At 42.3% G+C, this 57,671-nt stretch carries 53 protein-coding genes; 31 read left to right on the plus strand and 22 right to left on the minus strand.

Going from position 1 to position 57,671, the window contains the following annotated elements; all coding sequences use genetic code 11:
- Nucleotide 1: 1 nt before the first annotated feature.
- Nucleotides 2-826 carry a prolipoprotein diacylglyceryl transferase gene (gene lgt, locus ACFSR5_RS00740; protein ID WP_380899682.1) on the minus strand — a complete coding sequence of 275 codons (825 nt, stop codon included), beginning with the start codon at nucleotides 824-826 and terminating at the stop codon, nucleotides 2-4.
- Nucleotides 827-1,055: 229 nt separating this feature from the next.
- Between lgt and ACFSR5_RS00745 the strand changes: the two genes are divergently transcribed.
- The 3 genes from ACFSR5_RS00745 (at nucleotide 1,056) to ACFSR5_RS00755 (ending at nucleotide 4,224) form a co-directional block, all read left to right on the plus strand.
- Entirely contained in the window at nucleotides 1,056-2,174 is a 1,119-nt protein-coding gene (locus ACFSR5_RS00745; protein WP_380899684.1) for a M42 family metallopeptidase, read from the plus strand.
- Between the two features lie 64 nt (nucleotides 2,175-2,238).
- The gene (locus ACFSR5_RS00750; RefSeq protein WP_380899688.1) at nucleotides 2,239-2,580 is read left to right on the plus strand and encodes a DUF3467 domain-containing protein; all 342 of its coding nucleotides are present in this window, start codon (nucleotides 2,239-2,241) and stop codon (nucleotides 2,578-2,580) included.
- 132 nt (nucleotides 2,581-2,712) lie between these two features.
- Nucleotides 2,713-4,224, plus strand: coding sequence for a GNAT family N-acetyltransferase (locus ACFSR5_RS00755; RefSeq protein WP_380899690.1), 1,512 nt, complete (start codon nucleotides 2,713-2,715; stop codon nucleotides 4,222-4,224).
- A 151-nt stretch (nucleotides 4,225-4,375) separates the two neighbouring features.
- On the opposite strand, the gene ACFSR5_RS00760 is transcribed toward ACFSR5_RS00755, so the two are convergent.
- Together ACFSR5_RS00760 and ACFSR5_RS00765 are read right to left on the minus strand one after the other, a co-directional pair.
- Nucleotides 4,376-4,822, minus strand: a complete 447-nt coding sequence (locus ACFSR5_RS00760; RefSeq protein ID WP_380899692.1) for an acyl-CoA thioesterase — start codon at nucleotides 4,820-4,822, stop codon at nucleotides 4,376-4,378.
- Nucleotides 4,823-4,870: 48 nt separating this feature from the next.
- On the minus strand, nucleotides 4,871-6,136 hold the full coding sequence (locus ACFSR5_RS00765) for a DUF819 family protein (protein ID WP_380899694.1): 1,266 nt from the start codon (nucleotides 6,134-6,136) through the stop codon (nucleotides 4,871-4,873).
- 120 nt (nucleotides 6,137-6,256) lie between these two features.
- Between ACFSR5_RS00765 and ACFSR5_RS00770 the strand changes: the two genes are divergently transcribed.
- Nucleotides 6,257-7,537, plus strand: coding sequence for a Gfo/Idh/MocA family protein (locus ACFSR5_RS00770; protein WP_380899696.1), 1,281 nt, complete (start codon nucleotides 6,257-6,259; stop codon nucleotides 7,535-7,537).
- A gap of 2 nt (nucleotides 7,538-7,539) precedes the next feature.
- Nucleotides 7,540-8,616 carry a Gfo/Idh/MocA family oxidoreductase gene (locus ACFSR5_RS00775; RefSeq protein WP_380899698.1) on the plus strand — a complete coding sequence of 359 codons (1,077 nt, stop codon included), beginning with the start codon at nucleotides 7,540-7,542 and terminating at the stop codon, nucleotides 8,614-8,616.
- Between the two features lie 716 nt (nucleotides 8,617-9,332).
- Here ACFSR5_RS00775 and ACFSR5_RS00780 read toward each other — a convergent pair.
- Nucleotides 9,333-9,956 carry a 7-carboxy-7-deazaguanine synthase QueE gene (locus tag ACFSR5_RS00780; RefSeq protein WP_380899700.1) on the minus strand — a complete coding sequence of 208 codons (624 nt, stop codon included), beginning with the start codon at nucleotides 9,954-9,956 and terminating at the stop codon, nucleotides 9,333-9,335.
- A 269-nt stretch (nucleotides 9,957-10,225) separates the two neighbouring features.
- On the opposite strand from ACFSR5_RS00780, the gene thrS reads away from it, so the two are divergent.
- The 6 genes from thrS to ACFSR5_RS00810 all read left to right on the plus strand — a co-directional run bounded on the left by thrS (nucleotide 10,226) and on the right by ACFSR5_RS00810 (nucleotide 14,649).
- Entirely contained in the window at nucleotides 10,226-12,151 is a 1,926-nt protein-coding gene (thrS, locus tag ACFSR5_RS00785; protein ID WP_380899702.1) for a threonine--tRNA ligase, read from the plus strand.
- Nucleotides 12,152-12,198: 47 nt separating this feature from the next.
- Entirely contained in the window at nucleotides 12,199-12,723 is a 525-nt protein-coding gene (gene infC, locus ACFSR5_RS00790) for a translation initiation factor IF-3 (protein WP_380899704.1), read from the plus strand.
- Nucleotides 12,724-12,758: 35 nt separating this feature from the next.
- Nucleotides 12,759-12,959, plus strand: coding sequence for a 50S ribosomal protein L35 (gene rpmI, locus ACFSR5_RS00795; RefSeq protein WP_380899706.1), 201 nt, complete (start codon nucleotides 12,759-12,761; stop codon nucleotides 12,957-12,959).
- Nucleotides 12,960-13,057: 98 nt separating this feature from the next.
- Entirely contained in the window at nucleotides 13,058-13,402 is a 345-nt protein-coding gene (gene rplT / locus ACFSR5_RS00800; protein ID WP_380899708.1) for a 50S ribosomal protein L20, read from the plus strand.
- 164 nt (nucleotides 13,403-13,566) lie between these two features.
- Nucleotides 13,567-13,992: a DUF3060 domain-containing protein gene (locus tag ACFSR5_RS00805; RefSeq protein WP_380899710.1), complete on the plus strand. Its 426-nt coding sequence runs from the start codon at nucleotides 13,567-13,569 to the stop codon at nucleotides 13,990-13,992.
- Between the two features lie 81 nt (nucleotides 13,993-14,073).
- Nucleotides 14,074-14,649 carry a 2'-5' RNA ligase family protein gene (locus ACFSR5_RS00810; RefSeq protein ID WP_380899712.1) on the plus strand — a complete coding sequence of 192 codons (576 nt, stop codon included), beginning with the start codon at nucleotides 14,074-14,076 and terminating at the stop codon, nucleotides 14,647-14,649.
- Here the strand turns inward: ACFSR5_RS00810 and pdxR are convergent.
- Nucleotides 14,646-16,118, minus strand: coding sequence for a MocR-like pyridoxine biosynthesis transcription factor PdxR (gene pdxR, locus ACFSR5_RS00815; RefSeq protein WP_380899713.1), 1,473 nt, complete (start codon nucleotides 16,116-16,118; stop codon nucleotides 14,646-14,648). The two genes, ACFSR5_RS00810 and pdxR, sit on opposite strands and share 4 nt — an antisense overlap.
- Before the next feature lie 63 nt (nucleotides 16,119-16,181).
- Between pdxR and ACFSR5_RS00820 the strand changes: the two genes are divergently transcribed.
- The 6 genes from ACFSR5_RS00820 to ACFSR5_RS00845 all read left to right on the plus strand — a co-directional run bounded on the left by ACFSR5_RS00820 (nucleotide 16,182) and on the right by ACFSR5_RS00845 (nucleotide 21,129).
- Complete coding sequence (locus ACFSR5_RS00820) at nucleotides 16,182-16,829, plus strand: hypothetical protein (RefSeq protein WP_380899715.1); 648 nt, start codon at nucleotides 16,182-16,184, stop codon at nucleotides 16,827-16,829.
- Nucleotides 16,786-17,895 (plus strand): aminotransferase class I/II-fold pyridoxal phosphate-dependent enzyme, encoded by a 1,110-nt coding sequence (locus ACFSR5_RS00825; protein ID WP_380899717.1) that lies wholly within the window; start codon nucleotides 16,786-16,788, stop codon nucleotides 17,893-17,895. The genes ACFSR5_RS00820 and ACFSR5_RS00825 overlap by 44 nt, the downstream gene beginning before the upstream one ends.
- On the plus strand, nucleotides 17,892-18,509 hold the full coding sequence (bioD, locus tag ACFSR5_RS00830; protein ID WP_380899719.1) for a dethiobiotin synthase: 618 nt from the start codon (nucleotides 17,892-17,894) through the stop codon (nucleotides 18,507-18,509). The genes ACFSR5_RS00825 and bioD overlap by 4 nt, the downstream gene beginning before the upstream one ends.
- A 20-nt stretch (nucleotides 18,510-18,529) precedes the next feature.
- Entirely contained in the window at nucleotides 18,530-19,498 is a 969-nt protein-coding gene (bioB, locus tag ACFSR5_RS00835) for a biotin synthase BioB (protein WP_380899721.1), read from the plus strand.
- Nucleotides 19,495-20,775, plus strand: a complete 1,281-nt coding sequence (bioA, locus tag ACFSR5_RS00840) for an adenosylmethionine--8-amino-7-oxononanoate transaminase (protein ID WP_380899723.1) — start codon at nucleotides 19,495-19,497, stop codon at nucleotides 20,773-20,775. Before bioB ends, bioA begins: the two co-directional genes overlap by 4 nt.
- A gap of 129 nt (nucleotides 20,776-20,904) precedes the next feature.
- A complete protein-coding gene (locus tag ACFSR5_RS00845) occupies nucleotides 20,905-21,129 on the plus strand; it encodes a hypothetical protein (protein ID WP_380899725.1) in 225 nt (74 codons plus the stop codon).
- A gap of 326 nt (nucleotides 21,130-21,455) precedes the next feature.
- On the opposite strand, the gene ACFSR5_RS00850 is transcribed toward ACFSR5_RS00845, so the two are convergent.
- Both ACFSR5_RS00850 and tyrS read right to left on the minus strand, forming a co-directional pair.
- Nucleotides 21,456-23,702: a tetratricopeptide repeat-containing sensor histidine kinase gene (locus tag ACFSR5_RS00850; protein WP_380899727.1), complete on the minus strand. Its 2,247-nt coding sequence runs from the start codon at nucleotides 23,700-23,702 to the stop codon at nucleotides 21,456-21,458.
- A gap of 140 nt (nucleotides 23,703-23,842) precedes the next feature.
- Nucleotides 23,843-25,072 carry a tyrosine--tRNA ligase gene (tyrS, locus tag ACFSR5_RS00855; protein WP_380899729.1) on the minus strand — a complete coding sequence of 410 codons (1,230 nt, stop codon included), beginning with the start codon at nucleotides 25,070-25,072 and terminating at the stop codon, nucleotides 23,843-23,845.
- A 378-nt stretch (nucleotides 25,073-25,450) separates the two neighbouring features.
- Here tyrS and ACFSR5_RS00860 point away from each other — a divergent pair, with 378 nt between their 5' ends.
- The 4 genes from ACFSR5_RS00860 (at nucleotide 25,451) to ACFSR5_RS00875 (ending at nucleotide 30,139) form a co-directional block, all read left to right on the plus strand.
- On the plus strand, nucleotides 25,451-25,828 hold the full coding sequence (locus tag ACFSR5_RS00860) for a response regulator transcription factor (protein ID WP_380899731.1): 378 nt from the start codon (nucleotides 25,451-25,453) through the stop codon (nucleotides 25,826-25,828).
- 167 nt (nucleotides 25,829-25,995) lie between these two features.
- Nucleotides 25,996-26,784: a DUF3050 domain-containing protein gene (locus ACFSR5_RS00865; RefSeq protein WP_380899733.1), complete on the plus strand. Its 789-nt coding sequence runs from the start codon at nucleotides 25,996-25,998 to the stop codon at nucleotides 26,782-26,784.
- Nucleotides 26,785-26,855: 71 nt separating this feature from the next.
- Nucleotides 26,856-27,155 carry a GNAT family N-acetyltransferase gene (locus tag ACFSR5_RS00870; protein WP_380899735.1) on the plus strand — a complete coding sequence of 100 codons (300 nt, stop codon included), beginning with the start codon at nucleotides 26,856-26,858 and terminating at the stop codon, nucleotides 27,153-27,155.
- Between the two features lie 386 nt (nucleotides 27,156-27,541).
- Nucleotides 27,542-30,139, plus strand: a complete 2,598-nt coding sequence (locus ACFSR5_RS00875; protein WP_380899737.1) for a TonB-dependent receptor — start codon at nucleotides 27,542-27,544, stop codon at nucleotides 30,137-30,139.
- Between the two features lie 425 nt (nucleotides 30,140-30,564).
- Here the strand turns inward: ACFSR5_RS00875 and ACFSR5_RS00880 are convergent, their stop codons facing one another.
- From ACFSR5_RS00880 to ACFSR5_RS00910, 7 genes are all read right to left on the minus strand, one after another.
- Nucleotides 30,565-31,137: an OmpH family outer membrane protein gene (locus ACFSR5_RS00880; RefSeq protein WP_380899739.1), complete on the minus strand. Its 573-nt coding sequence runs from the start codon at nucleotides 31,135-31,137 to the stop codon at nucleotides 30,565-30,567.
- Between the two features lie 105 nt (nucleotides 31,138-31,242).
- Nucleotides 31,243-31,776: an OmpH family outer membrane protein gene (locus ACFSR5_RS00885; protein WP_380899741.1), complete on the minus strand. Its 534-nt coding sequence runs from the start codon at nucleotides 31,774-31,776 to the stop codon at nucleotides 31,243-31,245.
- 229 nt (nucleotides 31,777-32,005) lie between these two features.
- Nucleotides 32,006-34,582: an outer membrane protein assembly factor BamA gene (gene bamA / locus ACFSR5_RS00890; RefSeq protein WP_380899743.1), complete on the minus strand. Its 2,577-nt coding sequence runs from the start codon at nucleotides 34,580-34,582 to the stop codon at nucleotides 32,006-32,008.
- A gap of 120 nt (nucleotides 34,583-34,702) precedes the next feature.
- The gene (locus ACFSR5_RS00895; RefSeq protein ID WP_380899745.1) at nucleotides 34,703-35,440 is read right to left on the minus strand and encodes an isoprenyl transferase; all 738 of its coding nucleotides are present in this window, start codon (nucleotides 35,438-35,440) and stop codon (nucleotides 34,703-34,705) included.
- A 13-nt stretch (nucleotides 35,441-35,453) separates the two neighbouring features.
- Complete coding sequence (gene porG / locus ACFSR5_RS00900; protein WP_380899747.1) at nucleotides 35,454-36,284, minus strand: type IX secretion system protein PorG; 831 nt, start codon at nucleotides 36,282-36,284, stop codon at nucleotides 35,454-35,456.
- Nucleotides 36,285-36,357: 73 nt separating this feature from the next.
- On the minus strand, nucleotides 36,358-37,251 hold the full coding sequence (locus ACFSR5_RS00905; protein ID WP_380899749.1) for an NAD kinase: 894 nt from the start codon (nucleotides 37,249-37,251) through the stop codon (nucleotides 36,358-36,360).
- A 53-nt stretch (nucleotides 37,252-37,304) separates the two neighbouring features.
- Nucleotides 37,305-37,967, minus strand: coding sequence for a CBS domain-containing protein (locus tag ACFSR5_RS00910; protein WP_380899751.1), 663 nt, complete (start codon nucleotides 37,965-37,967; stop codon nucleotides 37,305-37,307).
- Nucleotides 37,968-38,164: 197 nt separating this feature from the next.
- Between ACFSR5_RS00910 and ACFSR5_RS00915 the strand changes: the two genes are divergently transcribed.
- Both ACFSR5_RS00915 and ACFSR5_RS00920 read left to right on the plus strand, forming a co-directional pair.
- Nucleotides 38,165-38,998, plus strand: a complete 834-nt coding sequence (locus ACFSR5_RS00915) for a 1-acyl-sn-glycerol-3-phosphate acyltransferase (protein WP_380899753.1) — start codon at nucleotides 38,165-38,167, stop codon at nucleotides 38,996-38,998.
- A 3-nt stretch (nucleotides 38,999-39,001) separates the two neighbouring features.
- The gene (locus ACFSR5_RS00920) at nucleotides 39,002-39,961 is read left to right on the plus strand and encodes a GNAT family N-acyltransferase (RefSeq protein ID WP_380899755.1); all 960 of its coding nucleotides are present in this window, start codon (nucleotides 39,002-39,004) and stop codon (nucleotides 39,959-39,961) included.
- A gap of 78 nt (nucleotides 39,962-40,039) precedes the next feature.
- On the opposite strand, the gene ACFSR5_RS00925 is transcribed toward ACFSR5_RS00920, so the two are convergent.
- Genes ACFSR5_RS00925 through ubiE form a run of 5 tightly spaced genes read right to left on the minus strand, consistent with a single transcriptional unit; the run spans nucleotide 40,040 to nucleotide 43,344 of the window.
- Nucleotides 40,040-40,492: a GNAT family N-acetyltransferase gene (locus ACFSR5_RS00925; RefSeq protein WP_380899757.1), complete on the minus strand. Its 453-nt coding sequence runs from the start codon at nucleotides 40,490-40,492 to the stop codon at nucleotides 40,040-40,042.
- A gap of 17 nt (nucleotides 40,493-40,509) precedes the next feature.
- Nucleotides 40,510-40,959, minus strand: coding sequence for a GatB/YqeY domain-containing protein (locus tag ACFSR5_RS00930; RefSeq protein ID WP_380899759.1), 450 nt, complete (start codon nucleotides 40,957-40,959; stop codon nucleotides 40,510-40,512).
- Between the two features lie 50 nt (nucleotides 40,960-41,009).
- On the minus strand, nucleotides 41,010-41,774 hold the full coding sequence (locus ACFSR5_RS00935) for an SDR family NAD(P)-dependent oxidoreductase (protein WP_380899761.1): 765 nt from the start codon (nucleotides 41,772-41,774) through the stop codon (nucleotides 41,010-41,012).
- Nucleotides 41,774-42,607, minus strand: coding sequence for a PorT (locus tag ACFSR5_RS00940; protein WP_380899763.1), 834 nt, complete (start codon nucleotides 42,605-42,607; stop codon nucleotides 41,774-41,776). Before ACFSR5_RS00940 ends, ACFSR5_RS00935 begins: the two co-directional genes overlap by 1 nt.
- Nucleotides 42,604-43,344 (minus strand): bifunctional demethylmenaquinone methyltransferase/2-methoxy-6-polyprenyl-1,4-benzoquinol methylase UbiE, encoded by a 741-nt coding sequence (gene ubiE, locus ACFSR5_RS00945; RefSeq protein WP_380899765.1) that lies wholly within the window; start codon nucleotides 43,342-43,344, stop codon nucleotides 42,604-42,606. The genes ACFSR5_RS00940 and ubiE overlap by 4 nt, the downstream gene beginning before the upstream one ends.
- 421 nt (nucleotides 43,345-43,765) lie before the next feature.
- Between ubiE and dnaB the strand changes: the two genes are divergently transcribed.
- Nucleotides 43,766-45,361: a replicative DNA helicase gene (dnaB, locus tag ACFSR5_RS00950; RefSeq protein WP_380899767.1), complete on the plus strand. Its 1,596-nt coding sequence runs from the start codon at nucleotides 43,766-43,768 to the stop codon at nucleotides 45,359-45,361.
- 62 nt (nucleotides 45,362-45,423) lie between these two features.
- Here the strand turns inward: dnaB and ACFSR5_RS00955 are convergent, their stop codons facing one another.
- Nucleotides 45,424-46,128: a M15 family metallopeptidase gene (locus ACFSR5_RS00955; RefSeq protein ID WP_380899769.1), complete on the minus strand. Its 705-nt coding sequence runs from the start codon at nucleotides 46,126-46,128 to the stop codon at nucleotides 45,424-45,426.
- A gap of 138 nt (nucleotides 46,129-46,266) precedes the next feature.
- On the opposite strand from ACFSR5_RS00955, the gene ACFSR5_RS00960 reads away from it, so the two are divergent.
- The 3 genes from ACFSR5_RS00960 to murA all read left to right on the plus strand — a co-directional run bounded on the left by ACFSR5_RS00960 (nucleotide 46,267) and on the right by murA (nucleotide 50,789).
- Nucleotides 46,267-48,543, plus strand: a complete 2,277-nt coding sequence (locus tag ACFSR5_RS00960) for an ATP-dependent helicase (RefSeq protein ID WP_380899771.1) — start codon at nucleotides 46,267-46,269, stop codon at nucleotides 48,541-48,543.
- A gap of 58 nt (nucleotides 48,544-48,601) precedes the next feature.
- Nucleotides 48,602-49,297, plus strand: a complete 696-nt coding sequence (locus tag ACFSR5_RS00965; protein WP_380899773.1) for a DUF4290 domain-containing protein — start codon at nucleotides 48,602-48,604, stop codon at nucleotides 49,295-49,297.
- A gap of 169 nt (nucleotides 49,298-49,466) precedes the next feature.
- Entirely contained in the window at nucleotides 49,467-50,789 is a 1,323-nt protein-coding gene (murA, locus tag ACFSR5_RS00970) for a UDP-N-acetylglucosamine 1-carboxyvinyltransferase (RefSeq protein WP_380899775.1), read from the plus strand.
- A gap of 158 nt (nucleotides 50,790-50,947) precedes the next feature.
- Here murA and ACFSR5_RS00975 read toward each other — a convergent pair whose 3' ends face one another.
- Nucleotides 50,948-51,175 (minus strand): NAD(P)-dependent oxidoreductase, encoded by a 228-nt coding sequence (locus tag ACFSR5_RS00975; RefSeq protein ID WP_380899777.1) that lies wholly within the window; start codon nucleotides 51,173-51,175, stop codon nucleotides 50,948-50,950.
- A 251-nt stretch (nucleotides 51,176-51,426) separates the two neighbouring features.
- Entirely contained in the window at nucleotides 51,427-51,651 is a 225-nt protein-coding gene (locus ACFSR5_RS00980) for a hypothetical protein (RefSeq protein ID WP_380899779.1), read from the minus strand.
- A 429-nt stretch (nucleotides 51,652-52,080) separates the two neighbouring features.
- On the opposite strand from ACFSR5_RS00980, the gene ACFSR5_RS00985 reads away from it, so the two are divergent.
- The 4 genes from ACFSR5_RS00985 (at nucleotide 52,081) to ACFSR5_RS01000 (ending at nucleotide 57,544) form a co-directional block, all read left to right on the plus strand.
- On the plus strand, nucleotides 52,081-53,400 hold the full coding sequence (locus tag ACFSR5_RS00985; RefSeq protein ID WP_380899781.1) for an ammonium transporter: 1,320 nt from the start codon (nucleotides 52,081-52,083) through the stop codon (nucleotides 53,398-53,400).
- A gap of 847 nt (nucleotides 53,401-54,247) precedes the next feature.
- Nucleotides 54,248-56,038, plus strand: coding sequence for a translation elongation factor 4 (lepA, locus tag ACFSR5_RS00990; protein ID WP_380899783.1), 1,791 nt, complete (start codon nucleotides 54,248-54,250; stop codon nucleotides 56,036-56,038).
- A gap of 39 nt (nucleotides 56,039-56,077) precedes the next feature.
- Nucleotides 56,078-56,962, plus strand: coding sequence for a bifunctional 5,10-methylenetetrahydrofolate dehydrogenase/5,10-methenyltetrahydrofolate cyclohydrolase (locus tag ACFSR5_RS00995; RefSeq protein ID WP_380899785.1), 885 nt, complete (start codon nucleotides 56,078-56,080; stop codon nucleotides 56,960-56,962).
- A gap of 75 nt (nucleotides 56,963-57,037) precedes the next feature.
- Nucleotides 57,038-57,544, plus strand: a complete 507-nt coding sequence (locus ACFSR5_RS01000) for a hypothetical protein (protein WP_380899787.1) — start codon at nucleotides 57,038-57,040, stop codon at nucleotides 57,542-57,544.
- Nucleotides 57,545-57,671: the final 127 nt, after the last annotated feature.

Genomic DNA, 57,671 nt, shown 5'->3' on the forward strand with positions numbered 1-57,671 from the left:
TTTATTTTTTTTGCTCCTTTTCCTTTCGAAAAATCAGGTAGAGACCAACGAGCATGAATGGAATACTGAGGAGCTGCCCCATATTGAATTTCATGCTTTCTTCAAAAGCTTCTTGATTTTCTTTAAAAAATTCTAAGACAAACCGAGCCCCAAATAGAAGAACTAAAAATATCCCAAATAAGTAGCCTGGTTTTGATTTGTTATTTTTTTGATACATCGACCACAATACAATGAAAAGGAGGATATATGCAATGGCTTCATACAGTTGAGCAGGGTGTCTCGGCGTCATATCTACTTTTTCAAATACGACCCCCCAAGGCATCTTGGTTTCTAAGCCTATAATTTCCGAATTGAAAAAATTACCCAGTCGAACAAACGCGCCCGCTAACGGGACCACGATAATGAGGCGATCCGTGATCCACATAAAGTCGGTTTTCGTTTTGCGGGAAAACAGCCATAATGCTATCAGAATACCGATTGCACCACCGTGGCTCGCGAGTCCCTGAAATCCAGTTAGCTCGAAACTCCCGTTTACCATTCGGAAAGGAAGGATCATTTCCAATGGGTGTTGGATGTAGTAATCAAATTCGTAAAACAGACAATGTCCTAAACGAGCCCCGATTAGTGTTCCTAAAAAAATATAGATACTTAGCTGATCGAGTAATTCTTGTGTTTTACCTTCCCGCTTGAAAATTTTGAGCATAAGAATATACGAGACGACGAACGCCGCTAAAAAACAAAGGGCATAATAACGTAACCCGAATGAACCTATCTCGAAAATAACAGGATCTATATTCCAGTGGATTATATTTAATATTGACATCATAGTCGTAAATTGTGGCGTAAACTTAGATAAATTTGCTTTTATATGCAATTATATTCCGTACAGAATGTCAGCGGACTAATGTAAGAAGGCTGGCAACTCACTCTACTGGGTATTTAAATAAAACTAAGAATTTTTACTACTTGAAAAGTCATTAAGTTTTTTACAAGTCTGGAAGGACAATTTGAAATTCTTTCAAATTTTTTTATTTTGTGTGGAATTTAATTTGGATATGGCGAGTAAAAAAGAAATCGAAGAGAAAAAGCATGTATCGGTGGTGACTGATAATTCATTGAAATTTTTTGAAAAATATATAAATAATCCGTCACCCACAGGTTTCGAGTGGGAAGGGCAGAAATTATGGCTGGATTATATAAAGACGTACGTAGATGAAACCTATATTGATAATTATGGAACAGCGATGGGCATAATTAATCCGGAGGCTTCTTATAAGGTGGTGATTGAAGCACATGCCGATGAGATTTCTTGGTTTGTAAACTACATTACAAAAGATGGATTGATTTATGTGATTCGAAATGGTGGATCGGACCATCAAATAGCACCCTCCAAGAGAGTTAACATTCATACCGACAGTGGATTTGTAAAAGCGGTCTTTGGATGGCCAGCAATACATACACGTGCAGGAGAAAAAGAAGAGGTGCCAACGCTGAAAAATATCTTTTTAGACTGTGGGGCAACATCCAAAGAGGAAGTGGAGGCCATGGGGATACATGTTGGATGTGTCGTGACTTATGAAGACGAGTTTATGGTATTGAACAATCGGTACTACGTGGGGCGCGCTTTGGACAACCGTGCTGGAGGGTTTATGATTGCTGAAGTGGCTCGCCTGCTGACAGAGAATAAAAAGAAGCTTCCTTTTGGATTGTATATCGTGAATTCTGTACAGGAAGAGATTGGATTACGAGGGGCAGAAATGATCGCGGAATATATCAAGCCGCAGGTGGCCATTGTAACCGATGTAACACATGATACTCAAACCCCGATGATTAGTAAAATAACGCAAGGTGATTTAGCCTGTGGACAGGGCCCCGTGCTGTCTTATGCTCCGGCAGTTCAAATCAATCTGAACAAATTATTGGTGGAAACGGCTCAAACAAATAACATACCGTTCCAACGACAAGCTTCTTCACGTTGGACGGGGACGGATACGGACGCATTTGCGTATTCTAACTGCGGAGTGCCCTCCGCTCTGATTTCGCTTCCCTTGCGTTACATGCACACTACGGTAGAAATGATTCATAAAGAGGATGTAGACAACGTGATTCGATTGATTTACGAGGTCATACTAAAGATCGAGAACGGGCAGGATTTTCGGACTTTTACACATTAATAACAAACTGCATTTAAAAAAGCGTTATATTTAAACGAAGAGATATTAAAAATACATTATCGAAATGGATGTTAATTTTATGGATTTGAAAAATAATAACAGTGAACCTGTAGAAAATAATGAGTTAAGCATAGAATTGAGTGAGGAAATCGCGGAGGGAATTTATAGTAATCTTGCGATCATTACACATTCAAATACAGAATTTGTGCTGGATTTTATCCGTATTATGCCGGGTATACCCAAGGCGAAGGTGAAATCTAGAATTGTCTTAACTCCTGAACATGCAAAAAGATTATTAGGGGCCTTACAAGATAATATCAACCGTTTTGAAGACGGGAACGGTCCAATTAAGACAAATGATCCGGCGTTGCCTATGAATTTTGGCGGTCCTGCTGGAGAAGCCTAGTACTAAGAAAGATATGAGAAAGAGGAGAACAGGCATCGTTCTCCTCTTTTTCTATATACCAGAATTGTTGTTTTGCAATAATATTGAAAACCCAATCGAACGATCTGTTGTTTTAGAGTTAAGGAGAATTTTATGGATATACAAGTACGGAACCTAAGCGCCGAAGATTATAAAGATTTAAAACGCTCGATGGAGCGAGCTTATGGAAATGATTCGGGAGAGGTGTGGACGCGGGAGAATATTGAAGATTTGATTCGATTGTTTCCAGAAGGGCAATTATGTGTAGAAGTGAACGGACGGGTGGTAGCTTGTGCGTTGTCGCTTATTATCGACTCTAAAAAAACGAATATCTATAAAAAATATTATGAGATTATAGATGATGGAAAATTTTCAACGCATGATTATGATGGAGACACATTGTACGGGATTGAGGTTTTTGTGCATCCGGATCATCGTTCTTTGCGATTAGGGCGTCGTCTCTATGATGCGCGGAAAGAACTATGCGAAGAAATGAATTTAAAAAGTATTGTGGCCGGCGGGAGAATACCGAATTATCATAACTACGCCGACAAGATGACACCACGAACGTATATCGAGAAAGTGAAGCGAAAAGAAATATATGATCCGACATTAACATTCCAATTGTCAAACGACTTTCATGTCAGCAAAATTTTAAAAAACTATCTTCCCGAAGACAGGGAATCGAATGAGTTCGCGACGTTATTGGTGTGGGATAATATCTATTACGAGCCGGATGCCAAGTCGAACTCAGCTACGCGACAAACTATCCGTTTGGGGCTGGTGCAGTGGCAGATGCGTCAATTTAAAGACATACAAGAATTTTATGATCAGGTCGAGTTTTTTGTCGATACCGTAAGTGACTACGGAACAGATTTTATTATGTTTCCGGAGTTTTTCAATACCCCTTTAATGAGTCCATACAATGATCTGCCTGAGCGCGCAGCAATGGAGAAATTAGCCGAGTTAACTGACGAAATCATTGATAAAATGCAGCAACTGGCCGTTTCTTATAATGTGAACATTATATCCGGATCGATGCCAATCGTAGAATATAAAAAGTTGTATAACGCGTCTTACTTATGTCATAGAAACGGTAAACTAGACGTGCACAAAAAAATTCATATCACACCAAATGAATTTAAATACTACGGCATGGTGGGAGGCAGCGAAATAAACGTATTTGATACCGATTGCGGAAAAGTAGGACTTTTAATTTGTTACGATGTCGAATTTCCTGAGGTAAGCCGGATTATGGCAGATCAGGGAATGCAGATGTTGTTTGTGCCATTTATGACAGATACACAAAATGGCTACATGCGCGTTCGCGCTTGCGCACAGGCACGGGCTATCGAAAACGAATGCTATGTGGCCATTGCCGGATGTGTGGGAAATTTGCCACGGGTCAATAATATGGATATACAATATTCGCAGTCTGCGGTATTTACTCCATCTGATTTTGCCTTTCCAAACAATGGAATCAAGGCGGAAGCCACGCCCAATACAGAAATGGTATTGATTGCTGATGTCGATTTATACGCGCTTCGTGACTTGCACGAATACGGAACAGTTAAAATATTAAAAGACAGGCGCAATGATCTTTACGCCGTTAATCTACTTAAATAACAAGTTACGCCCAAGCAACGTCGTGTAGAAATAGACCATTCTACCGCATAATCTATTTATGCTTACGGTCTTTCAGTAGTTGATGGTCGTGAATAGAACATGCATTGGTATTGTTAGTACACAGCGTGGATAAATTACATTTACATTGTGATTATTCAGAGGATTCATGATAATCATCCGCTTTTGGAATATGCGCAATGATGGGGATCCATTCCTCGGGAATGGTGGTTAATTTTCTGTTTATTAAATCCAGCCACGCGCCGTCAACGTTGACCGTGGCAGCTTTCACATTATTTTCCTTATATATTTCGTGGCGGAAAGAGAATCGAAAATTCTTGATGTTTAATTTCACGATTTCCACTTTTACACGGATGCGCTCGTCCAGCCCTATCTCACGATGGTAAATCAATTCCTCGCGGAAGAGGATCGGGCCGATATGTTTTTTTGCAAATTCGTCTAACGATAGTCCTGCTTTACTCAGCATGTTACTACGCGCTTGAGCGCAAAAATCAGCGTAAGCAGAGTGTCTCAAATGTCTGTTTGGGTCTAACTGGGACCAAAGAACCTGTCCTTCAAAAAAAAACGTAGCCTGTTCCATATCAAAAAACTTGTTAGGTAAAGATAATTATTTTATTCACCTTTACCTTTAGATTGCGGATACCATTTGCATAAGTATCGCTGTTAACCACCCAGCATAGGTGCCTATTGCGTATCCAAACACTGCTAAAATGACTCCAACCGAGATTAACGATGGGTGAAAGGCCGCTGCTGCAACGGTCGCGGAAGCCACGCCTCCGACATTCGCCATGCTACCAACAGCCAGGTAGAAAAATGGCGCTTTGATTAATTTCGCGACAAGGATTAACAGTAATGCATGGACGCTTATCCAAATAACTCCAACCACGAAAAGACCAGGATTATCTAATATGGCAGATATATCCATCTGCATTCCGATCGTCACGATCAGCATGTAAAGGAGCGTCGTCCCCATTTTGGATGCTCCGGCATTCTCAAGTTTACGAGCAGGAGTAAAAGAGAGTGCGATCCCAATTACAGTCGCAAATAACACCAACCAAAAAAAGCTGTTTGTCAACGAAAATTTTTCGAGTTGAGGGAAGTTTTCTGTCATGTAATTTGATAATGGGTTTGCGAGCAAGGAGGCCAACCCGGTCCCGCCTAATGCTAAGGAAACCATAAAAATAAGATCTTTCGTTTCAGGTATGCGACTGTTCGCTTTTGCTTGAGCATCCATACGTTCTGTTAGCATCTTTACATCAGTGTCGTCTGCTTTAAAAAAAGCATCGACTTTTTTTGATTTGGCCGCTCCATACAATAATAACGCCATCCAAATGTAGGCGACAAATACATCGACGGCAATTATCGACGAAAATAACTTGGGCGATGGTTGTAAAATTTCTTTCAAAGCTACTTGATTTGCACTGCCACCTATCCACGAACCAGCTAACGAGCCTAAGCCACGCCATACTGCGTCCGGTCCAGTACCACCGACAACGTCGGGAGCAATGAGCGCGGTGATCCATACAGCCAGCGGGCCGCCGATTACAATACCAACCGTTCCTGTTAGAAACATCAATCCTGCGCGTTTGCGCAAGTTCCACATTTCCCTGAGATCGAGATTGAGCGTAAATAAAATGAGGCAAGCGGGCAAAAAGTATCGGCTCCCTATCCCTGTAAGTGGCGAATTGGCACCATCTATAACATGAAAAGAATTAAGAAGTCCTGGGATAAAATAACAGAGCAGAAGTGGGGGGATAACAGCATAAAATCGTTGTAAAATCTTGTTTTTTAGACTTGAGGTATAGAAAACGATGCCGAGTACAACCATGAGCAAGCCAAAAACTCCTGCCTGATCCGTAATGAGCGGTGTAACTTCTCTGATAGCATTTTGCATAATCTTCAGGTTATTGTTAAATTGCTTGTGAAATTATATAATAATTTCGGATTGACAACTGTTTTTTTGTTATTCTTGCACTAAGTTGCATGATTTAACACTGAACCTTAAACTAAACGCATGACTAATCGTCGGGAATTTATAAAAAATAGCAGTTTGCTTATTGGCGCGTCTGCCTTGAATACAGGTCTAATGGCATCGGCAGACTTACCCAAAAATAAAACGATCAATGTTGGACTTATAGGTTGTGGTGGCCGTGGTACAGGCGCGGTTTTCCAAGCGCTTGATGCCGACCCTGATGTCCGGGTTACCGCGCTAGCTGATGTCTTTGACGACAATCTGAACAATACGCTGACTTCCTTGAAGGAAAAATATGGAGAAAGGATAGAAGTGACCGAGAAATCATCGTATGTAGGATTTGATGCCTATGAAAAGCTCATCACATCGAAGAAAGTAGATGTCGTCCTTTTGTGTACCCCGCCTAATTTCCGTCCAGCACATATAACGCTTGCCGTGCAGTATGGAAAGCATATTTTCTGCGAGAAACCAGTAGCCATCGATATCCCAGGGCTACATCAGGTTGAGGCTGCCGTGAAACTAGCCAAGGAGAAGAAACTATGTTTAGTTAGTGGGTTTTGCTTTCGCTATTCTTTTCCTAATCGAGAAGTTATATCACGTGTGTACAGTGGAGCTATCGGCGATATCAAATCTATATCTACCTTCAGACATGGCGGTGAATTAAGCTATAAAGAACGGCAACCTAATTGGAGCGATCTCGCTTACCAATTGCGAAATTGGTACTATTATCAACGCTATTCTGGAGATATGATCGTCGAACAGACCATTCACAGCATTGATTACATGTCGTGGATCTTGCAAAATGAACTTCCGACCAAAGTAACTGCCACAGGTGGGAGGCAAAGCCGACCTTGGAATAAATACGGTAACGTGTTTGATCATTTTACCGTGGAATATGAATATCACGACGGCTTTAGAGGATTTCATTTTGGACGTCAACAAAACGGGACTACGCCCCGCAATACAGTGGAAGTTATGGGGACAAAAGGTCACGTCAATATAGCACTAAATAGTAGTTACGAAATAATAGGAGAACAGCCTTGGAAAAATACCGAACGGCTAAATAATATGTACCAGACACAACACGATGAGCTTTTTCAAGCCATTCGCAACAAAGAAACAATTAATGATGGTGATTTTATGGTAACCTCTACGCTTTTGGCTATTTGGGGGAGATTATCGGCTTATTCTGGTAAATCGTTGACTTATGATGAAGTTATTCATTCCGTTGAGACCCTAGGCCCGCCGATAGACGATTATAACTGGGATATGAAAGTTGATCAATTGGCTATCGCACGTCCGGGAAGTTATAAATTTTCGTAAACATGAAAAACATTCGAGTATTGGTCGTAGGATGCGGTAATATGGGAGCTTCTCATGCGCAAGCGTATCATGATTTGGTTGGTTTCGATATTGTTGGTTTAGTTGCTCGCGGTGATAGCAAGCATCGATTGAACGTTCGTCTAGGAACAGATTATCCTACTTTTGGAAGCTATGAAGAAGCCTTACGTAAAACATCTCCAGATGCCGTTTGTATCTCGACCTATCCAGATACACACGAAACCTATGCTATCAAAGCCTTCGAAAGTGGGGCTCATGTATTTATTGAAAAACCTTTGGCGGATAGTGTTGCTGGAGCGGAGCGCGTCGTGGAAGCGGCAAAAAGAACTGGAAAAAAACTAGTTGTGGGTTACATTTTGCGTCATCACCCGTCCTGGATTAAATTTATCGAAATAGGTAGAACCCTCGGTACTCCCTTGGTTTTCCGTATGAACCTTAATCAACAGAGTCATGGATATATGTGGGACGTGCACCGAAATTTAATGAAAAGCTTAAGTCCAATTGTCGACTGTGGGGTTCACTATATTGATGTTATGTGCCAAATGACCGCCGCGAAGCCTGTTTTGGTCTCGGCCATCGGCGCCCGTTTGACGGAGGATATACCTATTGATAATTACAACTATGGACAGTTGCAGATACGGTTTGACGACGGCTCAGTCGGTTGGTACGAAGCGGGGTGGGGGCCTATGATAAGTCAGACTGCATTTTTTGTTAAGGATGTGATTGGTCCTCTAGGTTCGGTATCCATCATAGCTAATAAAGCTGAAAGTGAGGGGAATTCAGATACCGTTGCCGCGCATACGCAAACCGAATCAATACGCGTACATTACGCGAATATCAATCAGCAAAATGAATTCCTTCATCAGGATGACTGGATATATCTTCGCGATGAGCCGGATCATCAGGAGTTGTGCAACCGAGAACAGGTTTATTTTCAACAGGCTATAGAAGACGATATAGATCTTTCGAAATCTATGGAAGATGCGGTGAATAGCTTGCGCATTGCTTTCGCCTGTGATGAATCTGTCAAACGGGGCGTCATGGTACCTATTGGTAAGTAACTGACTTCCGTCTGCGGAGATGGCGGGCTGTGCTTTCCAACCCCGACTATTGATAGGTGGGCAAGATTGTGTGGTACAGATCATTGCTCTTTTTCTTTTTCCGATACATAAATGTTGCAGCTGCCGAATCCATCTGGGCGGTTACAACCTGTCGAAAAACAAATATTGTCCATCAGGTGATATGCAGTGTGCCCCTTCATTATAGCTGTCAGAGTTTATTTGCCCGGCCAATTTCTGAGCTTCGGTCCAGCCAGATTCCGATAATTCGCTTTCATAGAAATTCTCCTGATTATTGGTTTTCCGGGGGAACGGTAGCTTTCGCTTGTCTGCCGTCAGCTTTGGAAAATACTCATCATCCCTTGTGTTGATTCCTTTACTTAGCGATTGTCGCAAGCAAAAATTTGTCGGATAGGAATGTTGTAGGGCAAAATGATAATCCGATAGGTAGGTAAATGTCACCTAGCTGTCAACAGGCGCTCACAAACTCAGGGTCAAAAGAAATGGTGTCCCGTAGTTTATCTTCCGCAACTTCGTAATTGTTTGCTTGAAGAGCTTTGTTTGCATCCAGAAAAGCGCGTTGTGCTTGTTTGTTTGGAGATGGCTTTTGTGCGGAAATCTGATATGTGCAAAAGCACAAACACCCTAAAAAACACGGAAGCTCATGTAATCTTGTCTTGCTTATGGCAAAAATACAAAAGCCCTCAATTTTTATGTATCTATGGAATGTTTAGATATTTGTGTGTTTGTAACGAGATTTCCCATCTCGGATTTTCTTTAACATAATCAATAATGAGCGGTGTCATTTCTGCCGCCTTAGACCATTCAGGCTGGAGGTATAATTTGCAATTTTTTCCGACGAATTTAGCATGCTCTTCAGCCCATTGAAAGTCGCTTTTGTTAAAAACAATCACTTTTAGTTCTCCGGCTGCGTTGAGCACATCGGGGCGCGGGCCTTTGAATTTCTTAGGAGACAGGCATATCCAGTCCCAATATCCAGACAATGGGTAAGCACCAGATGTTTCGATAAACGTCTGAATCCCCTCTTCCTTCAGTCGTTTGGTCAGATAATCTAAATTGTAAATCAACGGCTCTCCCCCTGTTATAACCACCGTTTTAGCGGGGTGTTTTTTTGCGTTGTCAACAATGTCCTCTGCCGACGTAAGAGGGTGCAGGTTGGCATCCCAGCTTTCTTTAACATCACACCAATGGCAACCGACATCACATCCACCTAAGCGAATAAAGTATGCGGCTTTTCCTGTATGGTAGCCCTCGCCTTGTATCGTGTAAAATTCTTCCATGAGTGGAAGTAGCGTGCCGTCTTCTGGGACTTGATTTGACATGTCAAATTTTTTTGAGAGCACAAAGATATAAAAATAGACGGATATACGCATGCTAAGAACCGATTGAACGATGTTATGACTTAATTATGAATATGTGGGTGCCTATCGTTTTTCATGAACATTAGCAGGTATTCCGTTTCGGTTTCTTAAAGATATTGAATACCTTTGTGCTCGGTAAAAAATGAACCCTAGACAGGAATTCAGGGTAATTGTACACCTTGCATGTTTATGGTTCAGATCTTTTAATAAATTTTAAATCATATTCGTTGATGATTGCAATAACGTTACCTGACGGTTCTGTACGTCAGTATGAAAAAGGGACAACCGCGATGCAAGTTGCCCTGTCGATTTCGGAGGGTCTAGCGAGAAATGTACTAGCTGCCGAAGTGAATGGTGAAGTCTGGGATGCTTCCCGTGCCATACAAGAAGATGCCACGGTGAAGTTGCTTACATGGAATGACCAACAAGGAAAATCCACCTTTTGGCATTCGTCCGCCCATTTATTGGCAGAAGCTTTGGAAGCGCTTTATCCAGGGGTTAAATTTGGAATAGGGCCAGCTATCGAAACGGGCTTTTATTACGACGTAGACTTCGGCGATCGGGAATTCTCCTCGGAGGAGTTCAAGCTTATTGAAGAAAAAATGCTAGAACTCGCGAAACAAAAGGAAGTTTTTGAACGAAAATCTGTTTCTAAGGCAGACGCCTTGGCTTATTTCACAGAGAAAGGGGATGAATATAAGCTTGATTTGATTAAGGACTTGGAGGACGGCAAGATTACGTTTTATACACAAGGGCACTTTACCGACCTGTGTCGTGGACCACATATTCCTAATACAGGATTTATTAAGGCCATCAAACTTACAAATGTGGCAGGAGCATATTGGCGCGGTGACGAGAGTCGTAAGCAATTGACCCGTATTTACGGTGTCACGTTTCCAAAAGCATCCGAGTTAAGTGACTATTTGAAATTTATCGAAGAGGCCAAAAAACGGGATCACCGGAAGCTAGGCAAAGAACTTGAGTTGTTCGCCTTTTCTGAAAAAGTGGGAGCAGGTTTGCCGTTATGGTTGCCGAAAGGTGCAGCGTTACGGCAGAAGTTGCAGGATTTTTTGCAACGTGCTCAGATAAAGGCCGGATATGAGCCAGTCGTTACCCCGCATATTGGTCATAAACAACTGTATATTACTTCTGGACATTACGAAAAATACGGAGCTGATGCCTTTCAGCCCATTCATACGCCTGTAGAAGGAGAGGAGTTCTTTCTAAAACCGATGAACTGTCCGCATCACTGCGAAATTTACAAAACGAAACCACGATCATATAAAGATTTGCCGGTGCGTTTTGCAGAATTTGGTACCGTATATCGATATGAACAATCGGGAGAATTGCATGGATTGACACGGGTACGAGGTTTTACGCAAGACGATGCGCATTTATTCTGCCGTCCTGATCAAGTAAAGGATGAGTTTAAGAAGGTAATTGATTTGGTGTTGTATGTTTTTGGAGCCCTGGGCTTCAACGATTTTACGGCGCAGGTTTCCTTGCGTGATCCAGAGAATAGGACAAAATATATTGGATCAGATGATAATTGGGCACTTGCCGAGGCCGCGATTATTGAGGCTGCGGCGGAAAAAGAACTACCGACCGTAGTGGAATACGGAGAAGCAGCGTTTTACGGTCCAAAATTAGATTTCATGGTCAAAGATGCATTGGGTCGTAAATGGCAACTGGGCACCATACAAGTTGATTACAATTTGCCAGAGCGGTTTGAGTTGGAGTATACAGGAAGTGATAATCAAAAACATCGCCCTGTCATGATTCACCGCGCCCCATTTGGATCATTAGAGCGTTTCGTTGCGGTATTGATTGAACATTGTGCCGGACAGTTTCCGTTATGGCTTGCGCCAGAGCAGTTTATAGTCTTGCCTGTGTCAGAAAAATATGAAGATTCTGCAAAAAATCTTTTAGAATCCCTAAATAATTCCGATATTCGCGGACTGATTGACCTTCGTGACGAGAAGGTAGGTCGTAAGATTCGCGATGCGGAAGTGAAAAAAATTCCGTATATGTTGATTGTAGGGGAGAAAGAGACAGAAAGTGGCACAGTTTCTGTTCGTAAACACGGATCTGTCGATTTAGGATCTATGAGTCCACAGGCATTTAAGGAATTATTAATTAAAGAAATAACCGTTTAATTTTTAAATATTTGGCATTAAATAGAGGTGGTGGTCCTAGACCACCAATGAGAAAGAAAGAACCAGAACATCGCATTAACGAGTTTATCAGAGTACCTGAGGTGCGTCTGGTCGGCGATAATATAGAACAAGGAATTTATCCGACGCGTAAGGCCTTAGAATTGGCAGACGAGCTGGAACTTGATCTTGTGGAGATTTCGCCAAATGCAGTTCCTCCGGTTTGTCGGATTATTGATTACAGTAAATTCATTTACGAGCAGAAAAAGAAACAGAAGGAAATTAAGGCGAATGCAAAACAGACTGTTATTAAGGAGATTCGTTTTGGACCAAATACCAGCGACCATGACTTTGATTTCAAGTTAAAGCACGCCATGAAATTTCTTGAAAATGGTGAAAAAGTTCGTGCATATGTCCACTTTAAAGGTCGTGCAATCGTATTTAAAGAGCAAGGGGAGATCTTGTTGTTACGTTTTGCCCAAGCCTTAGAGGATTATGGTAAAGTTGAACTATTACCGAAACTTGAGGGCAAGCGGATGTTTTTGACATTGGCACCCAAGACCATTAAGAAATAGAATTCTAACAAGTTGATATAAAATTTAATTGAATTATGCCAAAAGTAAAGACCAATTCCAGCGCGAAAAAACGCTTTAAATTGACTGGAACAGGTAAAATCGCAAGAAAAAGTGCATACAAAAGCCACATCTTGACGAAAAAAACAACAAAACAAAAACGTAATTTGACACATACAAGTTATGTTGATGATGCTGATATGGGTAATGTTAAGCGCATGCTTGCTATCGGCAAATAAGTTGTATAGATCATTTAATAATATTTTTTAACCGGGTATTAGGGTTGTAAGCTTACTGAAAAACGTAACACCTTATACCAAACTAAATTTAATAACATATGCCACGTTCGGTTAACGCAGTAGCTTCGAGAAGAAGAAGAAAAAGAATCTTGAAATTAGCTAAAGGCTATTTCGGATCAAGAAGCAAAGTTTATACTATTGCTAAAAATACAGTAGAAAAAGGTTTACAGTACGCTTATCGCGACCGTAAGACCAAAAAACGCGAATTCAGAGCTTTATGGATTCAGCGTATCAACGCGGGTGCGCGTCAACACGGGATTTCTTATTCCCAGTTGATCGGAAAATTAAATGCAAAAAATATCGGTTTAAATCGTAAGGTATTAGCTGATTTAGCATTAAACCATCCAGAAGCTTTCAAAGCAGTAGTTGACGCAGTAAAATAAAGTTTTTTATCCGCTATCAATTTGTTAGATATTCTAAAAGGAGCCTAAGGCTCCTTTTTTTGTGTGATCATTTTGTGCGTTAAATAGTGTTAATTATAATCAAATCCCCATGTCTAGAAAATTGATTTTAGTAGTTTTGATAAAACTAATCATCAATTGTAAACATGAAGGCGCCTTGTATAAAACTGTTAAGTGTTTTCGTTGCTATTTGTGGATATTGCTGCATTGAGGACACATATGGAGCGGGAGGGAAGAGCAACAAAATAGACCCTCCTAAGAATGATCTGATTATAATTTATCAACACGGTAAAGTGGTTAAGGTCGAAGGCATGAATAATGAAAAAAAGTTAATTACCAATGGCGACGAAACCCTTCAGATAGCAGGGTCCCATAACGTTATTTATGCGATTGGCGGTCTTAAATCTATTTCAATAAGCGGTATTAACAATGAGATATATGTAGATCGTATTCATAATGTAAAGATCGAAGGGACGAACAATCTGGTGCACTATAAGCTCGCTAATGGTAAAGCTGGAAAACCTGTTATTAATCTTAAAGGGGAGCGAAATGACGTCATTAAAGTGCGGTAGAATGATCGTATAACTTTTCCGTTTGTCTTGCCAATTTCTTATATTGTGGAATAGGTTATAGGGGAGGTTTTTATGGAAAAAATGCATATTTCTATCGTTTTTCAACCCTGTGAAAAGGGAATTCGCTTCGTGGCTTCGTTGAAACAATTAGCAAAGCGGCTTTTGAACAAGTGGTATCCAAGCTGCCATTCCATCGCACATATCAGTATTTGTAAGATCGAGGTGTCTGAGCGAGACTTAGCCATCATTGTTCGTGATTTAACAGAGCGGTTACGATACGAACGTGGACAGTATGTATATTTCGATCGATTTTCTTCTTATCCATCTTCAGGGACTTTATACATCGATCCTACAGTTTATGCAAAAAAATTCCTCAGAGCAAAGATGCGTACAGTTGTAGAAGAGGTTCGAAGAGTCGTTCCGGCCAAACTCGTTGCTGAACCTCATGTGACAATAGGGCGACAATTAGAACCGGCTGACTTGGTAGATTTGAAAACTTCTGGCGCATTTGAGGCCGTCGATTTCGATTTCTTCTGCGGTGGCATCGTGCTTCGCAAATTCAATCATGAAACGAATCAATACGAAGCCTTTTTGGAAATACCATTTCGAGGAGAGGAGCCGTCCATGAAAAGCGGTCAACTAAGCTTGGGATTCTAACCAAGCTGTTTTATTGTTTCACAGAATAGACGTAAGCTTTGTTCCAATTCCTCTTCATTCATATGCCCAAACCCAATTCGCATAGCCGTTAACCCCTTCTGCTGATAAAGTATATTCCGAGGGATGAACAATTGATTTTCTGCTGAATGCTGAGCAAGTTTTGCTAGATTTATCGGAGAATGAAAGGTGGCCCATACGGCCAGCCCTCCCGACGGTTTTTCCGCAGATAACCAAGAGGAGCACTTACCATCTAACAGGTTGATTATTTTATTCCGACGTTCTTTATATATCTTCAACGATCGCTTTAGGTGTCGGTGAATTACACCTTCTTCGATCATTTCTCCCAATGCATGTTCCATCAGCACGTCTCCCTGTCTGTCAATGATTCCTAAGTGTTTACGCATTTCTTGCATGAGGTTGTCAGGAGCAACGATGAATCCGGTACGAAATCCTGGTGCGAGTGATTTGCCAAATGACCCAACGTAGACGACCATTCCCCCGGTGTCAGCGGTGGCTAAGGGCAATAGCGGTTGTTTGTCGTAGTGAAAATCGTAGTCATGGTCCTCTTCCACGATCGCAAAACCATAACGATCGGCGAGTTGCAAAAGAGCCATTCGACGCGGGGCGCTGAGACTGACAGTGGTTGGATAGTGATGTTGCGGCGTGATATAAACCATGCGGACTTTCTGCTTTTCGCATAAGCGTCGTAGCGCATCCGTGTCTATCCCTTCTTGATCGACCGGAATAACATATAATAGTGCGCGGTTTTTCTGAAAAATCATATTTGCCGAGAAATAACCTGGAGATCCGATTGCTACGATGTCGCCTGCACGCAGTAATATTTCTGAAATGATGAAAAGACTCATTTCAGAGCTTCTTGTAATTAGAAGATTTGAAGGAGTGATGTTCAATCCGCGCGATAAATGTATATAGTGCGCCAGCTGCTCCTTGAAGTACTCACTGCCTTCGTGGTTATAATATCCCATTTTCTTCCGGTTCATCTTCCGTTTCATGGCCGCGCTATACACCCGAGAAAGGTCGTTTATTTGCGTCAGACGGATATCCGGAGTTCCATCGTTAAATACGTATGTGTAATCGCCAAAGTCATACGGATTATCCAATAAGATCGATCGTTTAAATGAAAAACCAGTTTCTTTTGGATAATGAGACTGTGCGTGTACTTTAGCGCGAGAGGTCGGTATGCTTGAAATAACAAAGGCGCCTTGGTTTGGCCGGATAATAAGCCACCCTTGAGCTGCTAGCTCGTCATACGAAGAAACAACCGTATTGCGATGAACATTCAGAAGCTGGCTGAGTTGTCTAGTTCCTGGGAGCTTCGCATTGGGTGGAATCCTATTGTGTTGAATAGCTTTAATGAGCTGATTAACAATCTGTAGGAAAATTGGAGTCGCCGCGTTCCTATCGATGTCAATAAAACTTCGGAATGGTATATCAACCGGACTAGGCATAATCTAAAAACTGGCACATATCAACATGCCGGCAAGATACTATATTTGTTCGAAATTTAAAATATGGAGAAAATATTAACCAAAATTGTCTGTCACGATATGTTGCATGCTCGCTGGCTGAATACCTTATCTTTTATGGAAAATATGGGTGCGCGTAAAATATCCGCATGTGAAGACTCGACGCACGTAAGTATCGTTCAATTAAAGCATGCAGCGGAAGAACACCGGCATGCCTACTATTTAAAAAAACAAATAAAAAAAATTGCAGCAGACATTTGTCCATCGTATCAAATGGAAGAGTTGTTAGCCGCTGTAGAAACAAGACAATATCTGAAACGATTGGATAATCAGGTTAGCCGGTATATGAAAAAAACTTTTCATCTCAGTGGTGCCGAATTGAAGTACGCCGGTTATCTTTTTGTCACATATGTTATAGAAGTACGTGCAGATCTGTTGTATCCGGTCTATCAAGATGTTCTCACGCGTTCATGTTCTAAAGTGATGGTCAAGTCTATTATCCTTGAGGAAGAAGGACATCTCGAAGAGATGATAGCGCAGCTTTCCGAATTTGATGTCGATTGGCAAAGACATGCCGACCGCTTGTTGTCAATGGAACACCAATTGTTCCACCGTTGGGTTTTAGCATTAGAACAAGATATCCATCGTTATGAAGCCGCTGTTGGAACAGATACGAAGATTGTTAGAACATAGGCAACAGGCAGGCACGCTTCGTGATCTGCAACCGCCTTCAGGATATATCGATTTCTACTCCAACGATTATTTGGGGTTTTCGCGCGACACACAATTTCAAAAAAGATTAGTTTCCCTACTGTCTAATTATCCGCAGTGCCTAACAGGAGTATCGGGATCTCGTGTTATTGTTGGGGATAGTGTGCAGCATTTGGAAATCGAATCTTGGCTAGCACAGCAACATCGGGTAGAGGCTGCTTTATTGTTCGGATCTGGTTATTTGGCTAATCTTGCACTATTTTCCTGCATCGTTGGATGGCATGATACAATTATCGTTGACGAGTGTATACACCGATCAGTTCACGATGGTTGTGGATTGAGTCGTGCGAAAAAGTGGAAATTTCGACATAATGACTTAGATCATTTAGAATCTCTTCTGAAAAAAGCTAGCGGCAATATTATAGTAGCTGTCGAAAGCTTGTATTCCATGGAAGGGGATTTGGCACCTCTAATCGACCTTGTAACATTAACCGAACAATATGACGCTCATCTTATTGTGGATGAGGCGCACGCTGTCGGCGTTTTTGATTACGGTTTGGTCGCATACCATGGGTTGCAGTCTAAAGTGTTTGCGACGCTAGTGGCTTTCGGAAAAGCTATGGGTATACGAGGGGGGGCATTGTTGGGAAGTCGACTAATGAAATCCTACGTGGTTAATTATGCATCGACATTCGTTTACACCACAGGAATTCCGCTGTTTCAAGCATTGGAGATAAGAGAAGCGTACCGATATCTTAAAGAATGTCCTGAGCGGAGGACGGCACTACAAGAGGCTATTGCCCGATTTAGGATATATGGGCTCTCGTCCACATCAGCTAAATGTAGTCCAATTCAGATCGTGTCCATCACTGGAACGGAACACGTTCGTCGTGTGTCATCGATCGCACAGCAAAACGGATTGGCTGTATATCCAATCGTGGCTCCCACGGTAAGAGAAGGTTCAGAATGCTTACGTATCTGCCTTCACGCCTTTAACAAGGCCGAAGAGATCGACCTATTGGGTAATTTACTTAGACAAAACATATGAATAGATGGTTCGTAACCGGCATTGACACAGGGGTTGGAAAAACTGTGGTATCAACGATTTTAACCCATTATGCGAAAGCAGACTATTGGAAACCCGTTCAGGCAGGCGATTTAGACGCTTCAGACAGTGGCTTCGTCCGCGCCCATGGTTATTCGGGCGGACGGATCCACCCGGAACGATATGCTTTCGCGACAGCATCGTCACCACATCAGGCGGCTGCTTGTGATGGGAAATGTGTTGTTTTGGACGACTTTGAGCTTCCCGAGACGAATCAGTCTCTCGTCGTAGAGGGCGCCGGCGGACTACTGGTGCCAATCAATCAACAAGAATTTATGATTGATCTAGTTTTGAAATTGGATTTGCCCGTGGTACTGGTTATTCGTGACTATTTAGGCTGTATCAACCATACCCTCCTTTCCGTAGAAGTGTTGCGTCAGCGTAAAATCAAAATCGCATGTGCCGTCTTTAATGGCGACTTTAATCCGTGGACAGAATCTCTGCTCTCCGCTCGATTTGGCAATGAGGCACCGATTCTCAAGATCCCTTATCTAACCTCATTTTGCAGAGAAAATATACAGGAGATCGGAAGCACGTTGCAGACCGCTTTATTTTGAGTTAAATATATAAATAGAACATGAACAAACACATAGAACTGCGTCATGACTGGACGACAGAGGAATTATTCACGATTTATCACAAGCCGCTTATGGAGCTTGTTTTTGAGGCGGCAACTATACATCGCAAATGGCATAAAGCAGATGAGGTACAATTGTCCACCTTATTGTCTGTAAAAACCGGAGGCTGTCCAGAAGATTGTTCGTATTGTGGTCAGGCTGCTCGTTATCATACAGATATTCAAGTACAAGCACTCTTGCCGACACAGACAGTGTTAGCCCACGCAAAAAGAGCCAAGGAAGCGGGAGCTTCCCGTTTTTGTATGGCTGCAGCCTGGCGCGAAGTACGCGACAACCGCGACTTCGATCGTATCATTGATATGGTCAAAGGGGTGAACGATCTTGGTTTAGAAGTATGTTGCACACTCGGAATGTTGACCGAAGGACAAGCAAAACGTTTATACGAGGCAGGTCTCTATGCATATAACCATAATTTGGATACGTCGGAGGATTATTACGACGAGATTATTTCAACCCGCACGTTCGACAATCGTATCCAGACTATCGCGAATGTACGCAAAGCTGGGATTACCGTGTGCTCGGGAGGGATCATTGGGTTAGGCGAATCAAATAAAGACCGAATCAGCATGTTGCATACCCTAGCAACGATGGATACACATCCAGAGTCGGTACCGATTAATGCGTTGGCTCGTGTCAAAGGCACTCCTTTGGAAGACCATTCAAAAGTAGATATTTGGGAAATGGTTCGAATGATTGCAACGGCTCGCATCGCGATGCCAGCGTCGATGGTCCGTTTAAGTGCGGGCCGCATGGAAATGACAGAGTCGGAGCAAGCATGGTGTTTTTTGGCGGGTGCCAATTCCATTTTTACAGGTGAAGCTGAGACGCTTTTAGTCACGCCAAACCCAGCTATGTCCGATGATCTTGTCATGCTGGCACGATTGGGACTAAAACCGATGTCGAGATGATGAAAGGAAGTCAACAAAATTGGATAACACGTGATAAAGCAGTGAATTGGCATCCTTATACGCAAATGAAAACCGCCCATCCTATCCCGATTGTTCGGGGAGATGGGATCTATTTGTTCGATGCCGATGGACGTAGGTATCTGGATATGGTTTCGTCGTGGTGGGTCACTTTACACGGACATGCGCATCCTTACATCGCCGCAAAGGTTGCAGAACAGTTGACGACATTGGAACAGGTTATTTTTGCAGGTTTTACACATCCTGGAGCCGTGGAGCTAGCCGAACGCCTACTAGCCCTGTTGCCAGAAAATCAACATAAAGTGTTCTATTCCGACAACGGATCGACAGCCGTGGAGGTCGGCTTGAAAATGTGTGTGCAATATGCGCACAACACCGGTAAACGCAAAACGAAAATATTGGCGTTAGAGAATGGATATCACGGAGACACGTTTGGAGCAATGTCCGTCAGTGGACGGGGAAAATGGACAGCTCCTTTCTGCGATATGTTATTTGATGTTTTGTTTGTCGACGCACCGGCTTCGGAAAATATCGAGGCAACTAAATTACTGATTGAACGGCATAAAGAGGAGCTCGCCTGTTTTATCTACGAACCTTTGGTGCAGGGTGCAGGGGGAATGCTCATGCACGAAGCCAAATATTTGAAGGAATTGATGGAGTATTGCCGCGATCGGGGTGTGTTATTGATTCAAGATGAGGTGTTCGTCGGATTCGGTCGTACTGGTAGGTTGTTCGCTGCCGATCACATCGGTGCTACTCCAGATATCATGTGCTTTTCCAAAGGCCTTACTGGGGGCACGATGCCCTTGGGCATAACGACTTGCAGTGATTTCATCTATAATGCATTCTATAATGACGATAAGCAAAAAGCTCTTTTCCATGGACATTCCTTCACAGCAAGCCCATTAGCTTGTGCTGCTGCCTTGGCAAGCCTAGATTTATTGCTTTCTCCGTCCACGCAGCAAAATATTCAACAGATAGTCAACCAACACCACGCATTTGCGCGCTACGTAGACGGGCATCCTAAACTGCAGCAGGTACGACAATGCGGAACGATCTTGGTACTAGAGTGGAAAACAGGCCACGGGAGCTCCTATTTTAGCGAGATTAGTGAATTCTTATATCCCTTTTTTCTAGATAGAGGCATACTCGTACGACCACTGGGAAATGTATTATACTTAGTCCCCCCATTTTGTATTTCAGGTGAACAGCTGAATTACGTTTATGACCAGATCCTAGAAGCGTTAGACAATAGTTGATTTTAATGTTGCGAAAAAATAGTTTCACTGCTTTCAGGGATATGTAGAACGCCGCGTATGCGGTACTTTTGACAATGTACTTGGAAGAAAATTCTCACAAAGAGCATGTCAAATAGTAAAACGTAGATCGTGAAATACAGAAATTTAAAAGCAAGGAAATCTATGTTTTCCAAGACATTCATTTTTACGAAGATCGACGTATTATTGTCGCGCTTCAGGATCTGGGAAATGCAGAAAACGTGGGATGAGTACACATTTGATAATGGCGCTTACAGTACGCCCTTACCCATGCAATTGTCTGGAGGAGAGGCTACAAAAAGTAATGTTTTTCCGCTCAGTGCCATTCAAATTTGAGACGGTTGAATCGATCTACAACGAATTAGAAATGAAGGCAAAGAATATAGAGGGAGGGAAGATTGATGGGCATATTTATTCCGCATTGAACATAATGAACGGGGCAGGCAAATGGTTTGCAGTGTGCAACGCACATGCGGACAGTATTCGGGGTCTTTAGATGCGGACGGAAAATCTCAACGCGTTTAAGAAGAATTAACAGCATATCATAGTAGTTTGTGCCAATCCTTAGCCTCTCTTGAGGCTGGGGATTCTTTTTAATGGCAGTCCACCTCATACATGAGATATCGTACAACTAAAGATACCCGCTTGTGTTATGGAAATAGCTAGATCATCGGAATCTCGATTTCAACGGTAGTCCCCAATCCAGGAGACGATTGTAGATCCATGCGACCTTTAAGAAAGTTTACACGCGATTGGATGTTCAGTAGACCCGCTGATTTTTTCAATTTTGCTTGCTGCAAATCAAATCCTCGACCGTTGTCTTCGACAGTGACTAGCAGTTTCTTATCTTCTTGCCCAAGTTGTATCAGTATTTGGTTCGCATCAGCATGTTTTACAGCATTATTCACCAATTCTTGGATGACACGGTAAATGATCAATTGTTGTTCCTCACTCAATAGGTTCGTCATGTGTAGAAACTGAACACTAACATCAAGGTCTGGATTCGACATACGTAATGCGTAATCAGTTAATGTTTCCTCTAGACCATATCGTTTAAGGAGATCTGGCATTAAATTATGCGCGACGCGTCGAAGCTCCTGAACGGCTGTGTCAAGCTGATTCAATGTTTTTTGGACATCTCTTTTTATAGGAGTTTCGATACGTTCGATCGCTTGGGAAAGTTGGATTTTAGTGCCGGAAAGCAGACCTCCCAGACCATCGTGAAGGTCGCGCGCGAGCCGGCCCCGCTCTTGTTCCTGACCGTCCAGCATGGCAGTTAGGTTGGATATTTTGGAATTTTGACGTTCCTGTTCCAGTGTGAATTCATGAAGCTCTTCCTGCTGTCGCATGGCTTTGGAACGTTGCCTATAGGCATAGCCCAGTACTAAAATAAGCAGAAAAAGAGCCGCAGCTAGCAAGCCATAGTTTTTGGTTAGCTTTTCCTTATAACTGAGTTCGTTTTGGACATTTAGAATATCACGTGCACGCTGTTGCGATTCGAGACGGGACAATTTAAGTTCCTGCGCCTGTTTTTCCGTTTCTAGATTGACTAATTCCAATTGCTTACGTTGATTGTCTTCGCGTAAGCGCATGTTTTGCAACTCTTGTTTTTGCTGTACGGCAAGGGCATGCATGAGCGTGATTTGCTGTTCTTTCTTTTCCGTTTCCAATTGCATCCGTAGCATTTTTTGCTCTTGACGTTCGCGTTCAAATTGCGCTTCTAATCGACGGCCTTGCTCCATTTTTTCAGCATCATAAAGTGAAGTGAATAGGCGGATATATTCTTTGTAATGTCGGATGGCTTCTGCGAGATTCCCTTCATTTTCATTAATTTCAGAAAGATTCAGATGGATGTTCATGCGTATATTTTGATCGCCTATCGGATCTTTTGCAATTTCGGATAACGACATTAACAAATGTTCTTTAGCCTTATGTGGTGCGTTTTCTCGAAGTTCAATTTCTGCCATAATACCGTATGCGGAGGCTATTTGTGTATATTGTTCGGTCTGCTGTGCTTTGTCGATTGCCATACGAGCATATTGGAGTGCCTTTTCTTTGTAATCGTTTGGATAATAGCGCATATAAAGATTCGCGAGATTGATAGCGGCAAACGATAAATTTGATGCCACCGGAATTTTCGATTCATTGCTACGGTACGTATCTATGGCTTTTAGATAATGCTCTTCGGCGAGATTCCGCATATTTAGTCCAGCCCCTCCATTGATATAATGTTGCTCGTACATGTAACCCATCATCATGTAAGCGTCGAAAAGTGTCGACGGATTTTTTTGTTGTATAGCCAAATCTAATGCCTGTTTACTGTATTTTTCCTGCAAATCATATTCTTTCCAATTGGCATAAATGGAAGCTAACTCTGTCAGTACAGATGCCTTTCGATTTGCCAACGATTCAGATGCAGGCGCGCTTTCCAACCATTTTAATGCGTGGAGTAAGCTTTGTACAGCCTCCCGTTCTTGTCCATTTCGGATATGGAGCCATCCCTTGCAGTAGTCTACATAGCCTTTCATCTCTCTATCGGACGTCCGGTCGGCGAAGTTCTCTGCTTGAGTCATATAGTGCCGTGCTTCGTTCAACTGATCCATTATTCGGTAGTTCATCGCTAAGATAGCAGATAGATAGGCCGCATACTTTTGATCCTGAAACGTTATTGCAAACTTTAAATTCTCCTTGAGAATTTTGAAAGCATCATCTTGCTGTTGATTGAAAAACAGGGCTTGTGCATACTTTCCGGTATGGTTCAGTCGATCTATACTTCCTGGGCGAGTGGATTGATACTGCTTTTCAATTTCTAACAACGCTTTTTGACCAAATAGCATATAGGGAGGAATTAAAGCAAGCCCTACGAACAGAACGATCAACTGCATTTGACTGACAAATCGGAATTTCATGTATCTTTTTATAATAATACGGATTTAAAACCTTGCTAAGATACGTATTATCGGTCGTGAACAGAGAGCCGGTGTGCGCTAAACAAAATTGTTCATTACCATGGAAATCGCATGCACATCCCTCCAATAACCACACCTATTTATTGATTCTCCGGCACTTCTGCATCAGGTAATAATTCAAAATAGTCCTTTTTTCCGATTTTTATTTTTGTGAAAGGAGATAACCTAATTTGCTGATGTGGATCCGATACTTTTTCATTATTGATCGATACGGCACCTTGTTCGATAAGACGACGGATCATCGACGTCGACTGTGCTGGTTGTAGGCTCGTGCAAAGTTCAGCTAGGCTGATTGATTCTACGGCGCGGAATCGTTCAAGAGAAATAGGAATAAATATCTTATCGAAAAAATTTTTCCGTTGAAATTGTTGTTTAAAAAAATCCGAAGCCTGTTGAGCTATTAGGGATCCGTGATACTGTTTTACGATGTTTTTTGCGATCATTAGTTTGATATCCATTGGGTTAACACCTTCCTTGAGTCGGCGTAGTACTCCTATTTTTGCGTGCGGGTCTAAATCTGTAGCGAGCTGTACATATTCTGAAAGGAGATCATCTGGGATGGACATCGTTTTCCCAAACATCTCGTTCGGCGGATCGGTTAAGCCAATTGTGTTGTTCAGCGATTTGCTCATTTTTTCCTTGCCATCCGTACCGCGTAGAAGTGGCATACACATGACGACTTGACCGGGCATGCCGTAACTTTCTTGAAGTTGTCTGCCCATGATGCAATTAAAAAGCTGATCAGTTCCTCCCATTTCAATATCACACGCGATGTGTACAGAATCGTAACCTTGAAGGATAGGGTATAAAAGCTCATGTACCCCTATCGGTGTATTCTCTTGAAACCGCTTGTTAAAATCATGACGGTGCAGCAATTGAGCTACCGTTATATGCGACATAAGCTTTATGGCCGAAGCGAATGTCAACCCCTCTAGCCAATCTGCATTATATACGATTCGCGCTTTCGTAATATCAATAAGCATAGACAGCTGGTTGATATATGTCTCTGCATTTCTGTGAACTTCCTGCATTGTAAGTGGCGGTCGGCTTTTATTTTTGCCTGTTGGGTCACCAATGCGCGCGGTAAAACTTCCTACCAAGATGACGATCTCATGACCGAGATCTTGAAATTGTTTTAATTTTCGTAAGACGACCGCATGACCGAGATGGAGGTCTGGCGCGGTAGGATCGAATCCAAGTTTGATGGTTAGGGACTTTCCGTTTTCTTTTGAAAAGATAAGCTTTTCTTCTAATCCATTTTCTGGGAGCAGAATCTCCACGTTGTCGATAAGTGATTGTATAATATCCATAAAATTAAAAAATAAAAAAGCCCGAGCGGACAGCTCGGGCTTGTTATGTGCGATATGATGTTCTAATTACCTAGTGTGCGCAGCACAAACACATAACAGTTCCGAGCATATATCATGGGATAATATATACTGAAAAACGGAAGACGTAAGATGTGTTTCAAAAATTTCATTTCCCGACAAATGTAAGGATATAATCCGAAAGAAAAAATATGAAGCCAATTGTGTCGATGCTTTTATACTTGCATGAAACATCAATTTTACGAGCATCGTGTAAGTGATGTTTATTTATTGGAATATTTTTCTATTTTTTATTTAAAAAATAGAAACGAATTAATTAATTAAAATTATATTTGATAGGGATACCAATGTAAAACAGTTATGAAATTACAGAAAAGGGTTCGGGTCGTGTTTGCGGATGATTCTGATATTCATCATTTTTATCTCGGAAGTCTATTGCCGGCGTTCCATGGCATAGATTTGCTGTATGCCGCAAAAAACGGTCAGGAGCTTTTAACGTTTCTTGAAGATCAGGAGGGAAGACCTGACGTGGGGATAGTCGACTTACATATGCCGATACTGGATGGAATAATGACTGCTGAAAAATTAATGAAGCGGTATCCGGAAATCCGGATTTATGGATTCACTTCGTCAAGCGATAGCCGTGAAAAAGCAACCATGTTGGCTGCAGGGATATATAAAATCTATGCGAAAAATGAATTAAAGCAATTGCTAACAGAAATAAACCCTTCATTTTAGCCATAAAAAAAGGTTCTCAAACGGGGAGAATGAAAACCTTTAAATAACCAATTATAAACCTAAATTATGATGGCGCAAAAATAGGGTTAAATTCATCTGTTTCAAAATAATTTTTCTTTTTAAGGGCGGTACTCCTGGTAACATCGAGCATTTATTATTTTTGTGGCATGGATAAAATTCAGAAACTTACTGCGCATATAGCAAAAGAACGACAACACTTATTGGAGCACCATTTATACAAGAAAATAAGGCATATCGATGATTTGAGGAAATTTACAGAGAGACATGTTTATGCTGTTTGGGACTTCATGTCCCTTTTGAAGGCGCTGCAGATAAAATTGACCTGTGTAAGTGTACCTTGGTTTGCTAGCGCATTTCCAACCACACGCCATCTGATTAATGAAATCGTCTTGGCAGAAGAATCGGATCTTTATTTAGATGGTCGGAGATTGAGTCATTTTGAAATGTATCTGGATGCTATGCAGGATATGGGAGCTTCTACCACAGGAGTTACATCGTTTATCGCCGACCTCCAAATCACGGGTTCACTCGAGAACACATTGCATCATTCTCTTATTGATAAACAGATCCAGGAATTTCTGAAATTCACGTTCGAGACCATACAAACCGGAGAGCCCCATAAAATAGCAGCAGCCTTTACATTCGGTCGTGAAGATTTGATTCCGGATATGTTTATGTCGATTCTAGGCGAGATTCAGCAGAATTTTCCAGAAACGGATCTCCGCAAACTCCTGTATTATTTTAATAGACATATTGAATTGGACGGCAATGAACACGGCCCGTTGGCTTTGAAGATGGTGGCAGAGTTAGCCGGAAATGATCCAACAAAATGGCAAGAGATGGCTGATGTGGCGAAGGAAGCACTGCGTAAGCGAGTTATGTTGTGGGATGCCATCGCGTGTGGCATCGATAACGATCTCGATTTCTTACCATAAATCAATAAGCACACAAAATGCTATACCTAGATTTGGGTCAACGTTCGTAATCGTAGTCCAGTAAACATAAAATGATGGAAACATTTGTACTAGAAATAAATGAAAGAGGCAAGGGAGAGCTGGTTCTTCACGCCGACAATGAGCATGCCGGAAAAATGGACATTCTTGTCCGAAACGGGTTGTTAACCGTGTACCATACCGAGGTGGCAGAGAAATTTGCCGGCAGAGGTTACGCTAAGTTGCTGCTCGACGAACTCACCCGGATAGCTAGAAAACAAAACTTAATGATCAAACCATTATGCCCCTATGTACATGCTCAGTTTAAACGGCATCCTGAAATCTATAATGACCTTTGGTTTAAAGACAATTAAGGAGGGCCGGTTTTTTTACCGGTCTTTTTTTTGTCCTTACGTACCACGAGTAGATAATTTCTACATAAATAAAATCTACAAACTTAGTAGACTTTATTTAAACAATTTCTATATTTGTCGTATCATTGATTGCATGGCATTGGCAACAATGGGGAATAGTAGAATCATCATGAACAAAAATAGTATATATGAAACACAAATGACACACAGATTATCTTCGTGCTATATCTGACAACTTTCTGAGGATCGGTGTCTCGCCACTCCACATGCTAAGGCATCCATAGGCAAACAGAGATTCGCACGCATACTAAACTATAATTATTATCAGACACGAGCATCAATTGGCGTTGGCACTTGTCGATATTTTACTTTTAAACTTGTTAAATATGAAAAGAAACAGAGTACACTGGTATTCTACCCTTATTTTATGGTTTGCACTGAGCTATAAAGTTTTGCCGGTACAAGCACAAATAGAAACCAAACCTATTATTAATGCTTCCATAGTTGGTACGGTAGTCGATGCCGACACGAAAGAACCGCTTGTCGGGGTAACGGTACAGTTAGAGGCGGTCACTCATAGTGTCAAAACGGACATGGATGGGAAGTTTCAATTTATTACGGGACAGAAATTACCCGTCACCGTTGTCGTGACTTATATCGGCTATGAAAAGAAAACTGTGATTCTTTCCACGGGTTCTTCAACTATTGAATTGAATCCTGCCATGGAAAACCTGAACGAAGTTGTCGTGACATCTCGAAGGCGGCGCGAGCAGCTTCAAGATATTCCAATCCCTGTTTCGCTTATACGAGCAACGACAATAGAAGATGCTGGAGCGTTCAATGTCAACCGTATTAAGGAGGTCATACCGACTGTACAACTCTATTCTTCCAATCCGCGCAACACGACGTTAAATATTCGTGGGCTTGGATCGACATATGGACTGACCAATGATGGAATAGACCCCGGCGTGGGCTTTTATTTGGACGGTGTTTATATTGCCCGTCCCGCTGCCACAGCCTTGGATTTTATTGATATAGAGCAAATTGAGGTTTTGCGTGGTCCACAAGGGACGCTATTCGGCAAAAATACCACCGCTGGAGCTTTTAATATAATGTCTCGTCTGCCGAAGTTTAATCCCGAGGCGGACTTCGAATTGAGCTATGGTAATTATGGGTACATCCAAGGTAAGGCTTCGTTGACCGGGCCTTTGATCAACGATAAACTCGCTGCACGGGTTTCGTTCTCGGGAACACAGCGAGATGGAACACTTTATAATGTCGCTACCGATCGAAAAATCAATGATATAAACAACTTGGGGATACGGGCACAACTGTTGTTCAACCCACACGAAGATTTAAAGATATCCGTCGCGGGAGATATGACGAAGCAGCGCCCAGACGGATATGGCTGGGGCATCGCCGGCGTTGTTCGAAACCAGCGATCGGAATATAGACAGTTTAATAAGATCATCGAAGATCTAGGTTACGAAATTCCTTATAAAAGTGCATTCGAAAGAAAGGTCGACTTAGATACGCGTTCTCAAGGAGACAATGAGTTAGGAGGCGTATCCGTAAACGTCGATTATAAAATCGGCAACGGTACACTTACATCAACTTCGGCATGGCGTTACTGGAATTGGGTGCCGTTGAATGATCGAGATTACCTAGGTATACCTGTCTATACGATTTCTTCTGGAAATTCGGTGCATGATCAATGGTCTCAAGAATTCCGGTATGCGGGCCAACTGAGTGATAACGTGAGTGGCGTTATTGGGCTATTCGGGCTTTGGCAAGATCTCCGGACAGATCCTGTACATACCGAAGAGGCTGGCGATGCACTATGGCGTTTTCAACAAGCGAATCCGACACAATCCCAATGGGCTCCTGGTCTGATCGACCAAGTAGGTATCCGAACCAAGTACGGGATTAAAAGTGCCAGTCTAGCGGTTTTTTCACAACTAGATTGGGCGATTACTCCCCACTTGCACATATTGCCCGGACTTCGCTATAATTACGATAAAAAGGTGGCCAACTATGATCGAACAAAATATGTAGATAATACAATTAACTATACTCCGGAGCAGCTTGCAGCTGTTAACAGTATCTACTCGAATCAGCAATTCGACGTAAATGCCGATGCCGCTAATTTTTCGGGACAATTATCGCTGCAATATAAATTTACGCCCCAATATAACGCCTATGTAACCTACTCCCGAAGTTATAAACCAATTGGTATCAACGTGGGCGGACTACCAGTAATTGACGGAAAGATAGCAACCGAGCTGGCAGAAGTAAAGCCCGAATCGGTAAATCATGTGGAAGTGGGTATTAAAACAAATCCAATTCGAACTGCATTGCTAAATGTAACCGCGTACCAAAGTAATATTAAAGATTACCAAACCCAAGTCCAAACACCGGATCCAGGTGTAAATAGGGGATATCTGGCAAATGCTGAACAGGTCAGGGTACAGGGGATCGAAATAGACGGGAGCATACAAATCAGTGATTTTTTACGTGTAAACGCAGCGTTTGCGTATACCGACGGCCGATACGTGTCCTTTACCAATGCCCCAGTGCCCCTTGAGGAAGTGGGAGGAGCAGAGGCATTTAAAGATGTTTCAGGAGGCGTGTTGCCGGGAGTTTCCAAATGGTCTGGGGCATTGGGCGCCGAATTCACGCAAAAAGGAAGGTTGCTCGGGCTACACGGACGATATTTTTTAGGCTCGGATATGTTTTATCGATCGAAATTTTCATCGAGCTCGTCGCCGTCTTCCTATTTGAACATTCATGCCTATGCTCTGATCAATGCAAGGATTGGTTTCAAAGCGACAAATGGGTTGTCTTTGATTGTTTGGAGTCGAAATTTGGGAAACAAAGATTATTATGAACAATTACTTGCGGCTCCCGGTAATTTTGGTCAGTATGCGGGCGTGGTTGGTGATCCCAGAAGCTACGGTATTACTCTAAAATACGGCTTGAAATAGCGTCGCGATCACCGGGTTTTTGAAAAAGGTATTTTTATCCCAGCCTTAGCACACGGCTTCGATGAGCTGGGATTTTTTTAATGTACCTACGCGACTATACCATTACTTCATGTGTAACTTTACTGTTGGAGGAAACAACTTCTTGTATTACGTGTAGCAATTTGATTATTTATCTCGTTATATTCGTAATTCATAATTTTAGTTAATAATTGGTTAGTAGAAACACCCGGAGCTCCCCGCTTCGGGTGTTGTTCTTTTTTTTCGGGAACGAAAATGAGTTTGCGAGATTCCTATAAGAGGAGTTCGTTCGCTTTTTGGACATTTCAAAAGAGTAGGTACCATCGTTTATCATCTGGACAAACCGACTGAAATAAAAAAAGGCTTTCCAATTTTGGAAAGCCTCCCTATACGGTACATGTTGCTACTTATTTTGTCGGTACTGCAGGAGTCACGGGCGTAGCTGTTGCGCTGATACCTAATTTTGTTTTCACGTCAGCTGAAATGTCCTCTCCACCTTGGAAATAAATTACGCTGCCATTTGAGATGTCTAAAACGTACGCATATCCTTTCTCCTTCGCCACGGCATTGATTGCATTCATGACCTTAGTTTGAATTGGTGAAAGAAGTTCTTGTTGTTTTTTCCCCAACTCTTCTTGAGCTACACGTTGTTGTTCTTGGATACGTTGTTCAATACCTTGAAGCTCTTGTCCCAACGTTTGTAATTCCGCATCTACGGTCGTTTTATTTGCTTCGCTGCGGTTTCTCATTTTTTCATTTGCATCGGTTTGTTTCTTTTGATACTCCTCGTACATGCCTTGCAACTCTTTGGTTTTTGTATCGTTCAACGTTTTTAATTGCTCATTTGCTGTTTTGAATTCAGGAGTCAATTGAAAGATTTCGTCCGCATTTACATGTCCAATTTTTTGTTGCGCACTTAAAGATTGTGTGCCTAAAACCACCACTGCCGCTACAGCTACACTTCTAAATAAATTTTTCATTCTTTCCATTTTAATCTTTTGGTGTGACCCTATTCGATCAACACAATTTGTTTTTTATAATGTTAATAATTAATTACGAATTTTTGACAAGTATAAACAAAAAAATTAGTTCGCCAAGTTAGGATCGGGTTTGAATCCTAATTTTGTAATGATATCATTACTTTTATCTAATTTAGGGTTGGCGAAAAGAAAAGTCACTTCACTTCCCTTATCTAAAATTAGATCCAAGCCTTGTGCAGTGGCAATATCCTGAATGGCCTTAGCAACGCGATCTTGAATAGGTTTAACCAAGCGGATACGCTCTTTATAAAGATCCCCTTCAAAACCAAACTTCAGACGTTGAAACTCTTTTACCTCTTTTTCTTTATTGACGATTTCATCTTCACGACGACGACGCATATCGTCATTCAATAGCACTTGATCGTTCTGATAGGCTTTGTAAAGTCTTTCAATATCTCCGTATTGCTTGTCCACTTCTTCTTGCCATTTTGTAGAAAGATCATCTAATTGTTTTTGTGCAGAAACATATTCAGGAATGTGTTTCAAAATGTACTCGGAATCCACATATGCAAAACGTTGTGCAAAGGTAGAACCAACCGATAATACAATAAAAGCGAGAACAAATATTATTTTTTTCATATGTATATCATTTCATTTTTTTACTAGCATGCGGAGTAATCCTGTCGATTTCTTTTCAGAAAATCATGCGCAAATCTCATCTGCTTTTTACCTGTCGACTCCTCCTTTTGAGCTGCGCAAACTTATTCTTGTTTCAGTCCGCCGGTTCTTTCAAAACGACGATTTATCTCTCAGAGCGACAATCACTACTATGCTTACAATTTTTAGGACAATTATAATTCCAAAAAGTTTAAAAGCCGCCCATGTTTTGCAAAATGCTAAACGTGAAATTTTGCTTCCATTGACTAGATTGTAATCCTGGAATCGGATCAAATGCATGACCATAGTCAATTCCCAGCATACCAAAGATCGGTAAGAAGATACGCGCACCTACGCCCGCGGAACGACGCATTTTCAAAGGATTCACTTCGCTAAATTTATTCCAAGTATTACCCGCCTCCGCAAATGCCAATACAAATACAGTCGCCTGTTCATTTAACATGACGGGATGCCGCAACTCCAATTGGTACTTCGCATAAATTGGACTACCTGAATTGATCGCAATATTCGCAAATCCATTACCTGTCGATTCTGGAATAATGGTACCATTCGCATAACCACGCATAGCAATGATTTCTGATCCCTGTAAGAAGTCAAACCCTTGCATACCATCGCCACCCAGTTTAAAACGTTCGAAGGTCGACGTTGGTGTCTTGTTGGTGTAGTTTCCTAAATAACCAAATTGAGCTTGCGTTTTCAATACCAATTTACCGGCTATTTTTGTATACCATTGGCTATCAAATTTCCACTTATGGTATTCTGTCCATTTATACTTCACATTATCTGCCGCCGTTTGGTAATTGATATTATTCCACGATGAATACGGAGGTGTCAACTGAATTGTCAATTTAAAGTTCGATCCCGATGTCGGATAAATAGGCGCATCGACCGAATTTCGGCTAATCTCCTGTGTCAAGTTAATGTTGTACGCCGTTCCATCTGAGAAAAGGAAATAATTTCCGTAGTTCTGTAATTTGTAACGTTGGAACGACAACGATGTGTTTACTTGGAAATAATTATCCGGCCACTGTAACCGTTTACCTAACGTTGCAGTCACACCAGTCATCCAAATACGGTTTAGTTCAGAGTCACTTACCATTTGTTGGCCAGTATAGTAATTGAAACCACCATAGGATGAATTCGATGTGTAGGCGCTTAATCCAAAATAGATCGGTTTTTTACCACCTAACCAAGGCTCCGAAAATGAAAAGCTATAAGACTGATAGCGTTTGCCGGACGTTTGTCCACGTATACTCAATTTTTGTCCGTCTCCACGTGGTAACGGTTTCCAGGCATCTTTTTTAAATAAATTGCTAGTTGAGAAGTTGTTAAATGTCAATCCGAGTGTACCGATCACCTGTCCAGCTCCATACCCGCCAGAAAGCTCTACCTGATCAGACGGTTTTTCAACAACAGTATATTCCAGATCGGTTGTACCTTCTTCGTAGTTTAGGTTTGTCGGTACTGGATTGATTTTTTGTTCGTCAAACATACCCAGTTGGGATATTTCGCGTACACTCCTCATGAGCATCTCCCGCGAGAATTTCTGTCCTGGTTTGGTATAGATGGAACGCAACACAACCCGGTCATTCGTCACATCATTTCCTTTTACAATAACGTTGTTAATTGTAAACTGTTTTCCTTCACTTAAAACAATTTCTAAGTCAACGGTGTCGCTATAAATACGTTTAATAATGGGTTGTATTCCGAAAGTAAGATAGCCGTCATTTTGATACAGAGCGCTGATGTCATCGCTGTTCCGTGTTGGGCCGGACAACTTGGTTGTAAGTTTCTCTTCACTATACACGTCGCCTTTCTCGATGCCCAAAATTAGATTTAAAACCGAGTCGGTATATTTCGAGTTCCCCGACCATTCAATATTACCTACGTAATAGCGAGGACCTTCATATAGGTTAACAAAAATATCGACCTCATTGTTGTCGTATCGTACCACGCTATCGGAGAGTATTTGTGCATCGCGGTATCCTTTATCTTGCATTTTGGCAACTAGATTTTCCTTTGCCTCTTTGTACTTCTCATCTTTAAATTTCCCTGGACCGAATACGCGATACCAACGGCGCGGTTTGACACCTTTCAAATATTTGCGTAGTTGTTTATCTGAAAAAGCCTCATTGCCGTCGAAATGTACGCGATGTACTTTTATTTTCTTATTCTTATCGACATCAACAATAACAATTTCATTGTTCGCCTGTGCCGTATCTTTTTCCGTACGAATTTTAATTTCTGGATATAAATACGATTTTTCGCGTAGGAATTTCTGAATAGTCGCCTGGGTGGTTTTTAATAAATTAGCATTAACGATTTTTCCAGAGCTTGTGTTGAGTCGTTTGCGTATTTCATCGGTTTCTCCTTTCTTTAGACCATTGATATCGATACGGGTTAGACGTGGACGTTCCTGAACACGAATTTCGAGATAAATATTATCCCCTTCAATTCTTTCCGCATATAGTTGAACATCGTCAAAAAGATTCTGTCCCATCAACGTTTTCACCACATTTGCGGTGGCCTCGCTCGGCACTTCGATATATTGTCCGACTACCAGTTTAGAGATAGTGATTAATACATCACTATCCAAATATTCTGTACCTGAAACGCGGACGCCGCCAATGACGTAGTTCTTGGGATCCAAGTAGCTGATTTCATCGGGATCGTTCAAATTAATGGGGTTATTGCCCCTAATTTGAGCGAATAATTGTTGTCCTCCAAAAAGTAAGGTAAATGTTATTAGATATAGTACGCGCTTCATTTATTCTATTTTCTCGGTGCTAAAGTACACCAATCTGTTGTTAATTTTTGTTAAAAGAAAATAATTAATAACCAACCTATTAATTAGGTATTTAATTGATGCTGCAAAGGTAAATAAATATTACAATTGTTCACTTGTTTTGCCGAATCTTCTTTCACGGTGTTGGTAGTTGTAGATGGCTTCATAAAGATCCTCCCGTTTGAATTCCGGCCACATTTTATCTAAAAAGCAAAATTCCGTATACGCCATTTGATAGAGAAGATAGTTGCTAATTCGCTGCTCACCACTAGTTCGTATCATCAGATCTGGATCCGGCATGTTGGCAGTGAACAAATTTTGGCTGATGGTCTGTTCATTAATATCGTCTACGTTTAGTTGACCATTGATCACGTGTTGAACAATTGCTTTTGTAGCCTCTACCATTTCGGCCCGCGACCCATAACTAAGGGCCAATGTAAGCACACAGGTGTCGTTGTCTTTCGTCAAGGCGATCGTATCCTGCAGTTTTACTTGGCAATTTTTGGGTAAATCCCCGAGGTTGCCTATCGTGTTCAAACGAATTCCATTGGCCATAAATGTCTTTGTTTCTTTAGCCAAGGTATTAACCAATAATTCCATAAGTGCTTGAACTTCGAGTTTCGGACGGTTCCAATTCTCGGAAGAGAATGCATATAGTGTTAAGTATTGCACACCTACTTCCACGCAGCCTTCCATCGCTTCACGAACAGCAGAAACACCGTTCTGATGTCCAAAAATACGGAGTTTGCCAATTCCTTTAGCCCAACGGCCGTTGCCATCCATAATGATAGCGATATGTTTCGGTAAATTTTTTTTATTGATTTTCTCTTTGAAACTCATTTCTTGTAAAATTTTAGTTCCACCAGTTGCATTTCCTACTGATGAGGGTATAGCTGACTGTCACACCTGCAGTCATATATCCGTCCTGTGCGCGGCTGTTGCCTTTCTTTTTTCCGGCATAATTCTCGATGTTCCCGGCAGGAAAAGCCAGTTCTTGCCATAAGCTACGCCCATTAGCTTCTTGTATATGATACAATTCCGTTGGTAATCCCGTCGGCTCGGTGGTGTGAATAGGGTATCGATTGGAGATGTTGTCGAGGTAATCATTGAAAGCGACACGATAGTGTATCTCGGCTCCAATCGACCAAGAACCCTGCATGTTATATTTGAATCCAAAACCAAACGGAACGGCCATTCCGATCTTTTTAAATCTGTTGTCTTCCTGTAATTTTAATTTGGGCAGACTATACCGTACACCGTTTTCCAAACGTATGTACGGTGTATGTGCGAATCCTGCTAAACCAGCGAACAGATAAGGTGTATATCGTTTGGGATTCCCTCCTGCGATAAAGCGGAAGAAGTTAAAATTGGCGCGGAAAGACAACTCGTGTACATTATTGTCGAAATACTGTCGCCTTGCGTAGCGGTACGGATCGTTACTGTCGTGGTCCGATGCTTTTAGGTGTATATAATGGTAAGACGACTGTATTCCCCAAGTCGGATTAAAGTTATACGTCAAATGCATGCCGCCTCCTACACTCTTCATGTAAAGGGGGTTGGTCGGATTGATATCGCCCATGAATCCAGTGGCCGCGAGCTGAGCTCCAAGCTCCCATCGTTGGGCATTGCCCCCCCCTAAAGGTGCTATAATGATACTGGACAACATATAAATAAGGCTTCTCAAACTTGGTATTTTTGGTGTAAAGATAACTGTTTTCGAATAATATGAGTGAATTAAAATGTGTCAAAAATAGACGCTAGTAATTTCGTACATCGAGCCCCCACAATAGTTTCTCGCGGAGGGTGCTGAAGAAGCTATCAGAAGCCAAGCGGATCAGATGAATGCGAAAAGGCGCTCGTCGAATACGGAGTTTTGTCGTTGTTTCGAGGGTTTCGCTTTTGGAATCGCAACTCAGGATATACTTTTCAGTCCGGCTTTCAATTTCCAATTCCAGTTCGCTGTCTGCGGAAATAATGATAGGGCGGACATTTAAATTATGTGGGGAAATCGGCGTAATAACGAAATTGCCACTGCCGGGCATAATAATGGGCCCCCCGCAGCTTAATGAATACGCTGTAGAGCCCGTTGGGGTGGCAATAATAATACCATCCGCCCAATAAGCGTTTAATAGTTCGCCGTTTAACACGGCATTGATGGTAATCATTGATGATGTATCGTGCCGGAATACGGTGATGTCATTCAGTGCGAAGTTGTCATTGCCGAAAATCTTTTTATTATCTCCACTGACCTCCAGTAAATCTCGAGCTTGCAACGTATAATCACCGTTAAAAATGCTATCCAAGGCATGGATCATTTTTGACTTGTGAATCGAAGCTAAGAAACCTAAACGTCCGAAGTTTATTCCGGCAATAGGAATGCCCGAGTCGCGAACCAGCGAAACTGCTGACAACATGGTGCCATCTCCTCCCAAACTTAGTAAAAATAAGATGTCTGTCGGCAAGTCTCTGTGATTGTAATACAATAGAAAATGTTTCGGACAGTCAAACTGTTGCTTTAAAAAGTCGTAGAAATCAGAATGAATATATACCAATATATCCTTTTCCTTCAGATATGAAAATAGTTGCTCAACGTACGGAACTACGGATGAATTGAAAGCCCTTCCATAGATGGCGATGGATTTTCTTTGCATGACGAAAAGGTTTTGACAAACTTAGGCAAAGATGCTAAAAAAATAAGCGAATCTTATAAATTTAAGTAATTCATTAAAATGTCGTAGCGCTCTTTGATATCGGAATCTTGGCTTCCATCATTGAATGTTGCCTTTACCACATAATCGAAACGCCACAACGAAGCGACGACTGTCGAGATATTCTGTTTGTCGACCTTGATCGTCATTTCGATCTTGGTGGTATTAGGCACATCACGGACGGCGGCATGAAGTATGCGTACATTTTCTGATTCGAAAATGTGCGCGATGTGCGAAAAGGATACATCGTTTTTTCCTAATTCTAGTACGATGATAGCCCCCGGTTCCCTGTTGCTCATAGTCTCGTTAATCGATGACAGGAGATCCCGTAACGTGACGACGCCGAGGTAATAGTTTTCCTTATCCAATATCGGCAGCACGTCGAGCTGATGCGCGCTCATGTATTGCAACGCGTCATAGGCGTGTTGGTATTCGTACAAGTAGACGAAGCGCAAAGAAACCATTAAGCTACTGAGTTGTAGATCTTCATCGTGTGATGCTAACAGGTGATCTTCAGCAATTAGCCCCAAGAAGTCTTTGCCGTTCACGACTGGCAATTGTGTCGTGTGAAGCTCATTCATTTTGTCTAAGGAGAATCCGATGCTGTCGTTGGACTTTACCTCGAAATAGTTTTTAGCTAAAATTTCACCTAAATACATGATGAGCTCGTTTTAATATAATAAACAGGAAAAATAACAAAACGTTTAATGTTTCCACATTTAATATATGCTAATTTATAAATAATCGCCAAACCCAACGCTATTTTCTTGTAAATAACTTTTTACATCAATAAAATATATTTTCCTTAATTTTACGCCGTTATTTATCGAAATACAGGATTCAGGAAACTATACGCATGATCGAAGAAGAGGAGAACGTCAAGTTTATTCAAGTACGTGAGGTGATTCATAAAAAAAGTCCGAAGCTGGCAAAATGGATACCTAGACTTCTGATCAGTTATTTGCAACGTGTTATTCACGAGGATGAGATAAACTATATCATGACCAAATTTAGGGATTTGTATGGTTTGGATTTCGTCGATGCATTGATTGCAGAGCTGGGCGTTCGTGTGGTCTTAGAAGGAGAGCAGCATATTCCGCTTGAGGACAGTGTGGTATTTGCGTCAAATCATCCCTTAGGCGGCTTGGACGGTATCGCAATTATGCATGCCATCGGACGGTATCGGCGTGATGTCAAATTCTTGGTCAATGATATTTTAATGAATATTCGCAATTTGGAACCGTTGTTTATTCCTGTCAATAAAGTGGGAAATCAAGCTAAGAGTGGTATCATGGCTATCGATCAGGCCTATCGTTCGGACAATGCCTTACTCATTTTTCCTGCAGGATTGGTTTCTAGAAAGATTCATGGCACCGTAGCGGATTTAGAATGGAAAAAGAGTTTTATTTCAAAGGCAAAAAAATATAAGCGCGACGTCATTCCGGTGTACATTGACGGGAGAAATTCCAATTTTTTCTATAATTTAGCTAGACTAAGACAAAAATTGGGACTAAAGGCCAATCTAGAGATGTTATATTTGCCGGATGAAATGTTTTCGCAACGAAATCAGACGGTGACGATTCGTATAGGGGAACGCATTCCTTATAGTCATTTTGATCATTCCAAGTCGGAACGGGATTGGGCTCATGACGTGCGAGAGATTGTTTACAGAATGGGGGATAAAAAATAATTTATGCAAGAGATTATTGCACCAGTAGATAGAGAACTAATTAAAGCGGAATTGACAGAAGAGGCCTTTGTACGTTATACAAATAATGGGAACAACGAGGTTTACTTGGTAAATTACCACACGGCACCCCATATCATGCGTGAGATCGGTCGCCTACGGGAACTGACATTTCGTGGCGCAGGCGGCGGAACCGGTCTGGCGTTGGATATTGATGAAAATGATACCTGCGAACATAACTATGATCAGTTAATTGCTTGGAATCCTGAAGAGCAGGAAATTATTGCCGGTTATCGTGTTATTAAATGTGAAGATGCGATGGACGCTCATGGCCATTTACATTTATCAACAGCGCATTACTTTCAATTCTCAGATAAATTCAAGAAAGAGTTTCTTCCTTATACTTTAGAGCTCGGCCGCTCTTGGGTGCAACCTCGATTTCAGCCAGCTATTGACAACCGAAAAGGATTATTTTCATTGGACAATTTGTGGGATGGGCTAGGAGCGTTAGTTGTCATCAACCCGGAAATCAAATACCTGTTCGGTAAAGTAACTATGTATCCGCATTACAATGCAACGGCTCGGGATCTACTCCTATATTTTATGGAATATTATTTTCCCGACCGGGAGCAGCTTGTTGTCCCTTTTGAAGAACTTAACGTCGGCTATAAAACTGATATAACACCTTTTTTTGGTATGTTTGATGGTTTGGAATACAAAGAAGGATATAAAGTATTGAATACAAAAATCCGTGAGTTAGGAGAAAATATCCCTCCCCTGATTAATACGTATATGAATCTTTCGCCGACCATGCGTACTTTTGGTACAGCCATGAACGATGAGTTTGGCGAAGTAGAAGAAACGGGCATTATGATTACGTTGGCAGATATTTATCAGGCCAAGAAAGAACGGCATATGGTTACCTACGAGCGCGATAAAAACTTCGGCGAACGGATCCAGAAATAATAAAACATCCGATCATAAAAACGGAATGAATTCTAATTCATTCCGTTTTTTATTGCGTTCATGAAGCGGGTCGATTGGTCATTTCGTTCGAAGCATCTCGATATGGGGGATCTCGTCTTCTAGATACATATCGCTTACACGTTCGAATCCTAAGTTTTCGTAAAAACGTTGTAAATATAGTTGTGCACTAATACGAATGGAGGCGTAATGGATTCCCTGTTCCTGTAAATAGGAGATTGCCTGTAGCATGAGGATCCTACCCAGCCCAGGAGCCCGATAATCTTTATGTACAACAACACGGCCGATCGAGGGCTCCGAGTAGGAGACACCTGGAGGGATTAGCCGCGCGTAGGCAACGACCTGATCGTCTGTAATGCCAAAAATATGAGCAGCTAGTAAATCCTTATTATCACACTCCGGATAGAGACATGTCTGTTCGAGCATGAATACATCAATCCGCAGTTGCAGGATTTGGTAAAGCTCCAGCGCTTTGAGATCAGAAAACGCCTTTATTTTCCAGTGTACTTCCATAGATACTCGCCCAATACCTAAGTCAGTAACGACTTGACCACTTCCGATATGGTGCGGCCATCAGCTTGTCCTGCTAGTTTTTGATTGGCAGCTCCCATCACTTTTCCCATATCCTTTACGGATGAAGCACCTGTTTCTGCTATAATTTGTGTAATCACGGCCTCGATAGCAGCACGATCCAATTGCTTGGGAAGATATTCTTCAATGACCTGTTGTTCTTCAAATTCGATTTGATATAAGTCTCCGCGATTTTGCGCCTGATAAATTTCTCCAGATTCTTTTCGTTGTTTAACAAGTTTTTGGAGCACTTTTATTTCTGTATCTTCAGTAAGATCTTCGGTATGACCTTTTTCAGTTTTTGCAAGTAAAATTGCTGCTTTAATCGCACGTAATCCCCGTAGTCGACTATTGTTTTTCGCGATCATAGCCGCTTTAATATCCTGATTGATTTTTTGTTCTAATGACATATGTTTTAGTATTGAATATGGAGGTAGTTAAATAATAACGCTGAAATAGTTTAAGACGTACGCTTGACGATAGTTCCTGTCGCTTGGGCAGTAGGCATGACCAGCAAATCGTTTATGTTCACATGTGCTGGCCTAGACAACACGAAAGCTATGATTTCAGCAATGTCCTGTCCACACAAGGGGGTTAAACCTTTGTAAACATCTTGAGCGCGCTCTTTGTCTCCTTTGAAACGCACTTCTGAAAATTCCGTTTCTACCATGCCAGGGTCTATCGATGTTACCTTGATGCCCTTTTCTAGTAAATCGATGCGCATGGCTTGGGTCAATGCATCCACAGCGTGTTTGGTAGCGCAATATACGTTGCCTTTTGGATACACCTCTTTGCCAGCGATAGATCCTAAATTAATGATATGCGGCATGCCGCTGTTTACCATTTTCGGGATACAATATTTCGTGACATACAAGAGGCCTTTGACGTTCGTATCGATCATGCGGTCCCAATCACCGGTATCTCCGTTTTCTAAAGACTCCAATCCTTGACTTAACCCAGCATTGTTGATTAAGATATCGATTGAATTCCAGTCCGCGGGTAAGTTATTCAAAGCCATTTCTACTTGCTCTCGTTCGCGGACGTCCAGTTCGAAACAGAAAATTTCACAGTCCGGATAAGAGTCGAGGATACGATCTCGAAGTTTCTCCAACCGATTGACCCGCCGTGCGCATAGCAACAGCCTATAATTCGATTCCGAGGCAAGTACGCGGGCACACGCCTCGCCGATTCCGGAACTCGCTCCTGTTATTAGTACTGTTCTCATTATTGAAAGATTAAACTGAATTGAATATTTCGAATATATGTTTTGCTCAACGGAGCCATAAAGGCATTCTTCTCTGCTAGAAGATGTTCACGTTGAAGTACATTACCCGTGCTCTGGATAAATTTGACCTCTGGAGAAACACGGAAGAAAGGGAAGAATATTTCCAAACCCAGTCCCGCCTCCCAAGAAAGATAGCCTGTTTTCATGATCAAGGCATGCGGTCTGTTTTCGGGTAGCCCGTTCAGCCAATCTCGATAGGTACTGTGAAGTCCGGTCCACCTTCTGTAGCGCGCTCCCGCGGTCACGTAGCCCCGATAACGGTTAAATCTATTTTTTAGCAACTTTTCATCAGACCGAAAACGCAGACTGAAGGGAAACTCAAAAGCGTTGAAGTTTGATCCGCTGAGATTGTCGACGACATGCCGCATGTAGCGCACGATCGTGCGGCTGTCGCCATGGGCATCTGCTCCTGTATATTGGATACTCGAGTGGTTGATAAAGACAAAACTCGGTTGAAAGATATAAGAGAGATGTTCTGTAAAACGGATTTCAATCGGTATTCCAACCGACATGCCATGACTTGCTACAGATTCAATAGCGCCAAAACTAGCTATATAATGGTCGCTGTTTGTCGGTGCATTTGTTCCCAAGTTCGTCCAGTTCTTTTGCAGTCCAATTTTATACGTGCTGTTTATGTAGTTGTACTGCATGCCGAGCGAAAGCCATGCATTTTCGTCATAGGACGAACTAAATGGCATAGAAACGCGATGTTGTGCGACTCCTAACGAACAGTTGCCTGCAAATAACAATACGTATAGAGCAAGTTTTTTCATTTGGTACACTCATAGATCGTACAGAATCCGAAGGTCTGTGGACGAACTTTCGTGTGTTGGAAGCCAACCTGTTGAGTGATAGCGGCAAACCGTTCACCATCGGGAAAATTCGTTACAGATTCCGGAAGATATGCATATGCGCGCGTGTCTTTAGAAATCAATCGTCCCAATGCTGGCGTAAATTTGTGAAAATAGAAATGATACAATTGTTTGATAGGGAACATTGTAGGATTAGAGAGCTCCAAAACCACGGCCCGTCCGCCGGGTTTTAATACTCGGCGAATATCGGCCAACCCTTGTTCTAGATTTTCAAAATTGCGCACGCCAAAAGCAACCGTAACGGCGTCAAACGTGTTGTCTGGGAATTGTAATTTTTCCGAGTCCCCTAACTGTACTTCAAAACGATCTTTTAGCCCTTTCTTCTCAATTTTTTCGCGTGCAACGTCCAGCATGCCAGAAGAAATGTCCACGCCGATTATCTTCGAGGGATTTAGTATCCGTAGCGATTCTATGGCAAAGTCGCCCGTACCCGTAGCTACGTCCAAGATCAGTTGGGGACGTAAGCTCTTAAGTGACCGTATTGCTTTTTTTCTCCATATGATGTCGATCCCCATGGTCATCATGCGGTTCAGAACGTCGTAGGTTTTTGATATGTTATTGAACATATCTGCAACTTGTTCCTTTTTGCCGCCTTCTTTGGTTTTATAGGGTTTTATTGTTGAGCTCTCATTTGCCATAACACAAAGATACAATATTGTGGTGCACTAAAAAAGTAGACGGCAGGGAATAAATTTCGTGTTATTTGTGATAAGTGTTTGGCTTTTAATGGCTAGCGGAGAAGTAATCGGATAGAAGCTTTAGTTGGGCACTCTTAGATAGTTATGCACATGAGTTGAAGTTATCCACATGCTATTAAATACTTGGTAATGAATAGACTTTTTTTGCTATCCACACGTTATCCACATACGTATGTGTACAAGAGATCGACTCTTTTTCAGGGGGGGGGAGTGGCACGTACATGGTTGTTTTCGCAACCGAAATAGAGTGTTTACAACTTGTTGAATCGTTCCTGTTTATTTTTTATATTTTTGTTACCCCGTTACGAGCACGGTCAATAGACAACAAGACGTATAAATTTAACAGGAGAACCTTTTTGGAATGGCGACAGATAACGAATTTTCGAACAATACGGCGGGCAAGCCTAATTTTGCTAAGAAGCGGGCGAGTCTTAATAATATGATTGGCGGTCTGGGGAAGCTTCCTCCACAAGCCTTGGATTTAGAGGAAGCTGTGTTAGGGGCACTTATGCTCGAAAAAAATGCATTGAGTGAAATTATCGATATTTTAAAGCCCGATTCTTTTTACAAAGAAGCACATCAGAAGATTTATGAAGCCATTTTCAGTTTGTTCCAACAGACTTCGCCAATCGATTTATTGACTGTTACTGCGGAGTTGCGTAAAATGGGGGCATTGGAGTTTGTTGGCGGAGCCTATTATATTACCCAGCTGACAGATCGTGTGGTATCGGCCGCAAATATAGAATACCATGCCCGAATTATTTCGCAGAAATATATACAACGCGAGCTCATAAAAGTTTCGACGGAGATTATCAACAGTTCGTATGATGAAACAGCTGATATTTTTGATTTATTGGATCAGGCTGAGAAGTCTTTGTTTGATATTGCGCAAAACAATTTGAGACGTGACTCGCGTAAAATGGATGACATTATGCGTGAAGCCATTTCGAATTTGGAGATGCTCCGTGATCGGACCGATGGGTTGACCGGCATTCCTTCCGGTTTGACAGCTTTGGACCGTATGACGTCTGGTTGGCAGCCTTCTGATTTGGTTATTATTGCGGCTCGTCCGGCAATGGGGAAAACCGCTTTCGTATTGTCGGTAGCGCGCAACGCTGCGGTAGACCATCAACGTGCGGTGGCGGTATTCTCCTTGGAGATGTCATCCGTTCAATTGGTAAACCGTCTGATTGCGGGCGAAACCGAAATCGAGCAAGAGAAATTGAAAAAAGGGAATTTAGCCGATCATGAGTGGCAGCAACTGCATTCACGTATAGGCCGACTGACCGAAGCCCCAATCATCATCGATGATACCCCAGCTTTAAACGTTTTTGAATTTCGCGCAAAATGTCGACGCTTGAAGGCACAACATGATATCCAGATGGTTATTGTCGATTATTTGCAGCTGATGCATGGAAAATCGGAAGGTAAAGGCGGAGGAAATCGGGAGCAGGAAATCGGTCAGATATCCCGAGCGTTAAAATCTGTAGCAAAAGAGCTGAATATCCCCGTGTTGGCCCTATCTCAATTAAGCCGTGCTGTTGAATCGAGGCCAGGAAACAGTAAGCGACCGATGCTGTCGGACCTGCGGGAGTCTGGGTCTATCGAGCAGGATGCGGATATGGTACTCTTTCTATACCGTCCAGAATATTATGGCTTAACAGAAGATGAAGAAGGGCGTCCGACTGCAGGAGTTGGCGAAGTGATCATTGCGAAACACCGGAACGGGGAGACGGGTATTGTTCCACTTAAATTCGTGGGTAAATTCGTGAAGTTTGTAGACTTAGAAGAGGATTTTGCAGGGGCAGCAGGGGATTCTTTCGGAACACCAGATAGTTTTGGATCGGCGTTAGGCCCATCTGATGCATTCGGCGGTTTCGGCGGCGCCGATTTCGGAGGCGGCGGCATAACCATGCCTTCGCGTATGAATGATATGCCAGATGACGCTCCGTTTTAATAGGGTACACACGTTTTTTATATGAACCGAGCATCGCATTGTTGGTACTTTTTTTACCTTGGTCAATGCACCGGAAAATCAAAGTAGGTGTCGGGAAAAGGCTCGTTTAGGAGGGTGTAATGCCACCATTCATCTTCGTACGCGACAAATCCTGATGCTTCCATTATGGTACGAAGTAGTTTCCTGTTTTTTAATTGGCCTGCCGTCAATTGGACGTTTCCGTGAGCCGAACTGCTGCCAAACCAATCGAACGAACCGCCCATATCCAGTTCCCTGTTGGAGGATAAGTAGTATAGGGTGAGATCTACGGTACTTCCGCGCGAATGTCCCGACTTTTTAGCAATATACCCTCGTGTGAATAGGTCGGGCTTAGCCATGTCTGGATAATAATCAGCTTTTCGAACGGTGTCGGTCGGGTCGTGGCTCCATCGGACAAAATGATCCACAGCCCGTTGCGGTCGATATGCATCGAATATGGTAAGCCCAATACCCTGCCTTTTCAGAGCACTTGCTGCCATTTTCAGTGCATCCACGGCCTGTTTACTTAAGATCGCAGTGGCTTTATGATATCCGTCTATCGGTCGCCCAACAAAATTGTTGGAACCGGCGTATCGCATATCGAGTTTGATGGTGGGAATTTCCTGCTGAACGTAAACAAAAGACGTGGGTAAACGAATCGTATCTTCGACAACCTGGGCCCATATTGCTCCTGGCAAGGCGCCGGACTGGCTGCAAATAAGAATAAACAGGCGGAGAGTTGTTTTCATGCGGTTGGATTTACAGATGGATAAATATACAGATTATACCATAAACGCTGTCTGAAAGGGAGTAGATAGTCGATTATTTTTCTTAATTTTACCGGTACTTTTTTGTTGGAACTTTTCATAAAACTTTAGGAGAAAGATTTGGATTATTTAGCAGGATTAAACCCTTCCCAGCGCGGAGCAGTGGAACAGACCGAAGGTCCTGTCATGATTGTGGCGGGCGCAGGTTCCGGAAAAACACGTGTGATTACGTATCGCGTGGCCCATTTGATCCGGAAAGGTGTTGACCCCTTTCATATTCTCGTACTTACGTTTACCAATAAAGCGGCGAAGGAAATGCGGGAGCGGATTATGAGTGTAGTGGGGCTCGAAGCCAAGAATATTTGGATGGGAACGTTTCACTCCGTTTTCGCGCGGATTCTGCGCGTGGAAGCCGAGTTGTTAGGATACCCCAGAAACTTTACCATCTATGACACAGACGACACGAAGAGCCTTATCCGTGCGATCATTAAAGAGATGAATCTAGACGACAAGCTCTATAATGCTAATCATGTGTACGGACGTATATCATCCGCCAAGAATAATTTGATTTCTCCCCAGGAGTATAATAAAAATGAAGCCATCATGGCTGAAGATATTGCCAACGGCCGCGGTCAGCTTGGGCAAATCTATATGACGTATGCACAGCGATGCTATAGGGCGGGGGCTATGGATTTTGATGATCTGTTGTTCAAGACTAACGTGTTGCTTAATAAACACCCCGATGTGCTTCACAAATATCAGCACCAGTTTAAGTATTTGATGGTTGACGAATACCAAGATACTAACTTTTCGCAGTATCTTATCGTCAAGAGATTGGCAGCTGTCAATGAGAATATTTGTGTCGTAGGAGATGATGCACAAAGTATCTATGCATTCCGTGGCGCGAACATCCAGAATATACTCAATTTTCAGAAGGATTATCCCGATGTCCGCGTATTCAAATTAGAACAAAATTATCGATCGACTAAAATGATCGTTAATGCGGCAAATAGTGTTATTGAGAAAAATCAAAATCAGTTGGAGAAAAATGTGTTCTCTGAGAATGAGGATGGCGAAAAAATCAAAGTAACACGTGCTTTTTCCGATAATGAAGAAGGGAAAATTGTGGCTGAAGCCATTTCGCAGGAGCGATCGTTGAAAGGTCTAAAATATAAAGATTTTGCAATTCTGTATCGCACGAATGCCCAATCCCGCGCTATGGAGGAGGCGCTTCGCAAGATCAATGTGCCATATAAGCTCTACGGCGGAACATCCTTCTATCAACGAAAAGAAATTAAAGATTTAATAGCATATTTTCGTCTAACTTTTAATCCGAATGATGAAGAGGCGTTGAAACGGGTAATCAATTATCCGCGTCGCGGAATCGGCGATACCACGGTCGAGAAGATTCTGGTCGCTGCTGACAAACAACAATATCGCTTGTGGGATGTTGTCGCCAACTCGCAAATGTTTTTAGACGGCCGCAGCGCGGGTGCTGTGGCAAATTTTGGATTGATGATCCAAAGCTTCCAAGCGATGGCCAAGACAAATTCAGCTTTTGACACAGCTATGCACATAGCACAGCATTCGGGAATTCTAAAGGATTTATACGAAGACAAGTCAGTAGAAGGGTTGAGCAGATACGAAAATATCCAGGAGTTGTTAAATGGTATTAAGGAATTTTCGGAGAGAGAAGATATTGCAGAGAAAGGTTTAGATGTTTTTATGCAAGATATCGCCTTGCTAACCAACGACGATAATGATAAGGATCCCGACGCTGACACAGTTTCTTTGATGACGATCCATTCCTCGAAAGGGTTGGAATTTCCTGTCGTATTCATCGTTGGTTTGGAGGAGAATTTGTTTCCTTCTCAATTGTCCTTAAATTCCCGGTCTGAATTGGAAGAAGAACGTCGGTTATTCTATGTTGCCGTCACGCGCGCGGAGAAAAAATTGCATTTGTCATATGCGACATCTAGATATCGGTGGGGGACACTGAATAACTGTGAGCCGAGTCGATTTTTAGATGAGCTGAATCCCGGTTGTCTCGAGTTAGATTTTCAGCCTCGTTCCGTCTCCACAGGTATAGATAATGGTTTTCAATCGGAACGTATTGCGTGGAAGCAAAAAGAAACGGATACCTTCTCTAAACCGAAACCGAGAACGATGAAGACGACGTCTATTTTACCAAAAGCCCATGTTCCTACGGCGGGGTTCGCGCCATCCGACACGAGCAGTTTGCAAGTCGGGATGGAAGTTGAACACGAGCGCTTTGGCTTCGGCAAAGTCGTGAACTTGGAAGGAAATAAACCCGATATTAAAGCAACTATTTTTTTCAAAGAGTTGGGACAGAAACAATTGTTGCTTAAATTTGCAAAATTAAGGATCGTTCAATAAAGTACAAATAACAATAACTGCGCTTAAATAACGTTTGTTAAGCGTAAAACTATTCAATATGGATTTCGACTACAACAGTACCAGACCAAAGCTTATTTTGGCAGAATACGGAAGAAATGTACAAAATATGGTAGACTATATTTGTACGCTTCCAACGAAGGAAGAAAGAAACCGGTACGCGCAAGTCGTGATCGACATGATGGGCGTACTAAACCCGCATCTGCGTGATGTTTCTGACTTTAAACATAAATTGTGGGATCACCTGCATATCATTTCCGATTTTAAAATAGACGTGGACTCTCCTTATCCGGTTCCAAGTCGTGAGGCTATTCATCAGAAACCAGAATTGCTAAATTATCCACAACATTCCATTCGTTTCAAGCATTACGGTTTTACAGTTGAGCGTATGATAGAGAAGGCATTGGCTATGTCTGAACCGGAGTATAGACATCGTATGGCGCTCTCCGTAGCTAATTTCATGAAAATGGCATATGTGACCTGGAATAAGGATTCTGTGCAGGATGACCACATTATCCAAGATCTTGCGGAACTTTCTAAGGGTAAGCTTGTGTTGCCAAGTGATACGGTGTTGACTAAACTCGACTTTAAAACACCGCCGCCGGGCAACCGTACAAAAACAGCGGCCGCAGCGCCTGCACAGAAGAATAATGGCGGGGGCAACAACAACCATAAAAAACACAACGGAGGTGGGAAGAAAAATTTCGTCCCTAAAAAAGGCGGCTTCAAAAGATAACGTCTTTCGATATGAATACTAGAGGGCAATTGTGTGACGGCTACCGGCATTCAATTGCTTTCTTTTTTGCCGAATTTCTGATCGAACTGATCGGAAGTCTAGTGCGTAGGCTATCCTAGAAATAGCCTGTTTTTACGCGACACATAAAATTACACTAGTACGTATATATATGAATGCATTTGAAATAATCGGTGGGAAAAAACTAAAAGGAGAGATTGTTCCACAGGGAGCAAAAAATGAGGCATTGCAAATCCTGTCGGCAGTGCTGTTGACAGAAGAAAAAATGACGATCAGTAACATCCCGGATATAAAGGATGTCAATAAATTGATCGACTTGTTGGCCGCGCTCGGAGTTTCCGTTAGCCGGATAAATAAAGATACGTACGAATTTGAGGCTAAAAACATCAATATTGATTATTTCCAGTCCGAAGAATTTAAGCAAAAAGGTGGGGGGTTGCGTGGTTCCATTATGATTGTTGGGCCTTTGTTAGCCCGATTCGGTAAAGCGGCGATACCGAAGCCAGGAGGGGACAAAATAGGCCGTCGCCGACTAGATACGCATTTTTTAGGATTCGAAAAGCTTGGAGCAAAGTTTATATATGATGCTGAAAAGAATTTTTTCAACGTAGACGCGACAGCATTAGAGGGAGCATACATTCTGCTTGATGAAGCATCCGTTACTGGGACAGCAAATGTCGTAATGGCGGCTGTATTAGCCAAAGGTGTGACGACTATCTATAACGCAGCATGTGAGCCCTACCTGCAGCAACTTTGCAAAATGTTGAATCGGATGGGCGCTAAAATCTCGGGGATAGGTTCTAATCTACTAACGATAGAAGGTGTTGAAAAGCTCGGTGGAACGGAGCACCGTATGCTGCCGGATATGATTGAAATCGGTTCGTTTATAGGCTTGGCCGCAATGACCGGTTCGGAAATTACCATAAAAAATGTGTGCTTTCAGGAGTTAGGTATCATCCCCACTGTCTTTGCAAAGTTGGGTATACAATTCGAACTGCGAGGAGACGATATTTTTATACCTGCCCAAGATTCGTATGAGATTGACACGTTTATCGACGGCTCAATCCTGACTGTTTCCGATGCACCTTGGCCAGGTTTTACCCCAGATTTGTTAAGTATTGTCCTCGTTACCGCTATACAGGCGAAAGGAAATGTTCTGATCCATCAAAAGATGTTTGAGAGCCGGCTGTTCTTTGTCGATAAGTTGATTGATATGGGGGCGCAAATTATTTTGTGTGACCCACATCGCGCCACGGTCATCGGGTTAAATAAGCAAACCAAATTACGGGGGATCGAGATGACATCTCCGGATATCCGCGCTGGAGTCTCGTTACTCATTGCTGCATTATCTGCACAAGGTAAGTCGGTTATCTACAATATTGAGCAGATAGAACGTGGATATCAGGATATCGAAGATCGTTTAAAAGCATTAGGAGCAGAAATCCGTCGTATTGATGCACAGCCTGCACACTAAAGTTTGATCAATCGCAAACCGCAAGTAGCCGTTGTTCATTCAGGACACCGGCTGCTTTCCGTATTAACATTTCTAACGATTTTAGCTAGCTGTAAACCTTTGGGTTGATCACTTGGGGCTCCTGTATCCATTCTTGACAGCAAATAAATTTGCAGCGCTCAGTGTTGGGTCATCTGTGTTCGGGTTTGCTTCGTGGCTGACTCAATAGGAGGTAGCATACATACACCGGACAATCGTAATAGCAGTTCGGTTTGGAGCATAGGTTCCGGATCGGAGACGTCTAATCCCGCTCCCCCGATTTCGTTCGTACGCAACGCGTGAATAAGATCGTCCTCCTGATATATCGCCCTTCGCGCTGTGTCTACGAAAATAGCCGAATTTTTCATTCAACGGAAGATTTGCGCATTAAAACGATGCCTCGTTTCTGGAATCAAATTGGTATGAAAGAAGAATACATCACTTTGTGGTAACAAGTCGTCAAAATTTACATATCCGCGTCTAAAAGTTTCTCTGCTCGGTCATTAAGGTGGCGATTGTGGTAAATAACGGGCATGTTATAGGCTCCCTATGTTCCTCCTTGCCGGTTCCAGCCCGATTCTCCCTAAATAATAGATGCCAAGGGCTTTGCCGTGCAGTTCTATCCCCAGATCTTTGGCGAATTCGAAATCTCTCCATTGTCCGTTTGAAATTTGGTTCGCCCGAAAGAAGGCTTTTCTGGATAACGTAGCATCAAAAGTAAGGCAATATCGGCTGTTGCGACACCAAATACATCTGGCGTATTGCTAATTGGGATGCCCGCTACCGGGGCGGCTAGCAGATCGACATGGCCGTGTCCGACACTCGCTAAAAAAATTCCTTGCAAATGAGAGCCGGAAACAAAAAAAGCTTTGATTCAGGTCAACTTTTTCGACGTTGAAAACTACGTCAGCATTAGCGCTGGCTTCGATCAATTCACGTCGCGTCAACGTATGGACGGTTTCGTTGATCGTAATGTTGAATCCCGCATCTTTTAATTGATATAGGGTTTCCAGAGATGCATTTTTGTGTGAAAACCTTCTTTCTTTTAAAACAAATATACGAATTTGGTACGGCTTCTGTCTAAAAGGGATTTTTGTCGTTCATTAATGGTTGCTTCTGTATTTTTTTTGATATTGTTTTTTGTGTTTTTGTATATTTTTTCTGTATAATTTCGTTTAATTTAATTTTTTCGGACATATTTTGACGTTTTTTTAAAAAAAATATTGATTTGTTGTTGATATTGTATATAATTGCATAGTAAAATTATAAATGTATGTCAACGTCTCAGAAAAAATCATTATTTCCTTTTGTTATTATGGTGATTATTGTAATTGCCGCCTTTTTTAATCCTTCCTTGCCCTCGAATACCACTGCCTATGATTATAATGCATCAGATGTCGCCTGGATGCTAACCTCTACAGCGCTCGTGTTGATCATGACACCCGGTTTAGCCTATTTCTACGGAGGTATGGTGAAGAAAAAGAACGTAATTTCGACAATGTTGCAGAGTTTTATCTGTATGGCCGTGGTTGCGGTAATATGGATTGTATTTGGATTTAGCTTAGTGTTTGGAGATACCGTTGGAGGTATCATTGGAAATCCGATGACATTTTTCATGTTCGATGGCGTATTGGATCATAAGCCCTGGGACGGCGCTCCTACTATTCCGTTTGCATTATTTGCTATGTATCAATTGAAATTCGCAATTATTACACCAGCTCTTATTACAGGGGCATTTGCAGAGCGTATCCGCTTTACATCCTATATTCTATTTATTTGTCTGTTCTTTATTTTTATATACGCGCCTTTAGCACACGCGACATGGCATTCAGATGGTGTGTTGTTTAAAATGGGGGTATTGGATTTTGCCGGTGGGACAGTGGTTCATATGTCCGCCGGATTAACCGCTTTGGCCTCGGCAATCTATCTAAAACAGGGCAAAGGTTGTAAAGAACATACGCCAGCGCGCATCACCTATGTGCTCTTGGGAACTGGGTTGTTGTGGTTCGGCTGGTTTGGTTTCAATGCAGGTTCTGCATTTGGAGCTACAGCGCTGGCAGCCACAGCGTTGGCTACGACAACGGCGGCGTCTGGAGCAGCTGCGGTGATGTATATTTTATTTGACGCTGCTCGTGGTACAAAGCCGTCCGCGATGGGAACGTGCATCGGCGTCGTTGTCGGCTTGGTGGCCATTACACCGGCTGCGGGTTTTGTCACTGTCCCTCATTCCATCGTAATCGGAGCGATAGCTGCTATTATCAGCCGTCTATTGATTGACTGGCGAACCAAATCAAATATTGACGATACCTTGGATGTTTTTCCGAGTCATGGTGTAGGCGGAATGGTCGGTATGATTTTGACCGGGGTGTTTGCCCATTCTGCTATCAACGGCGCTGTAGAAACAAATGGACTATATTATGGTGAAACAGGCTTGTTCACAGCACATTTTATCGGGCTTATCGGCGCGAGCGTATTTATATTGGTTTTGGCCTTTGTATTATTAAAGGTGACCGACTTGATTACACCATTGCGCGTCAGCGAACATGAAGAAGAAGAGGGGCTGGATCTTTCACAGCACGGAGAGAAGTTATAAACGACATTTAACTACCAACTAACAATAACTTGAATAAACCGCATATGGAAATATGCGGTATTTTTGTAAGGATTTGTGAGCTGCGTTGGCGTTACTTTGACAATCAGTCGAGCGCTAATCGCGTTGGATGGATGGATCTGTCTCAACGGCCTGCACTGATCAGCTATTTGTATAAAAAGGTGCAATCGAGATATACGGGAATGCGTCGAAGCTGCTTTCGCCTGCGTCTACAAAATACCTTTTAACCACGGTAAGCTTAAAAACAGAAATAGAAAATTTGCGTAAATAGACAATTCAGAAGTAATTCAATAACTTGTACACAATAAGGAGTAACACCATTCGACAGTTGTTCGAGAGTTGTTCGACTGCTCTTCGAGAGTTGTTCGAGAGTTGTTCGGGACTGCTTCGGGACTGCTTCGGCTGTTCTTCTGCTTGGCTTCGGCTTTTCTTCGGCTGGGTGTCGAAGGGCAGTCGAACAGGAGTCGAAGCGCTGTCGAAGACGAACCGTCGATGGTACGAAGCGGAGTCGACGGTGTTTCCTAGAGGCGTCGATGGCTGATCGAAAAATTGGCGTAAGCAACCATGTTACTTCTAGCCCTGTATAAGAAAATACGAGGTTTCGCAATCCGTTGCCTTGGGAAACTCACCGTTAGGATGTGCTCGTCAACTTCCTCAACGTTAAGCATGAAGCTGTAAGGGATATTCTTTTTGGAAAAGCTTATATGCTGAAGTTACTGGATCTAACTTCGATGGACGAACCCGTGCTTTTTTATTTCCGTATTAATCCGCAATTATCTGCCTTAAAAAAATTATATTTGCCATTTAGAATTATTGGATAAAAACCTGTATGAAGCATATACGTAATTTTTGTATTATCGCACATATTGACCACGGTAAGAGTACCTTGGCGGACCGTTTGCTGGAATATACAAATACCATCTCGCAGCGGGAGGCGCAGGCGCAGTTGTTGGATAATATGGATTTGGAGCGTGAGCGGGGCATTACCATCAAATCACATGCGATTCAGATGGAGTATACGAAGGACGGTGAGCACTATATACTGAATTTGATTGACACACCCGGACACGTAGACTTTTCGTATGAGGTTTCGCGTTCGATTGCTGCCTGTGAAGGAGCTTTGCTCATTGTGGATGCTTCGCAAGGTATTCAGGCACAGACGATTTCAAACTTATATTTGGCATTAGAGCATGATCTGGAAATTATTCCGATTTTGAATAAGATGGACCTTCCTGGAGCGATGCCAGAAGAGGTGAAGGATCAAATTATTGACCTTATCGGGGGAAAACGTGAAGATATTATTCCTGCGTCAGGCAAGACAGGTATGGGTGTCCCCGATATCTTACAGGCTATTGTTGAACGCATTCCCGCACCTGTGGGTGATCCACAGGCACCGCTGCAGGCTTTGATTTTTGATTCGGTTTTTAATTCGTTTCGGGGTATCATGGCTTATTTTAAAGTCGAAAATGGCGAGATCCGAAAAGGAGATAAAGTAAAGTTTGTTGCGACAGGAAAAGAATACTTTGCCGACGAAATTGGCACCTTAAAACTGAACCAGGTACCTAAGGATGTGATCCGGACGGGAGATGTGGGGTATATCATTTCTGGGATAAAAGAAGCCCGAGAAGTGAAAGTCGGTGATACGATCACACACAGAGAGCGACCTTGTACCGAAGCTATCCAAGGGTTCGAAGAAGTGAAGCCTATGGTTTTTGCTGGTATTTATCCTGTTGATACAGAGGATTTTGAAGAACTTCGTGAATCCATGCATCGCCTGCAGTTGAATGATGCGTCACTTGTATTCGAACCCGAATCATCCGCTGCATTGGGGTTTGGCTTCCGTTGCGGCTTTCTGGGCATGTTACACATGGAAATTATCCAGGAGCGCTTGGAGCGGGAATTTAATATGACGGTTATCACCACGGTTCCCAACGTGTCCTATAAAGCGTTTCTAACCAAAGATCAAGAGGAAATTACCGTACATAATCCATCTGATTTACCTGATCCGAGTAAACTGGACTTTATTGAAGAGCCTTACATTAAAGCGAATATTATTACCAAGTCGGATTTTGTAGGTCCGGTGATGTCTTTGTGTATACAGAAACGAGGGACTATCATTAACCAGTCCTATCTGACGTCCGATCGTGTTGAGTTGGTGTTCGAGATGCCAATGGGTGAAATTGTATTCGACTTTTATGATAAGTTAAAGACGATTTCCAAGGGATACGCGTCTTTTGACTACCATCAAGTGGGATACCGAAAGTCGGATCTTGTAAAATTGGATATTCGGTTGAACGACGAACCCGTCGATGCATTGTCTTCTTTAATTCACCGGAGCAATGCGTATGAATTCGGCAAAAAGATCTGCGAAAAGTTGAAAGAATTATTACCCCGTCAGCAATTCGAAATCCGGATACAAGCGTCTATCGGGGCGAAGATTATTGCACGTGAAACCATATCCGCATTACGGAAGGACGTAACGGCAAAGTGTTACGGGGGAGATATTTCGCGTAAACGGAAGCTTCTGGAAAAGCAAAAGAAAGGTAAAAAACGCATGCGCCAAGTAGGGAATGTTGAAATTCCGCAGTCAGCATTCATGGCTGTCTTAAAGCTTGATTAACGGCGCGAAAATAGAAAACGTACTACTCCATAATTAAACATGAATTTATTAGACGGAAAGCTGGTATCAGCGAAAATCAAAGAAGATATTAAAAAAGAAGCGGAGCTTTTTACCGCAAAGACCGGTCGCAAGCCCCATTTGGTAGCCATTTTAGTAGGTAACGATGGCGGTAGTGAAACCTATGTAGCAAGCAAAATGCGCAATTGTGAGCTTGTTGGCTTCGAGTCTACAAATATCCGTTACAACGTTGATGTTACAGAAGAGGACCTTATTGCCAAGATCAAGGAAATAAACCAAGATCCTACCATCGACGGACTAATTGTACAGTTGCCTTTACCGAAGCATATTGATCCGGATAAAATTACAGAGGCAATCGATCACCGGAAAGATGTAGACGGTTTCCATCCGATTAACTTAGGACGCATGCAACGTAACCTTCCTTGTTTTGTCCCGGCGACGCCATATGGTATTTTGCTTATGTTGGAACATTATGGTATTGACACGACAGGCAAGAAAGCCGTGGTCGTGGGGCGCAGCAATATTGTGGGATCGCCAATGAGTATCTTACTAGCGCGCAACAGTAATCCAGGAAATTGTACCGTGACCTTGACACACAGCCGTACTGCCAATTTAAAGGAAGAGGTGCTGGAGGGAGATATCGTTGTGGCAGCTATTGGTCGTAAAAACTTTGTCACCGCCGATATGGTTAAAGATGGGGCGATTGTAATCGATGTCGGTATCAATCGGGAAGATTCTACGGAAACGAAATCTGGTTTTAAACTTTACGGAGATGTTGATTTCGAACCTGTTGCTAAGAAAGCTTCGTGGATCACGCCTGTACCAGGTGGGGTAGGATTGATGACTATTGTGGGATTGTTAAAGAATACCTTGGAAGCCGCAAAGGGGACTGTATATCCGAAATAGCAGAGCACGCCTGCTTTTGGTATGGAAATTGTTTAGTGGAAGTTATTAACCATTAACAATAAAAAAAGAAGCAACATGAAAAAATTAGCTTTATTAGCAGTAGTTGCCGGAGCAATTAGTTTTGCAGCTTGTAACAATAATCCATCAAAAGATAAAAACGCGGACGGCGAAGTATCGGCAGGAGAGCAGTTGGATAATACCTTGGATACGATAGATGAGCATGCAGATCATGCGCACGCTGCCATTGACAAAGAAATTGAAGAAGCTGAGGCAAGAGTAAAAAAGGCACAAGAGGAATTGGATGCGGCGATAAAGAAAGGAGATAAAGAGGCAGAAACAGCTGCTCGCAAGGCGCTGGATGATGCTAACTCCGCGTGGGATAAAGTGAAGGCAGCAGCGGCATCTGCAGGACATACTGTCGAAGAAGGAGCAAACAAGGCTATCGATGCAACGAAAGATGCGGCAAAAGCAACTGGAAATGCAATTGATAGAGCAATCGACAAAACAGCAGACAAAGCGAACCAGGTTGCCGAAGATGCAGAACGCAAAGCGGAAAATGTAAAGGAAGCTTTGAAGAATTAAGTTCTTTTAAACTACATAAAAAACGCCAAACATACTGTTTGGCGTTTTTTATGAGATGAAGTGTCGTTAGGGATTTTTTGCAGGCGTTCGTTCGTACAGCGAATCTATTCATCAGTACTTGTATATT

It is taken from the genome of Sphingobacterium suaedae (assembly GCF_042684625.1).
In the GTDB taxonomy this organism is placed as follows: domain Bacteria; phylum Bacteroidota; class Bacteroidia; order Sphingobacteriales; family Sphingobacteriaceae; genus Sphingobacterium; species Sphingobacterium suaedae.

Coding starts and splice junctions, on each gene's coding strand:
- bioB (WP_380899721.1), top strand. CDS start 18,530: ATGAACAAACACATAGAACTGCGTCATGACTGGACGACAGAGGAATTA.
- infC (WP_380899704.1), top strand. CDS start 12,199: ATGAGAAAGAAAGAACCAGAACATCGCATTAACGAGTTTATCAGAGTA.
- bioA (WP_380899723.1), top strand. CDS start 19,495: ATGATGAAAGGAAGTCAACAAAATTGGATAACACGTGATAAAGCAGTG.
- ACFSR5_RS00880 (WP_380899739.1), bottom strand. CDS start 31,137: ATGAAAAATTTATTTAGAAGTGTAGCTGTAGCGGCAGTGGTGGTTTTA.
- dnaB (WP_380899767.1), top strand. CDS start 43,766: ATGGCGACAGATAACGAATTTTCGAACAATACGGCGGGCAAGCCTAAT.
- tyrS (WP_380899729.1), bottom strand. CDS start 25,072: ATGGATATTATACAATCACTTATCGACAACGTGGAGATTCTGCTCCCA.
- ACFSR5_RS00965 (WP_380899773.1), top strand. CDS start 48,602: ATGGATTTCGACTACAACAGTACCAGACCAAAGCTTATTTTGGCAGAA.
- ACFSR5_RS00770 (WP_380899696.1), top strand. CDS start 6,257: ATGACTAATCGTCGGGAATTTATAAAAAATAGCAGTTTGCTTATTGGC.
- ACFSR5_RS00750 (WP_380899688.1), top strand. CDS start 2,239: ATGGATGTTAATTTTATGGATTTGAAAAATAATAACAGTGAACCTGTA.
- ACFSR5_RS00940 (WP_380899763.1), bottom strand. CDS start 42,607: ATGAAAAAACTTGCTCTATACGTATTGTTATTTGCAGGCAACTGTTCG.
- ACFSR5_RS00820 (WP_380899715.1), top strand. CDS start 16,182: ATGGAGAAAATATTAACCAAAATTGTCTGTCACGATATGTTGCATGCT.
- thrS (WP_380899702.1), top strand. CDS start 10,226: ATGATTGCAATAACGTTACCTGACGGTTCTGTACGTCAGTATGAAAAA.
- ACFSR5_RS00885 (WP_380899741.1), bottom strand. CDS start 31,776: ATGAAAAAAATAATATTTGTTCTCGCTTTTATTGTATTATCGGTTGGT.
- ACFSR5_RS00925 (WP_380899757.1), bottom strand. CDS start 40,492: ATGGAAGTACACTGGAAAATAAAGGCGTTTTCTGATCTCAAAGCGCTG.
- ACFSR5_RS00895 (WP_380899745.1), bottom strand. CDS start 35,440: ATGAGTTTCAAAGAGAAAATCAATAAAAAAAATTTACCGAAACATATC.
- ACFSR5_RS00975 (WP_380899777.1), bottom strand. CDS start 51,175: ATGAAAAATTCGGCTATTTTCGTAGACACAGCGCGAAGGGCGATATAT.
- ACFSR5_RS00745 (WP_380899684.1), top strand. CDS start 1,056: ATGGCGAGTAAAAAAGAAATCGAAGAGAAAAAGCATGTATCGGTGGTG.
- bamA (WP_380899743.1), bottom strand. CDS start 34,582: ATGAAGCGCGTACTATATCTAATAACATTTACCTTACTTTTTGGAGGA.
- lepA (WP_380899783.1), top strand. CDS start 54,248: ATGAAGCATATACGTAATTTTTGTATTATCGCACATATTGACCACGGT.
- ACFSR5_RS00995 (WP_380899785.1), top strand. CDS start 56,078: ATGAATTTATTAGACGGAAAGCTGGTATCAGCGAAAATCAAAGAAGAT.
- ACFSR5_RS00850 (WP_380899727.1), bottom strand. CDS start 23,702: ATGAAATTCCGATTTGTCAGTCAAATGCAGTTGATCGTTCTGTTCGTA.
- ACFSR5_RS00920 (WP_380899755.1), top strand. CDS start 39,002: ATGCAAGAGATTATTGCACCAGTAGATAGAGAACTAATTAAAGCGGAA.
- ACFSR5_RS00825 (WP_380899717.1), top strand. CDS start 16,786: ATGAAGCCGCTGTTGGAACAGATACGAAGATTGTTAGAACATAGGCAA.
- ACFSR5_RS00775 (WP_380899698.1), top strand. CDS start 7,540: ATGAAAAACATTCGAGTATTGGTCGTAGGATGCGGTAATATGGGAGCT.
- ACFSR5_RS00810 (WP_380899712.1), top strand. CDS start 14,074: ATGCATATTTCTATCGTTTTTCAACCCTGTGAAAAGGGAATTCGCTTC.
- ACFSR5_RS00805 (WP_380899710.1), top strand. CDS start 13,567: ATGAAGGCGCCTTGTATAAAACTGTTAAGTGTTTTCGTTGCTATTTGT.
- ACFSR5_RS00860 (WP_380899731.1), top strand. CDS start 25,451: ATGAAATTACAGAAAAGGGTTCGGGTCGTGTTTGCGGATGATTCTGAT.
- lgt (WP_380899682.1), bottom strand. CDS start 826: ATGATGTCAATATTAAATATAATCCACTGGAATATAGATCCTGTTATT.
- rplT (WP_380899708.1), top strand. CDS start 13,058: ATGCCACGTTCGGTTAACGCAGTAGCTTCGAGAAGAAGAAGAAAAAGA.
- ACFSR5_RS00905 (WP_380899749.1), bottom strand. CDS start 37,251: ATGCAAAGAAAATCCATCGCCATCTATGGAAGGGCTTTCAATTCATCC.
- ACFSR5_RS00765 (WP_380899694.1), bottom strand. CDS start 6,136: ATGCAAAATGCTATCAGAGAAGTTACACCGCTCATTACGGATCAGGCA.
- ubiE (WP_380899765.1), bottom strand. CDS start 43,344: ATGGCAAATGAGAGCTCAACAATAAAACCCTATAAAACCAAAGAAGGC.
- ACFSR5_RS00930 (WP_380899759.1), bottom strand. CDS start 40,959: ATGTCATTAGAACAAAAAATCAATCAGGATATTAAAGCGGCTATGATC.
- ACFSR5_RS00915 (WP_380899753.1), top strand. CDS start 38,165: ATGATCGAAGAAGAGGAGAACGTCAAGTTTATTCAAGTACGTGAGGTG.
- ACFSR5_RS00955 (WP_380899769.1), bottom strand. CDS start 46,128: ATGAAAACAACTCTCCGCCTGTTTATTCTTATTTGCAGCCAGTCCGGC.
- ACFSR5_RS00910 (WP_380899751.1), bottom strand. CDS start 37,967: ATGTATTTAGGTGAAATTTTAGCTAAAAACTATTTCGAGGTAAAGTCC.
- rpmI (WP_380899706.1), top strand. CDS start 12,759: ATGCCAAAAGTAAAGACCAATTCCAGCGCGAAAAAACGCTTTAAATTG.
- ACFSR5_RS00755 (WP_380899690.1), top strand. CDS start 2,713: ATGGATATACAAGTACGGAACCTAAGCGCCGAAGATTATAAAGATTTA.
- pdxR (WP_380899713.1), bottom strand. CDS start 16,118: ATGCCTAGTCCGGTTGATATACCATTCCGAAGTTTTATTGACATCGAT.
- ACFSR5_RS00760 (WP_380899692.1), bottom strand. CDS start 4,822: ATGGAACAGGCTACGTTTTTTTTTGAAGGACAGGTTCTTTGGTCCCAG.
- ACFSR5_RS00875 (WP_380899737.1), top strand. CDS start 27,542: ATGAAAAGAAACAGAGTACACTGGTATTCTACCCTTATTTTATGGTTT.
- ACFSR5_RS00780 (WP_380899700.1), bottom strand. CDS start 9,956: ATGTCAAATCAAGTCCCAGAAGACGGCACGCTACTTCCACTCATGGAA.
- ACFSR5_RS01000 (WP_380899787.1), top strand. CDS start 57,038: ATGAAAAAATTAGCTTTATTAGCAGTAGTTGCCGGAGCAATTAGTTTT.
- murA (WP_380899775.1), top strand. CDS start 49,467: ATGAATGCATTTGAAATAATCGGTGGGAAAAAACTAAAAGGAGAGATT.
- bioD (WP_380899719.1), top strand. CDS start 17,892: ATGAATAGATGGTTCGTAACCGGCATTGACACAGGGGTTGGAAAAACT.
- ACFSR5_RS00865 (WP_380899733.1), top strand. CDS start 25,996: ATGGATAAAATTCAGAAACTTACTGCGCATATAGCAAAAGAACGACAA.
- ACFSR5_RS00985 (WP_380899781.1), top strand. CDS start 52,081: ATGTCAACGTCTCAGAAAAAATCATTATTTCCTTTTGTTATTATGGTG.
- ACFSR5_RS00870 (WP_380899735.1), top strand. CDS start 26,856: ATGATGGAAACATTTGTACTAGAAATAAATGAAAGAGGCAAGGGAGAG.
- ACFSR5_RS00935 (WP_380899761.1), bottom strand. CDS start 41,774: ATGAGAACAGTACTAATAACAGGAGCGAGTTCCGGAATCGGCGAGGCG.